This is a genomic window from Novosphingobium sp. AAP1 (assembly GCF_001295765.1).
Taxonomy (GTDB): domain Bacteria; phylum Pseudomonadota; class Alphaproteobacteria; order Sphingomonadales; family Sphingomonadaceae; genus Novosphingobium; species Novosphingobium capsulatum.
On sequence record NZ_LJHO01000017.1, the window covers coordinates 1 to 54,759 of the forward strand.

51 protein-coding genes and 1 tRNA gene are annotated in these 54,759 nt (G+C 64.6%); 39 read left to right on the forward strand and 13 right to left on the reverse strand.

Features of this window, described 5'->3' with window-relative positions:
* Positions 1-85: 85 nt before the first annotated feature.
* Positions 86-760 carry a 4-carboxy-4-hydroxy-2-oxoadipate aldolase/oxaloacetate decarboxylase gene (ligK, locus tag IP65_RS18620; protein ID WP_028657528.1) on the reverse strand — a complete coding sequence of 225 codons (675 nt, stop codon included), beginning with the start codon at positions 758-760 and terminating at the stop codon, positions 86-88.
* Positions 761-883: 123 nt separating this feature from the next.
* Between ligK and IP65_RS18625 the strand changes: the two genes are divergently transcribed.
* The 10 genes from IP65_RS18625 to IP65_RS18670 all read left to right on the forward strand — a co-directional run bounded on the left by IP65_RS18625 (position 884) and on the right by IP65_RS18670 (position 12,537).
* A complete protein-coding gene (locus IP65_RS18625; protein ID WP_054132629.1) occupies positions 884-2,050 on the forward strand; it encodes a LysR family transcriptional regulator in 1,167 nt (388 codons plus the stop codon).
* A gap of 62 nt (positions 2,051-2,112) precedes the next feature.
* Positions 2,113-2,955 (forward strand): NAD(P)-dependent oxidoreductase, encoded by an 843-nt coding sequence (locus IP65_RS18630; protein WP_054132630.1) that lies wholly within the window; start codon positions 2,113-2,115, stop codon positions 2,953-2,955.
* Positions 2,952-3,977 (forward strand): amidohydrolase family protein, encoded by a 1,026-nt coding sequence (locus tag IP65_RS18635; RefSeq protein WP_022677415.1) that lies wholly within the window; start codon positions 2,952-2,954, stop codon positions 3,975-3,977. The genes IP65_RS18630 and IP65_RS18635 overlap by 4 nt, the downstream gene beginning before the upstream one ends.
* Positions 3,974-4,447, forward strand: a complete 474-nt coding sequence (gene ligA, locus IP65_RS18640; RefSeq protein WP_022677414.1) for a protocatechuate 4,5-dioxygenase subunit alpha — start codon at positions 3,974-3,976, stop codon at positions 4,445-4,447. Before IP65_RS18635 ends, ligA begins: the two co-directional genes overlap by 4 nt.
* 2 nt (positions 4,448-4,449) lie before the next feature.
* Complete coding sequence (locus IP65_RS18645; protein ID WP_022677413.1) at positions 4,450-5,310, forward strand: class III extradiol dioxygenase subunit beta; 861 nt, start codon at positions 4,450-4,452, stop codon at positions 5,308-5,310.
* Between the two features lie 185 nt (positions 5,311-5,495).
* Positions 5,496-6,440, forward strand: coding sequence for a Gfo/Idh/MocA family oxidoreductase (locus tag IP65_RS18650; protein ID WP_022677412.1), 945 nt, complete (start codon positions 5,496-5,498; stop codon positions 6,438-6,440).
* 90 nt (positions 6,441-6,530) lie between these two features.
* A complete protein-coding gene (locus IP65_RS18655) occupies positions 6,531-7,322 on the forward strand; it encodes a CmcJ/NvfI family oxidoreductase (protein WP_028658166.1) in 792 nt (263 codons plus the stop codon).
* Positions 7,323-7,456: 134 nt separating this feature from the next.
* Positions 7,457-9,970 carry a TonB-dependent receptor gene (locus IP65_RS18660; protein ID WP_022677410.1) on the forward strand — a complete coding sequence of 838 codons (2,514 nt, stop codon included), beginning with the start codon at positions 7,457-7,459 and terminating at the stop codon, positions 9,968-9,970.
* Positions 9,971-10,117: 147 nt separating this feature from the next.
* Entirely contained in the window at positions 10,118-11,614 is a 1,497-nt protein-coding gene (locus IP65_RS18665; RefSeq protein WP_022677409.1) for a carotenoid oxygenase family protein, read from the forward strand.
* On the forward strand, positions 11,611-12,537 hold the full coding sequence (locus IP65_RS18670) for an NAD(P)H-binding protein (RefSeq protein WP_022677408.1): 927 nt from the start codon (positions 11,611-11,613) through the stop codon (positions 12,535-12,537). The genes IP65_RS18665 and IP65_RS18670 overlap by 4 nt, the downstream gene beginning before the upstream one ends.
* A 136-nt stretch (positions 12,538-12,673) precedes the next feature.
* On the opposite strand, the gene IP65_RS18675 is transcribed toward IP65_RS18670, so the two are convergent.
* Together IP65_RS18675 and IP65_RS18680 are read right to left on the reverse strand one after the other, a co-directional pair.
* Complete coding sequence (locus tag IP65_RS18675) at positions 12,674-13,546, reverse strand: dienelactone hydrolase family protein (RefSeq protein WP_022677407.1); 873 nt, start codon at positions 13,544-13,546, stop codon at positions 12,674-12,676.
* Between the two features lie 79 nt (positions 13,547-13,625).
* Positions 13,626-14,585: an SDR family oxidoreductase gene (locus tag IP65_RS18680; protein ID WP_054132631.1), complete on the reverse strand. Its 960-nt coding sequence runs from the start codon at positions 14,583-14,585 to the stop codon at positions 13,626-13,628.
* A gap of 73 nt (positions 14,586-14,658) precedes the next feature.
* Here IP65_RS18680 and IP65_RS18685 point away from each other — a divergent pair, with 73 nt between their 5' ends.
* On the forward strand, positions 14,659-15,378 hold the full coding sequence (locus tag IP65_RS18685; protein WP_054132632.1) for a nuclear transport factor 2 family protein: 720 nt from the start codon (positions 14,659-14,661) through the stop codon (positions 15,376-15,378).
* 131 nt (positions 15,379-15,509) lie between these two features.
* Here the strand turns inward: IP65_RS18685 and IP65_RS18690 are convergent, their stop codons facing one another.
* Positions 15,510-16,019 carry a MarR family winged helix-turn-helix transcriptional regulator gene (locus IP65_RS18690; RefSeq protein WP_022677404.1) on the reverse strand — a complete coding sequence of 170 codons (510 nt, stop codon included), beginning with the start codon at positions 16,017-16,019 and terminating at the stop codon, positions 15,510-15,512.
* Between the two features lie 245 nt (positions 16,020-16,264).
* Between IP65_RS18690 and IP65_RS18695 the strand changes: the two genes are divergently transcribed.
* From IP65_RS18695 to IP65_RS18705, 3 genes are all read left to right on the forward strand, one after another.
* Positions 16,265-18,697 (forward strand): TonB-dependent receptor, encoded by a 2,433-nt coding sequence (locus IP65_RS18695; protein ID WP_054132633.1) that lies wholly within the window; start codon positions 16,265-16,267, stop codon positions 18,695-18,697.
* 151 nt (positions 18,698-18,848) lie between these two features.
* Positions 18,849-19,259 (forward strand): nuclear transport factor 2 family protein, encoded by a 411-nt coding sequence (locus tag IP65_RS18700; RefSeq protein WP_054132634.1) that lies wholly within the window; start codon positions 18,849-18,851, stop codon positions 19,257-19,259.
* A gap of 38 nt (positions 19,260-19,297) precedes the next feature.
* Positions 19,298-20,770 (forward strand): aldehyde dehydrogenase, encoded by a 1,473-nt coding sequence (locus tag IP65_RS18705; RefSeq protein ID WP_054132635.1) that lies wholly within the window; start codon positions 19,298-19,300, stop codon positions 20,768-20,770.
* A gap of 78 nt (positions 20,771-20,848) precedes the next feature.
* Here IP65_RS18705 and IP65_RS18710 read toward each other — a convergent pair whose 3' ends face one another.
* The 3 genes from IP65_RS18710 to IP65_RS18720 all read right to left on the reverse strand — a co-directional run bounded on the left by IP65_RS18710 (position 20,849) and on the right by IP65_RS18720 (position 22,590).
* Positions 20,849-21,337, reverse strand: a complete 489-nt coding sequence (locus IP65_RS18710) for a hypothetical protein (protein ID WP_148291783.1) — start codon at positions 21,335-21,337, stop codon at positions 20,849-20,851.
* A 111-nt stretch (positions 21,338-21,448) separates the two neighbouring features.
* On the reverse strand, positions 21,449-22,189 hold the full coding sequence (locus tag IP65_RS18715) for an SDR family oxidoreductase (RefSeq protein WP_054132636.1): 741 nt from the start codon (positions 22,187-22,189) through the stop codon (positions 21,449-21,451).
* An 11-nt stretch (positions 22,190-22,200) separates the two neighbouring features.
* Positions 22,201-22,590 carry a nuclear transport factor 2 family protein gene (locus tag IP65_RS18720; RefSeq protein ID WP_054132657.1) on the reverse strand — a complete coding sequence of 130 codons (390 nt, stop codon included), beginning with the start codon at positions 22,588-22,590 and terminating at the stop codon, positions 22,201-22,203.
* A gap of 132 nt (positions 22,591-22,722) precedes the next feature.
* On the opposite strand from IP65_RS18720, the gene IP65_RS18725 reads away from it, so the two are divergent.
* From IP65_RS18725 to IP65_RS21775, 5 genes are all read left to right on the forward strand, one after another.
* On the forward strand, positions 22,723-23,580 hold the full coding sequence (locus IP65_RS18725) for a hypothetical protein (protein ID WP_054132637.1): 858 nt from the start codon (positions 22,723-22,725) through the stop codon (positions 23,578-23,580).
* 158 nt (positions 23,581-23,738) lie between these two features.
* Positions 23,739-25,946 carry a PQQ-dependent dehydrogenase, methanol/ethanol family gene (locus IP65_RS18730; RefSeq protein ID WP_231627795.1) on the forward strand — a complete coding sequence of 736 codons (2,208 nt, stop codon included), beginning with the start codon at positions 23,739-23,741 and terminating at the stop codon, positions 25,944-25,946.
* 20 nt (positions 25,947-25,966) lie between these two features.
* On the forward strand, positions 25,967-26,464 hold the full coding sequence (locus tag IP65_RS18735) for a DUF3237 domain-containing protein (RefSeq protein WP_022677395.1): 498 nt from the start codon (positions 25,967-25,969) through the stop codon (positions 26,462-26,464).
* A 103-nt stretch (positions 26,465-26,567) separates the two neighbouring features.
* On the forward strand, positions 26,568-27,368 hold the full coding sequence (locus IP65_RS18740; RefSeq protein WP_156306740.1) for a hypothetical protein: 801 nt from the start codon (positions 26,568-26,570) through the stop codon (positions 27,366-27,368).
* Between the two features lie 148 nt (positions 27,369-27,516).
* Positions 27,517-27,951, forward strand: a complete 435-nt coding sequence (locus IP65_RS21775) for a hypothetical protein (RefSeq protein ID WP_171794958.1) — start codon at positions 27,517-27,519, stop codon at positions 27,949-27,951.
* A gap of 60 nt (positions 27,952-28,011) precedes the next feature.
* On the opposite strand, the gene IP65_RS18745 is transcribed toward IP65_RS21775, so the two are convergent.
* Entirely contained in the window at positions 28,012-28,617 is a 606-nt protein-coding gene (locus IP65_RS18745; protein WP_054132639.1) for a hypothetical protein, read from the reverse strand.
* A 181-nt stretch (positions 28,618-28,798) separates the two neighbouring features.
* On the opposite strand from IP65_RS18745, the gene IP65_RS18750 reads away from it, so the two are divergent.
* The 11 genes from IP65_RS18750 (at position 28,799) to IP65_RS18800 (ending at position 40,548) form a co-directional block, all read left to right on the forward strand.
* Positions 28,799-30,403 (forward strand): FAD-binding oxidoreductase, encoded by a 1,605-nt coding sequence (locus tag IP65_RS18750; RefSeq protein ID WP_054132640.1) that lies wholly within the window; start codon positions 28,799-28,801, stop codon positions 30,401-30,403.
* A complete protein-coding gene (locus IP65_RS18755; protein ID WP_054132641.1) occupies positions 30,400-30,825 on the forward strand; it encodes a cytochrome c in 426 nt (141 codons plus the stop codon). The genes IP65_RS18750 and IP65_RS18755 overlap by 4 nt, the downstream gene beginning before the upstream one ends.
* A complete protein-coding gene (locus IP65_RS18760) occupies positions 30,825-31,208 on the forward strand; it encodes a hypothetical protein (RefSeq protein WP_054132642.1) in 384 nt (127 codons plus the stop codon). The genes IP65_RS18755 and IP65_RS18760 overlap by 1 nt, the downstream gene beginning before the upstream one ends.
* A 201-nt stretch (positions 31,209-31,409) precedes the next feature.
* Positions 31,410-32,975 carry a class I adenylate-forming enzyme family protein gene (locus IP65_RS18765; RefSeq protein WP_054132643.1) on the forward strand — a complete coding sequence of 522 codons (1,566 nt, stop codon included), beginning with the start codon at positions 31,410-31,412 and terminating at the stop codon, positions 32,973-32,975.
* A gap of 57 nt (positions 32,976-33,032) precedes the next feature.
* Positions 33,033-35,192 (forward strand): PQQ-dependent dehydrogenase, methanol/ethanol family, encoded by a 2,160-nt coding sequence (locus IP65_RS18770; RefSeq protein WP_054132644.1) that lies wholly within the window; start codon positions 33,033-33,035, stop codon positions 35,190-35,192.
* Between the two features lie 60 nt (positions 35,193-35,252).
* Entirely contained in the window at positions 35,253-36,767 is a 1,515-nt protein-coding gene (locus IP65_RS18775) for an aldehyde dehydrogenase family protein (RefSeq protein WP_054132645.1), read from the forward strand.
* Between the two features lie 157 nt (positions 36,768-36,924).
* Positions 36,925-37,797, forward strand: coding sequence for an amidohydrolase family protein (locus IP65_RS18780; protein ID WP_022677623.1), 873 nt, complete (start codon positions 36,925-36,927; stop codon positions 37,795-37,797).
* On the forward strand, positions 37,794-38,258 hold the full coding sequence (locus tag IP65_RS18785; RefSeq protein WP_022677624.1) for a beta-lactamase hydrolase domain-containing protein: 465 nt from the start codon (positions 37,794-37,796) through the stop codon (positions 38,256-38,258). The genes IP65_RS18780 and IP65_RS18785 overlap by 4 nt, the downstream gene beginning before the upstream one ends.
* Positions 38,255-39,004, forward strand: coding sequence for an SDR family NAD(P)-dependent oxidoreductase (locus IP65_RS18790; protein ID WP_054132646.1), 750 nt, complete (start codon positions 38,255-38,257; stop codon positions 39,002-39,004). The genes IP65_RS18785 and IP65_RS18790 overlap by 4 nt, the downstream gene beginning before the upstream one ends.
* Before the next feature lie 12 nt (positions 39,005-39,016).
* Entirely contained in the window at positions 39,017-39,793 is a 777-nt protein-coding gene (locus tag IP65_RS18795; protein WP_054132647.1) for a glutathione S-transferase family protein, read from the forward strand.
* 17 nt (positions 39,794-39,810) lie between these two features.
* The gene (locus tag IP65_RS18800; protein ID WP_022677626.1) at positions 39,811-40,548 is read left to right on the forward strand and encodes an alpha/beta fold hydrolase; all 738 of its coding nucleotides are present in this window, start codon (positions 39,811-39,813) and stop codon (positions 40,546-40,548) included.
* Positions 40,549-40,676: 128 nt separating this feature from the next.
* Here the strand turns inward: IP65_RS18800 and IP65_RS18805 are convergent, their stop codons facing one another.
* Entirely contained in the window at positions 40,677-41,078 is a 402-nt protein-coding gene (locus IP65_RS18805) for a VOC family protein (protein ID WP_022677627.1), read from the reverse strand.
* A 16-nt stretch (positions 41,079-41,094) separates the two neighbouring features.
* Complete coding sequence (purU, locus tag IP65_RS18810; protein ID WP_054132648.1) at positions 41,095-41,949, reverse strand: formyltetrahydrofolate deformylase; 855 nt, start codon at positions 41,947-41,949, stop codon at positions 41,095-41,097.
* A gap of 124 nt (positions 41,950-42,073) precedes the next feature.
* Here purU and IP65_RS18815 point away from each other — a divergent pair, with 124 nt between their 5' ends.
* From IP65_RS18815 to IP65_RS18825, 3 genes are all read left to right on the forward strand, one after another.
* Entirely contained in the window at positions 42,074-43,474 is a 1,401-nt protein-coding gene (locus tag IP65_RS18815) for an aminomethyltransferase family protein (RefSeq protein WP_054132649.1), read from the forward strand.
* Positions 43,475-43,699: 225 nt separating this feature from the next.
* On the forward strand, positions 43,700-44,575 hold the full coding sequence (locus IP65_RS18820; protein ID WP_054132650.1) for a methylenetetrahydrofolate reductase: 876 nt from the start codon (positions 43,700-43,702) through the stop codon (positions 44,573-44,575).
* 12 nt (positions 44,576-44,587) lie between these two features.
* Positions 44,588-45,259, forward strand: coding sequence for an alpha/beta fold hydrolase (locus IP65_RS18825; protein ID WP_054132651.1), 672 nt, complete (start codon positions 44,588-44,590; stop codon positions 45,257-45,259).
* 27 nt (positions 45,260-45,286) lie between these two features.
* On the opposite strand, the gene IP65_RS18830 is transcribed toward IP65_RS18825, so the two are convergent.
* Positions 45,287-46,669, reverse strand: a complete 1,383-nt coding sequence (locus IP65_RS18830) for an aminotransferase (protein ID WP_054132652.1) — start codon at positions 46,667-46,669, stop codon at positions 45,287-45,289.
* A gap of 160 nt (positions 46,670-46,829) precedes the next feature.
* On the opposite strand from IP65_RS18830, the gene IP65_RS18835 reads away from it, so the two are divergent.
* The 5 genes from IP65_RS18835 (at position 46,830) to IP65_RS18855 (ending at position 50,629) form a co-directional block, all read left to right on the forward strand.
* The gene (locus tag IP65_RS18835) at positions 46,830-47,639 is read left to right on the forward strand and encodes a GntR family transcriptional regulator (protein WP_082350257.1); all 810 of its coding nucleotides are present in this window, start codon (positions 46,830-46,832) and stop codon (positions 47,637-47,639) included.
* A 268-nt stretch (positions 47,640-47,907) separates the two neighbouring features.
* Complete coding sequence (locus tag IP65_RS18840; protein WP_022677635.1) at positions 47,908-48,252, forward strand: hypothetical protein; 345 nt, start codon at positions 47,908-47,910, stop codon at positions 48,250-48,252.
* 430 nt (positions 48,253-48,682) lie between these two features.
* A tRNA-Ala gene (locus IP65_RS18845) sits at positions 48,683-48,757 on the forward strand.
* A 574-nt stretch (positions 48,758-49,331) separates the two neighbouring features.
* Positions 49,332-50,036, forward strand: coding sequence for a DUF5343 domain-containing protein (locus IP65_RS18850; RefSeq protein WP_156306742.1), 705 nt, complete (start codon positions 49,332-49,334; stop codon positions 50,034-50,036).
* Positions 50,036-50,629 carry a Swt1 family HEPN domain-containing protein gene (locus tag IP65_RS18855; protein WP_054132654.1) on the forward strand — a complete coding sequence of 198 codons (594 nt, stop codon included), beginning with the start codon at positions 50,036-50,038 and terminating at the stop codon, positions 50,627-50,629. Before IP65_RS18850 ends, IP65_RS18855 begins: the two co-directional genes overlap by 1 nt.
* A gap of 105 nt (positions 50,630-50,734) precedes the next feature.
* Here IP65_RS18855 and IP65_RS18860 read toward each other — a convergent pair whose 3' ends face one another.
* Both IP65_RS18860 and IP65_RS18865 read right to left on the reverse strand, forming a co-directional pair.
* Positions 50,735-51,121, reverse strand: a complete 387-nt coding sequence (locus tag IP65_RS18860; protein ID WP_054132655.1) for a hypothetical protein — start codon at positions 51,119-51,121, stop codon at positions 50,735-50,737.
* 553 nt (positions 51,122-51,674) lie between these two features.
* Positions 51,675-53,621 (reverse strand): NAD(P)-binding protein, encoded by a 1,947-nt coding sequence (locus tag IP65_RS18865; protein ID WP_054132656.1) that lies wholly within the window; start codon positions 53,619-53,621, stop codon positions 51,675-51,677.
* Between the two features lie 103 nt (positions 53,622-53,724).
* On the opposite strand from IP65_RS18865, the gene IP65_RS18870 reads away from it, so the two are divergent.
* Positions 53,725-54,759, forward strand: a 1,035-nt coding sequence (locus tag IP65_RS18870; protein WP_082350258.1) for a PotD/PotF family extracellular solute-binding protein, incomplete at its 3' end; no start/stop codon positions are given.

A 54,759-nucleotide genomic window follows, 5' to 3' on the forward strand; every position in this document is an offset into this window, starting at 1 on the left:
GGGGGGTGGTGGAAATCTGGCGTCAGGCCCCGCACCACCCCCAACCCCCTCCTCTGAAGAGGAGGGGGCTAGTTGCGTTAAAGCCTCAAACGTACTTCAAGCCTTCCTTCTCCAGCCGCTCGCGCATCTTGTACATGTCGAGGCCGAGCACGCCGTTGGCCAGCTTCTCGCGCTTTTCGCCTTCGTTGGCTTCGCGCGCCTGCGCGGCTTTCAGCACCTCGGCGGCCTTGGCGCGGGGCACCACCACGACGCCATCGTCGTCGGCCACGATCACGTCGCCCGGGTTCACCGCGCAATTGGCGCAGACCACCGGCACGTTGACGCTGCCCAGCGTGTTCTTGACCGTCCCTTGCGCGTAGATCGCCTTGGACCACACCGGGAACTGCATCTCGGTCAGATCGCGCACATCGCGCACCCCGGCATCGATGACCAGGCCGCGGCAGCCGCGCGCCTGGGCCGAGGTGGCGAGCAGGTCACCGAAATAGCCGTCTTCGCAGGGTGAGGTCGGGGCCAGCAGCAGGATATCGCCCGCTTGCAGCTGTTCGATCGCGACATGGACCATCCAGTTGTCGCCCGGAGGGGCGCTGATCGTCACGGCCGATCCGGCGATGCGCGCGCCGCGATAGATCGGGCGCATATAGCTGGCGAGCAGGCCGGTGCGGCCCTGCGCTTCGTGCACGGTGGCCACGCCGCAGGCGGCCAGGCCGTCGATCACGGCGGGATCTGCCCGTTCGATGTTCTGCACGACGATACCCGACATGGCGCTTGTCTCCCTATGATGGCTGGCCGGTTCGGCACGGATGGCCTGCATTTGGAACCGGGGGCGGGCAGCGCCAAATGCAATGTTTGGCATGTGCCATAAGGAAATGCTAAGTCTGGATGGATGGCCCGTCCCGACCCCGCGCTCAACATTCGCCACTTCGCCGCCTTTGCCGCCACCGTGCGCCATGGCAGCGTGACCCGCGCCGCGCGTGCGGTAAACCTGACGCAGCCCGCGCTGACCCAGGCGATCGCCCGGCTCGAGGCAGACCTGGGCTGCCTGCTGTTCGAACGCGGCGCCGGAGGCATGACCGCGACCGAGCCGGCGCTGCTGCTGGCGCCCCGGGCCGAGGCGGCGATCGAGCAGATCGGCTCCCCCCGCGTGACAGGCACGCAGGTGCGCGCTTTCCTGGCCCTGGCGCGCGCCGGGTCCTATGCCGGGGCGGCACAGGATACCGGGCTTTCTGCCGCCTCGTTGCACCGCGCCGTGGCTGATCTCGGGGTGGCGCTGGGCCAGCGGCTGATCGACCGGCGCGGCCGCACCGTGCTGCTTACGCCGGCCGGTGCCCGTCGCGCGCGCGGCTTTGGCCTGGCCATGGCCGAATTGCGCAGCGGCCTGGCCGAAGTGGCGGCGTGGCAGGGTAAGGCGGCCGGCCGCGTGGTGATCGGCGCCATGCCGCTGTCGCGCGCGCGCTGGCTGCCCGAAACACTGCTGCGCTTTGCCGCCGCCTATCCCGGTGTCGATGTAGCCGTGGTCGAAGGCAGCCATGCCGAACTGGTCGGGCCGCTGCGCGATGGCGAAATCGACTTCATGCTCGGCGCCCTGCGCGAAACCACCGCGCTTGATGATCTAGAGCAGGAGGCCGTGTTCGAGGATCGTCCCGCGCTGGTCATGCGTGCCGGCCATCCGCTCGCCGATCCGGCCCACCCGCTCGATCCGGCCGCCCTGCAGCACTATCCGTGGATATTGCCTGGCGGCGATACCCCGCTGCGCCATTATTGGGAGGCGATGATGCAGGCCGCCACCGGCGCGCCGCCGCCCCATGTCGGCATCGAATGTGGCTCGGTGCTCACCGTGCGGCAATTGCTGGTGGGGTCTGATGCGCTCACCCTGCTCAGCCCGGCGCAATTGGCGGTAGAGCTGGACGTGGGCCTGCTGGCGGCGCGGCCCACCCCGGTGCCGGTGCGCCGCACGATCGGGATGACGCACCGCGCGCTGTGGCGGCCCACCGCGCCGCAGGCCGCGTTCGTCGCCCTGCTGCGCGAAGTGGCGAAGAAAGGTTTCGCATAAATTTATGGCCACCGCGCTCTTTGCATTTGTATGCGTTGCATAAGGGCCGCAACAGGTGCGCCATGGAGAGAACACTTGCCCTGATCGGGTTCGGCGAAGCCGGATCGACCTTTGCCAAGGCCGCTGGCTGGGAATCCCAGGCCAGCGCGTTTGACATCGATCCCGCCCGCCACGCCGCCATGGAAGAAGCCGGGGTGATGGCCGCCGCCACCGCCGACAGCGCCCTGGGCGGCGCCGGCCTGGTGCTCAGCCTGGTGACGGCCGATAGCGCGCTGCCCGTCGCGCAGGAACATGCCGCCATGCTCGCCCCCGGCGCGCTGTTTTGCGACATGAACTCGGTCGCTCCCGATACCAAGCGCGCTGCCGCCCGGGCGGTGGAAGCGGCCGGGGCGCGCTATGTCGATGTGGCGGTGTTGGCCCCGGTCAATCCCGCGCGGCTCAAGGTGCCGCTGCTGGTCTCCGGCCCGGCTGCGCACGATGCTGCCGTCGCGCTGCAAGAGGCTGGCTTTACCAATGTGCGCGTGGTGGGCGATGACGTGGGCCGCGCCAGCGCGATCAAGATGATCCGCTCGATCATGGTCAAGGGCGTGGAAGCCTTGACCGCCGAGATGATGCTGGCCGCCACCCGCGCCGGCGTGGTCGAGGAGGTGCTGTCCTCGCTCGACGCCAGCGAGAAGGGTGACAGCTGGTTCACCCGCGCCGCCTACAATATCGAGCGGATGACCACCCACGGCCTGCGTCGCGCGGCCGAGATGGAGGAATCCGCCAAGACCCTGATCGGCCTTGGCGTCGAACCCCTGATGACCACCGGCACCGTCGCGCGCCAGCGCAGCCAGGCCGGCCACACCATCCCGTTTGAAAGCACAACGCCTATGGCAGCCAACACCAAGGAACCGGCGGAATGACCATGATCATCGATTGCCACGGCCACTATACCGTGCTGCCCAAGGCGCACGACGCCTGGCGCGAGGCGCAGAAGGCCGCGTTCAAGGCGGGCGAGCCCGCGCCGCCCTATCCCGACATTTCCGATGACGACATCCGCGAGACGATCGAGGCCAACCAGCTGCGCCTGATCAAGGAACGCGGTGCGGACATGACGATCTTCTCGCCCCGCGCCAGCGCCATGGCCCCGCACGTGGGCGATCAGAGCGTGGCCGTGCCCTGGGCCCAGGCCTGCAACAACCTGATCGCGCGGGTCGTGGCGCTCTATCCGGAAACCTTTGCCGGCGTGTGCATGCTGCCCCAGTCGCCCGAGGCAGACATGACCAGCTCGATCGCCGAGTTGGAGCGCTGCGTGACGCAGCTGGGCTTCATCGGCTGCAATCTCAATCCCGATCCGGGCGGCGGGCATTTCAAGCATCCGCCGCTGACGGACGAATTCTGGTTCCCCTTCTATGAAAAGATGGTGGAACTCGATGTGCCGGCGATGATCCACGTCTCGGGCAGCTGCAACCCGGCGATGCACGCCACCGGCGCCTATTATATCGCGGCCGATACCATCGCGTTCATGCAGCTGCTGGAAGGCGATCTGTTCAGCCGTTTCCCCACGCTGCGCTTCATCATTCCGCATGGCGGCGGCGCGGTGCCCTATCACTGGGGGCGCTATCGCGGCCTGGCCGACATGCTCAAGAAGCCGGCACTCGACGGGCACCTGATGAACAACGTGTTCTTCGACACCTGCGTCTATCACCAGCCCGGCGTGAACCTGCTGGCCGAGGTGATCGAGACCAAGAACATCCTGTTCGGTTCGGAAATGGTCGGCGCCGTACGCGGCATCGATCCCCAGACCGGCCACTATTTCGACGATACCAAGCGCTATGTCGACGCGCTGAACATTTCCGACGCGCAGCGCCATGCGATCTTCGAAGGCAATGCCCGCCGCGTGTTCCCGCGCCTTGACGAGAAGCTGAAGGAGAGAGGCCTGTGACGACCACCAAGGGCGCGCCGGACGCCAAGCCGCGCGACATTCATGCCTATCTGGCCGAATTTGACGATATCCCCGGCACCCGCGTCTATACCGCCGCGCGGGCGCGCAAGGGCTATCATATCAACCAGTTCGCGATGAGCCTGATGAAGGCCGAAAACCGCGCGCGGTTCAAGGCTGATGAGCGCGCCTATCTCGATGAATGGCAGATCAGCGAGGAAGGCAAGCAGGCGCTGCTGGCGCGTGATTACAACACGCTGCTGGATATGGGCGGCAACGTCTATTTCCTCTCCAAGCTGTTCTCGTCCGATGGCCTGCCCTTTGCCGAGGCGGTTTCGACGATGACCGACATGACCTGGCCGGAATACCGCCAGATGATGCTGGAAGGCGGCCGCTCGCCCGAAGGCAATCGCTCGATCAAGGAAAACCTGGCCGCCGCCGCGCGGGCCCAGGAAACCGGGAAGGACAACTGACCATGGCGCGGATTACCGCAGGCGTCGGTTCCAGCCACGTGCCCCTGCTGGGCGTGGCGGTGGACCAGGGCAAGACGGGTGACGATTATTTCGGCCCGATCTTTGCCGGCTATGAATGGACCCGGCAGTGGGAAAAGGAACAGAAGCCGGATGTGATCATCCTGGTCTACAACGACCATGCTTCGGCCTTTGACATGAAGATCGTGCCCACGTTCGCGATCGGCTGTGGCGAGCGCTACAAGCCAGCCGATGAAGGCTGGGGCCCGCGCCAGGTGCCCGAAGTGGAAGGGCATCCCGATCTAGCCTGGCACATCGCGCAGAGCCTGATCCTCGATGAATTCGACATGACGATCATCAACGAGATGGACGTGGACCACGGCCTCACCGTGCCGCTCTCGATGATGTTCGGCCAGCCCCAGGCCTGGCCGGCCAAGGTCATCCCGCTGGCCGTCAATGTCGTGACCTATCCGGTGCCATCGGGCAACCGCTGCTGGGCGCTGGGCGAGGCGATCAAGCGCGCAGTGGAAAGCTTCCCCGAAGACCTCAACGTGCAGATCTGGGGCACCGGCGGCATGAGCCACCAGCTTCAGGGCAAGCGCGCCGGCCTGCTCAACCGCGAGTGGGACAACAGGTTCATGGACCTGCTGGTGGGCGATACCGACGCCGCGCGCTGGATTCCGCACATCGAATACCTGCGCGAAACCGGCTCGGAAGGGATCGAGATGGTCATGTGGCTGATCATGCGCGGCGCGCTGGGTGACAAGACCCGCCTGCTGCACAAGCATTACCACATTCCCTGCTCCAACACCGCGATCGGGCACCTCGTGCTCGAACCGGTCGAAGAAGAAACCGTGCCGGCCTAAAGCAAAGGCACACGTCCATCTCCCCTCCCGCGCGCGGGAGGGGCCGGGGGAGGGCATGTTCCAGTGCGCTCCCCCAAGCCACGTTTCCAGGAGGGGCAACAATCCCTCCCCCACACCCTCCCGCCAGCGGGAGGGGAGATTGCAGAGCCCCTGCCCACGCGGGGCGCTTAACAGGAGTTACCCCCATGCGTATTGCCCTGGTCGGTGCCGGCGCCTTTGGCGAAAAGCACCTCGACGGCCTCAAGAATATCGATGGCGTCGAAATCGTTTCGGTGATCAGCCGCCGCGCCGATCAGGCTGCGGCCGTGGCGGCCAAGTATGGCGCGCGCCATTCCGGCACCGAACTGGAAGAAGCGCTGGCACTGCCCGATGTCGATGCGGTGATCCTGTGCACGCCCACGCAGATGCATGCCGAGCAGGCGATCGCCTGCATGAACGCGGGCAAGCACGTCCAGGTGGAAATCCCCCTGGCCGATAGCTGGGCCGATGCCGAAGCGGTGGTGGCCAAGCAGAAGGAAACCGGGCTGGTCTGCATGGTCGGCCACACCCGCCGCTTCAACCCTTCGCACCAGTACGTGCACAACAAGATCAAGGCCGGCGAATTCAACGTCCAGCAGATGGACGTGCAGACCTATTTCTTCCGTCGCAAGAACATCAACGCCAAGGGCGAAGCGCGCTCGTGGACCGACCACCTGCTGTGGCACCACGCGGCCCACACGGTGGACCTGTTCGCCTACCAGGCCGGCAAGATCGTCAAGGCCAATGCCGTCGAAGGGCCGATCCACCCGGAACTGGGCATCGCCATGGATATGTCGATCCAGCTCAAGAGCGAAAGCGGCGCGATCTGCACGCTCTCGCTCTCGTTCAACAACGATGGCCCGCTCGGCACGTTCTTCCGCTATATCGGTGATACCGCCACCTATATCGCGCGCTACGATGATCTGGTGAACGGCAAGGAAGAGCCGATCGATGTCAGCCATGTCGATGTGTCGATGAACGGCATCGAGTTGCAGGACCGCGAATTCGTCGCCGCGATCCGCGAAGGGCGCGAACCCAACAGCTCGGTGGGCAAGGTGCTCGATTGCTATCGGGTATTGGGCGAACTGGAAAAGCAGCTGGCTGCCGGTTAAGCCACAGGATCAGGCCCGCCCATCGTGGCGGGCCTTTTTTGGTGGGGCCACGGCGCAATCATGGCGCCGGGCCTGGGAAAGGATGCAAGGATGGAAGCGGTAATCGCCTATTCCGGGCGCGGCCTGGCGCGTCCGCGCTATTACGCCAACGCCCACGATCGCGACGAGGTGGAGATCGCGCCGCTGGCCATGCCCATCCGCGACGCGCGCGGGCGCGGCACCAGCCTCGACGTTGAAGGCTTTGAACTGGTGCGCGATCGCAGCGCGGTGACCGACTTTGCCGATGCCGCGCAGGTCAAGGCCATCCACGTTCCCGAAATCGCCACGCTGATCAAGGACTTGACCGGGGCCACCCGCGTGGAGGTGACCGGCGCTGGGCTCTTGCGCTTTTCCGAACGCTCGGGCCGGGCCGGCAGCCTCGACAATTCTATGCCCGCACGCTTTGCCCATATCGACGTGTCGCCCGCCACGGCCCTGTCGATGACGCAGCGCCTGGCGGCCGGGCGCCCGCATGCCCGCGTGGCGCAATACAACGTGTGGCGCGCGCTCTCCGCCCCGCCGCAGGACGTGCCGCTGGCGCTGTGCGATGCGCGCAGCCTGTCCCCGGCAGACTGCATCGTCGCCGATGCCATCTTCGATCCGCCCGGCGGCGCGCCGGAATGGTCGTTCGAAAGCTATGTGATCGCGGCAAATCCCGCGCATCGCTGGAACTGGTTTTCCAACCTGACGGCCGATGAAGCGATCGTGTTCAAGACTTTCGACAGCGATCCGCGCCGTGCCACCCATGTGCCGCACGTGGCCTTCGATCTGCCCGGCTGCCCCGCCGATGCGCCGCCGCGCGTCAGCATCGAAATGCGCGCCACTGCCTTCTGGGAGGTGTGAGGCGAGGCACTTGTGCAACAGTTATGAATTATAATCGTCCTACTGTTATTTCGCATTGCTGAACGTTTCGCATATGTGATACCTAAGATTTCAGACCGGAACCATCCGGCTGCTATCCTTGGGAGGATACCGAAATGGCGTTTTCACGCTGCGATCTGCTGTGCTCGGCAGCCGCTTTGCTGTCGCTCGTCGCCACCCCCGCGCTGGCCCAGTCAGCGCCCGAAACCCCGCAAAAACCCGCCGAAACGGCCGGCAATACCACGCCTGAAATCGTCGTGACGGCGCAGTTCCGCAACCAAAAGTTGCAGGATACGCCGCTGGCCATCACCGCCGTCAACGGCGCCATGCTGGCCGCGCGCGGGCAGACCAACATTTCCGAAGTGGCGGCGCAAACCCCCAACGTGACGCTGGCCCCGCAAAATCAGTATCTTGGCCCCGGCATCATCGCCTTCATCCGCGGCGTCGGGCAGTCTGACCCCAACTTCGCCCTCGAACCGGGCGTGGGCATGTACGTGGACGATGTCTATCTGCCCACGCTGACCGGCTCGCTGCTCGATCTGATGGACCTCGACCGCGTCGAAGTGCTGCGCGGGCCGCAGGGCACGCTGGCCGGGCGCAACTCGCTGGGCGGGTCGATCAAGCTCTATGGCGTCAAGCCCAAGGGCGACAATTCCGGTTCGTTCGAAGCGACCTATGGCAGCTATCATCGCGTTGATCTGCGTGGACATTTCGATCTCAAGCTGACCGACAACTTGGCCATGCGCGTGTCGGGCGTGAGCAAGAACCGCGATGGCTATGTCAAGATCCTCGACTATGCGCTGACCCATCCGGGCACCAATGTGCCGACGATGGCCACCGGCGCCAACCCCCAGGTTGGCACGCTGGGCGGCACCAGCTTTGCCGCCGGCAAGGTGGCGCTGCGCTGGACGCCCGACGCCAATGTCGAGGTCAACGTGTCGGCCGACTATACGCGCGAGCGTGACGAGCCGGGCGCTTCGGTGCTGATCTATGGCAACAACATCGCCCAGTTCGCCGGATCGCCGGTCACCAAGGACCCCAACCGCGCGTGGCTCTATGGCACCAATGGCGCGCCGATCCCGCTCGATTGCCGGTTCGTGCCCAACGGTCGCAACAGCTGCGACACGCTCAGCGGCTATGACAAGCGCTATGTCAGCTATGCCACGTTCTATGATGCGGCGCGGCCGGATCACCAGGTGCCGTACAAGCCCCTGGCGCTCAACCGCCATTCCAACCTTGATAACTATGGCTTTGCCGGCACGATCGACTGGACGCTTGGGCCCAGCCTGGCGCTGAAATCGATCACTGCCTATCGCCACTATGATTCCGACTGGTCGTTTGCCGAAAGCGCGCCGGTCGTGCCCTCGATGCTCAACCAGGCGCAGAGCAATTCGCAGTGGAGCCAGGAACTGCGCCTGACCGGCAAGGCGCTCAACAACACGCTCGATTTCGTGCTGGGCGGGTTCTATTTCCACGCCAAGGGCATGTTCACCGGCCGCATCGACCTGAACTATGCCGGCATCGATTTCCTGCACGGCCCCGATCCCACGCCGGCCACCAACAAGGCGGTCTTTGCCAATGCCAGCTGGAAGCCGTTCGAAGCGTTCACGCTGACCGGGGGCCTGCGCGAATCGTGGGACCACAAGGAATATGGCTATGTCCGCCACAATCCCGATGGCTCCACTATCCAGCCGTGCACCGGCTATCCGTTTGGCGTGAACCAGCCGCCCAACTGCGCGCTCGCTGCGCTCAACGGGCTGTACAAGACCTTCGATGCCTCGCGCCTCGATTGGCGCGTGGCGGCCGACTATCGCGTCTCGCCCCAGTTGATGACCTATGCCCAGGTTTCCACCGGCTATCGTTCGGGCGGCGTCAACCCGCGTCCGTTCTATCCCAGCCAGGTGGAGGATTTCCGGCCCGAGACGATCACGGCCTATGAAGTTGGCTTCAAATCGGACCTGTTCGATCGCCGCCTGCGCTTCAACGTTTCGGCGTTCTTCAACGATTACAAGAACATCATTCTGACGGTGCTGAATTGCCCGAACACCGCCGGGTTCCCCACCACGCCCTGCCTCCAGCCCAAGAATGTGGGTTCGGCCCATGTGAAGGGGATCGAGGTGGAAACGACCATCCGCCCGATCGATCATCTCTCGATCGATGGGTCGATCTCGTGGCTCAAGTTCAAGTATACCACGGTCGATACTGCCAACACTGGCGTGACGGCCAGCATGGTGCCGCCCTATACGCCGGAATGGAAATGGAACGCCGGGCTGTCCTATGACATTCCCGACGTGCTCAAGGGCCTGGTCACCGTGCGCCTGGACGGCAGCTACCAGTCGCACATCTATGTCGATCCCACCAATGTCGATACCGCGCCGATCCCTGCCGCCACGCCCAGCCCGCTGGCATTCCAGACGGCAACCAACCGGATCGACGACTATTTCCTGGCCAACGCCCGCGTGACCTGGAAAAGCGATGCCGATACCTGGTCGGTCAGCGCCGAAGTGCGCAACCTGACCAACAAGTATTACTTCACGTCGATGACGGCCAATTTCGGCCCGATCGGCACCAGCGCCGGTGCGCCGGGGCTGCCGCGCACCTGGGCGGTGACGGTGAAACGCAACTTCTGATCAAGCGTTACCGAAATGTGCCGGCCTGACGGCGCATGCTGGGCCTCCTTCCCATCCGGGAAGGAGGCCTTTTGTTTGGCCGAATGCTCTTGAAAACCGGGCGTCGCGTGGTAGAACAATGCTAACAATTGATAACGTGAGGATGCCATGGGCGACTTTCCGCCAACCCCCTATTTCATCGGGCTGAACGCGCCCGTGGGCACTGAACTGGCGCTCGAAGGGCTGCCCGTCGAAGGCACCTTGCCCCCCGAGGTGCGCGGCGCCTTTTTCCGCGCCGTGCCCGATCCGGCCTTTGCGCCCAAGTTTGCCGACGATCACACCCTGTCGGGCGATGGCATGATCAGCCGCGTGCGGTTCAACGCCGATGGCACGGCCGATTATGCCATCCGCTTTGTCGAAACCGCGCGTCACCAGGCGGAAAAGGCGGCGGGCCGTGCGCGCTTTGGCCGCTATCGCAATCCCTTTACCGACGATCCCGATATGGCCGGGGTGGATCGCACCGTGGCCAACACCACCCCGGTGTGGCACGCCGGGCGGCTGTTGATGACCAAGGAAGACGGGCGGCCCTATCGCATCGATCCGCACACGCTCGATACGCTGGGTTCGTTCGATTTCGATGGCCTGCTCAAGTCCGAAACGATGACCGCGCACGTGCGCATCGATCCTGATAGCGGCGACCTCTATTTCTATGGTTACGAGGCCGATGGCCTGGCCTCTACCAAGGTGGCCTATGCCCGCGTGGGGGCCGATGGCGCGCTCAAGTCGGAACAGTGGTTCGATGCGCCCTATTGCGCGATGATGCATGACTTCACCATTTCGCGGAACTGGGCGCTGTTCCCGGTCTATCCGACCACGGCCGAGCTGGAGCGGATGAAGGCCGGCGGCGAACACTGGCACCACGAGCAGGGCCTGGAATCGTGGCTGGGGGTGATGCCGCGCGATGGCGATGTGAAGGACATCAAGTGGTTCCAGGGGCCCAAGGGGGTCTATTGCTATCACATGATGAACGCCTGGGAGGATGCCGAGGGGCTGCTGCATTTCGACCAGTGCCTGTCGAGCAGCAATGCCTTTGCCTTTATTCGCGAGCCGGCCGGCCTGTTCCTGCAACCCTGGGAGATTACCGGCGGCCTCACCCGCTGGACGGTCGATCCGCGTGGGCCGGCTGGCCCGGTCACGGAAACGGTGATCGGCCCGCCGGGCGATTTCCCGATCATTCCGGCCAAGAGCCAGGGCCGTCTTTACAAGACGGGGTGGATGCTGACGATGAACCCCGATCGGCGCGGGCCGCCGGTGATGGGCGGGCCGGTGCTGGGCATGTTCGACATGCTGGTGCGGCTGGACGGGATGGACACCGCCAGCCCGCAGATCACCCAGGCCCTGCCGATGGAGCCGGGCTGGTGCTATAACGAGCCGGTGCACGTGCCCAGCGCCACACCGGGCCACGATGGCTGGCTGGTGATGATGGTGGACCACCAGATCGGCGAGGACGCGTTCGAGCATTTTGCCTGGGTGATCGATGCCGGCAACCTGGGGGCAGGGCCGGTGGTGACGGTGCAGATCCCCACCCGCCTGCGCCCGCAGGTGCATGGCTGGTGGGTGCCCCAGGCACAGCTCGATGCCGTGCGCACAGGCGGGGCGGCATGACGCGGATCGTCATCACCGGCGCATCGGGCAACTACGGCCGCGGCGTGGCCGATGCCCTGGTGGCGATGGGCCGCGCCGCAGACCTGATCCTGATCACGCGCAAGCCCGACAAGCTGGCTGCGCGCGCGGCGCAGGGCTGCGTGGTGCGGCAGGGCGATTTCGATCATCCCGCCACGCTGCCCGCGGCCATGGCCGGCGGCGATGTGCTGCTGCTGATTTCGGGCACACGCGTGGGCGCGCGGGTGGTGCAGCACCAGGCGGCGATCGATGCGGCCGTGGCCGCTGGTATCCGCCACATCGTCTATACCAGTTTCATCGGCATCGATGATCCGGCCAACCCGGCCGAAGTGCGGCACGACCATATCGAGACCGAGCGCCTGATCCGCGCCTCGGGTTGCGCCTTCACTTTCCTGCGCGACGCGCATTATGCCGACGCGATGCTGCTGATGGCCGGGCCACAGGTGATGCAGAGCGGCACCTGGTATGCCAATGCCGGCAATGGGCGCGAGGCGATGGTCTGGCGCGACGATTGCATTGCCAGCGCGGTGGCCGTGCTCACCACCCCGGGCCACGAAAACCGCATCTACAACATCACCGGGCCACACCTCGAAACCTTTGCCGAGGTGGCTGCCATGATGGCCGATGTGACCGGCTGTCCGGTGGCCTACCACGACCTGAGTGACGAAGCGCAGTATGCGCTGTTTGACAGCCTGGGCATTCCGCGCCGCCCGGTGGACGATCAGACCGTGGCCGGCGTGCCGTGGAACAGCGACGACATGGTCACGTTCGGCCGCGCCATCCGCGAGGGATTCCTGGAAATCTGCACCGACGACGTGGAGCGCCTGACCGGCCGCCCCGCGCGATCGACGCGCGAGATGGTGGAAGCCAACGTGGCCATGCTGCGCGCGGCGGCGGGGAAGTAGGGGGCGGGGCCCCTCCACCAGCCTGCGGCTGGTCCCCCTCCCCGTCGGTGACCGGGAGGACCTTGGCGATCCTCCCCGTCACCGACGGGGAGGGGGACCGCCCGCGCAGCGGGTGGTGGAGGGGCTTGGACCTAGATCACAGCGCCTTGGCGTAGAGCGCGAGCAGCTTGCTCCAGACCTTTTCAGCCTGGACCTTGTCATAGACCGGCGCGTCGATCGTGCACCAGCCGTGCTGGGCGGGGTAGACTGCCACGTCGGCCGGGCGGTCTGCCGCGGCGGCGGCATCTTTGAGGGCCGTCTTGTCACCGGGCGCACGGGCATCGTCGTTTTGCGCAATCGCGAAGATGAACGAGGCCTGCGTCTGGCCGAGCAGCTTGTGCGGGCTTTGCGCCGTATCGTTGACCAGGTTGGCGCCGTGGCACGACACCGCCGCGCCAATGCGGGCGGGCCGGGCATAGGCGGCAAACACGGTGTAGGGGCCGCCCATGCAATAGCCCTGGGTGCCGATCTTGTGCGCGGTATCGACCTGCGGCTGGCGATCGAGCCAGTCGACATAGCTGCCGGCATCGGCCTGGATCTTTTCCGGTGTCAGCGCCTGGATCATCGGCTGCAGCTTTTGCTGGCCTTCGGGCGTGCGCCAGGCGGCGAAATCGGGCAGCACCGGCGCCGGGCTGTTGCGGTAATAGTGGTTGATCGCCAGCACCGCAAAGCCCGCCGCAGCGAGGCGCGTCGCCATGGTCTGATAGGCTTCCCGCAGGCCGGCGATATCGGGCCAGAGCAGCACGGCCGGGTGCTTGCCCTTGGCCGGATAGACGAAAAAGCCATCGGCGGTGCCGTCGGCGGTTTCGATCGTGACCGGGCGCGACTCCGTGGCAAGGCCGGCAGGCGCTGCTGCCACGCAGCCCGGCGCGATCGCCAGAGTCGCCGCGCCGGCGCCAATGGCGGCGAATTGCCGGCGGTTGATCGCCAGCCACTGGGCGTTGTCGTCTTCGGTCAAGCTGTCGCACATGGCGCGTCTCTCCAGAACCTGTTCCCCGTCCGCGCGTGGTCTAGCGCAGACCGGCGGGGAAGCGGTATCGGTATTTGGTTCAGGTCAGATCGGCGAGGCCCACCGCGATGCCGGCCTTGGCCTGGGCCATGGCAGCGCGGCGCAGGCGTTCGATTTCGAGCCGGGCGGGCGGCGCCACTTCATCGGGCAGCGCGGCCATGCTGGCTTCGTAGATCTCGCGAAAATCGTCGGCGAATTCGGGGTGGGTCAGGATCAGACCATCGCCGCGCGCCATGCCGGCAAAGACCTTTTGCCCCACTTCATACGGGTCCATGCCGGCGTCGAACGCGGTGCCGAACTGGCGCAGCTCCGCCTCGCTCACCGGAGCAAAGCCGCTCTGACCGAATGCATCGGGGCGCTTGAGTGCGCTGTCCCAGGCATTGGTGCGGGTCAGCGCGGGGCAGCACAAAGCGCAGCCGATGCCATGCTGCGCCAGGTTATAGCGCAGCGATTCGGTCAAGCCGCGCACGGCAAACTTGCTGGCGGTATAGATCCCCGCCTGCGGGCCGGGCAGGAAGGCGGCCATGCTGGCGATGTTGACCACGCTGCGCTTGCCGCTGGCCGCCTTGATCGCGGGCAGCGCGGCGACCAGGCCATTGGCGACGCCGCCAAAGTTGACGCCCATGATCCAATCGTAATCGGCGTGGCTGGCTTCGTCGGTGTTGCCAAACACGCTCACGCCGGCATTGTTGACCAGCACATGCAGCGCGCCGAAATGCGCCACCGTCTGCGCTACCACCTCTGCCCAGCGGGCGCGGTCGGTGACGTCGAGCGGCAGGAACAGCGGCGCCGGCCGGCCCTCGGCGGCGAATTGCGCGGCCACGGCGGTGCGCTGCGCTTCGTTGCGATAAGTCAGCGCCAGCGCCAGGCCGGCATCGCTGAACGCGCGGGCCACGCCCAGGCCGATGCCGGTGCCTGCGCCGGTGATGAGCGCCACTTGTCCGGCCCAGCCATCCGCCTGGCCGCCGGCCTGACCGACTGCGTTGTCTTGCGCTTGCATGGGTTTTTCCTCTCGCCATCCGTTTTATAATCGTTAGTGTTGCATACTAACAAAGAGAATGGGAGAGCCTATCGTGAGCGACTTGGAACAGCGCCTTGCCGCCCTGGAAACGCGGGTGACACAGATCGAGGATGTCAATGCCATCCGCCGCCTGCAATGGGCCTATGGCTATTACATCGACTATAACCGGCCCGAGGAAGTGGCTGGGCTGTTTGCCCGCGATGGCGCGGTGGTGTTCCTGTCGGGCGAATACCGCGGTTATGAAGGGATCATGCGCCTTTATGGCACCTGGTTCCAGAACCTGTTCACCGGCGGGCGGCGCGGGCCGGTCAAGGGCCTGCTGCTCGACCATTTCCAGTTGCAGGACGTGATCACCGTGGCGCCCGATGGGCAGACCGCCAAGGGCCGCTTCCGCGGTATTCTCGCCGGCGGGTGGCACGATGCGATCTTGGATGCCAAGCCCGAAGGCATGCCGCAGCAGTTCTGGGAATCGGGCATCTACGAAAACGATTACGTCAAGGAAGACGGCATCTGGAAGATCAAGCGGCTGGACTACATGATGCAGTGGCAGGCCGATTATGAAACCGGCTGGGCCAAGACCACGGCCCACCTGCAGCCGGCAGTGATGTGCTATCCTGAAAATCCGATCGGGCCTGATGTGATCCTGCCCGAAACGCAAGTGCGCGAGACCTGGCCGCACCGCCAGGAAGTGCCGATGAGCTTTGCCCACCCGGTGCTCGCCGCAGCCTTTGCCGTGGGGGATTTCACCCCGCTGCAGAAAAAGTGGCCTTGAGCGATGCACTAGCGGGACCCCGGATCAAGTCCGGGGTGACGATAAAAAGAGAACCAATCTATCAACTTACCGTCACCCCGGACTTGATCCGGGGTCCCGCTTCCTTCGGTGCGGCAAGTGCGGTCGTGGTGTCAGCCGTCGCTAACGCCTTCCCACTGCGTCATCCGCGCCAGCAGGCGGCCGGAGGCGCGGCGGAAGGCGGCGCGGTCGCGCGCGTTGAAATCGGCGAACAGCTGGCGACTCACTTGGGCCATGGCCGGCACGGTGCGATCGAACATGGCCTGGCCGGCCGCGCTCAGGCGGAAGGGTTTGCGCCGCCGATTGCGCAGGTCTTCGCCCGGTTCGACCAGGCCTTTTTGGTGCAGCGCAACAAGCGCGCGGCTGACGTTCATCGGCGGCACGCCCATGATCTCTGACAACTCGTGCCCGGCCATTTCGCCTTCCCCGCCCAGCGCCAGGATGATGCGCAGATCGGTGGGCGCCAGGTCCAGCGGCTCGGCCACACCGGTGCGCATGGGATTGGAAACAAAGGTGGCAAGTTTCAACAGGTCCACCAGCAGGGCGGCATCCTCGTCCACGCCATCCATGGCGTTGCGGGGTGGTTCGGCGGGGGCTGCTGGCGGCGGCGTGCGGCTGGTCATGGCACTTACTATGACAACCTTGGCAAGCGCGGCAAGGGGCCGCATGAATTGCTGCGCCGCACGGTAAACGGCCCGGATTTCTGCGGGTTTTTCCGGCGCGGCACGCGATAGGGCTTGTTGTTGGATTGCATCAGATGTTATTATCCGGGGGCGGCTGAAAACGCCCTCTTGCGCTCTGCTAATTAGTATGCCTAACTAACAAACAGAACGAGGCTCGATAACGGGCCGATCCAGGAGAGGGGCTTATGGCCAGCATGATTCCCAACACGCATTTGGTGCGGCTTTTTGCCGCCGGCAGCGCTACTGCCATGGCATTGGCGCTCGGCGCTGCGGCGCACGCTGCCGAGCCGGCACCCCAGGCCCAGGCACCAGCCCCGCAGGCCGCGTCGCCCCAGGGTGATGCGCAGTCCGCCACCGCTGGCGATGACCAGGGCATCCGCGAAATCGTGGTGACCGCGCAGTTCCGCAACCAGCGCCTGCAGGATACGCCGCTGTCGATCACCGCGGTCGACGCCGGGCTGCTCGCCGCGCGCAACCAGACCGATATCTCGCAGATCGCCGCGCAGGCGCCCAACGTGCAGCTCACGCAGATGGGCGGCGCCTATGGCTCGTCAATGGCGGCCTACATTCGCGGTATCGGCCAGGCAGACTTCAACCCTGCCTATGAACCGGGCGTCGGGATCTATGTCGACGATGTCTATTATGCCACGCTGACCGGCTCGGTGATGGACCTGCTCGATCTTGAGCGGGTGGAAGTGCTGCGCGGGCCACAGGGTACGCTGACCGGCCGCAACTCCATCGGTGGCGCGATCAAGATGTTTTCGGTCAAGCCGCAGCCGGGCGATTCCGGCCAGATCGAAGCGGTCTATGGCGCGCGCAACCGCGTCGATCTGCGTGGCAGCCTCAACTTCCAGCTGGCCGACGGGCTCTATGCCCGCGTGTCGGGCGTGTACAAGCGCCAGGATGGCTATGTCGACGTGGTCGATTATGGCTGCGCGCATCCGGGCAACAGCCTGGGCCTGACGGCGGGGGCCAACGTGCCAACCAACTGCGTCACCGGCAAGCTGGGCGAAAAGAACTATTCGGGCCTGCGCGGATCACTGCGCTACAACCCCAACGACCGCATCGATTGGGTCGTCACCGGCGACTATACCTACGAAAACCGCTCCAACGCGGCCGGCGTGGTGACGGTGGACGATACCACCAAGACCGACGGCATCAATTTCATGTGCGGCCCGCGCTGCACCTATGCCAGCTGGTACATGGGGGCCGGCGGCCAGGCGGCGCAAAGCTATTCGATGCCGCGCAACACGGTGTTTTCCGGCTGGGGCGTTTCCAGCAACCTCACCGTGGGCCTGACCGACGATCTCAAGCTGGTGTCGATCACCGCCTATCGCAAATACAAGCAGACGTTCGGCACCGACGACGATTTCACGCCCGATCCGAACATTGCCGGCGCCGGCTACAACGACTTGCGCTTCCACTTCTTCAGCCAGGAACTGCGCCTCAACGGCAAGATCGGCGATCTGGCGGACTGGACGGTCGGCGGGTTCTACAACGACCAGACCTCGGTCTATTTCACGCGGCAGGACATCCGCTACATCGGCCATGGCGCGCCGTTCCTGTTCCTGCAATTCCAGGGCAACGACCCGGTCAACGCCAACAGCAAGGCCGCATTCGGCACGCTGATCCTGCACCCGGCGCCGGGCCTCAACGTCACTGGTGGCCTGCGCTATACCAAGGAGCACAAGGACTATACCTTCGTGCGCCAGAACTGGGCTGGCGGCCCGCTGGTCGATCCGTTCGGCGTGGGCGCGCTCAATGGCTCGGTCGCCAACTACAATGGCAGCAAGCTGGACTGGCGCCTGTCGGTTGACTATCGCTTCAATCCGCAGCTGCTGGCCTATGCCACGGTCAGCACCGGCTTCAAGGGCGGCGGCGTGACGGCGCGGCCGTTCACCAAGAACCAGGCGGTCAACGGCACGTTCACGCCCGAAACGCTCACGGCCTATGAAATCGGCATCAAGTCTGACCTGTTCGATCGCAAGGTGCGCTTCAACCTTTCGGGCTTTGTGAACGATTACAAGAATATCCAGCTTAACCTCGCCGATTGTTCGGTGCTTGACGGGTTCCCGATCGGTACCGATCCGTTCCCGTGCGCCGCGGTGGGCAATGCTGGCGACGGCAAGATGTGGGGCGCTGAAGCGGAATTGACCGCACGCCCGGTAGAAGGGCTGGACATCGACGCGACGCTGAGCTGGATCGATGGCGAATGGAAGCGCCTGGGGCCGACGGTGGGCCAGTCCATCCAGCTCCAGGACCCGATCGTTACCCCGCACTGGCGCGGCAGCCTAGGCATCCAGTACCGCATCCCGGTGGAAGGCCATGGCTCGCTCACCCCGCGGTTTGACCTTGCCTATACCGGCAAGCAGAACATCGGCCGCCTCACGCCCACCAGCGCGCTGGACTACAACCCGGCCTTTGCCCTGGGCAACGCGCGCCTGACGTGGCGGAACGAGAAGGAAGACCTCACTGTCGCGTTCGAAGTGCAGAACGTGTTCAACAAGTACTATTACCTGCCGATCCGCTTCTCGGCGCTCTATGCCTCGGCTGGCACGGTTTACAGCAATGTGGGCCGTCCGCGCGAATGGGCGCTGAGCGTCGCCAAGAAGTTCTGATCGCTTTTCCGGTCATGAGGGGAAAGGGGCAGCCTTTGCGGGCTGCCCCTTTTCGTTTGGTAGATGAAACGCACGGATTGTGCTTGCCCTGACCGTATCATTTGTTAGCGTTGGCGAAAGGCCGAATCCGGCCAGGCCAGGGGAGAGACCGATGCTCGATCGCGCCGGCTATGAACGCTATCTCGCCGCGTTCAATGCCAGGGACTATGACGGCGTTGCCGATTTCTATGTCGATCCGCCGCGCATGGAATTCTTCGGCATTGTCATCACCACCCGGGAAGAGCTCAAGGCATTCTATGCCTGGCTGCATTCCTGCGTGAAGGAAACCGTTTCGATCCATAACTTTGCCGCCAGTGATACGGCAACTGCGGTGGATGCGATCGTGCGGATCGAAGCGCTGCGCGACCTGACGCGCGACGAACTGGATGCCAAGGGCGCAACCGGCTTCTTTCCCATCCGCGCGGGCGAGGTCCAGGAAATCCGCCAGTTCATCTTCTATACCACGCGGGCTGGCCAGATCGAGAAGGTGGAATGCGCGCTGCCACCGCCGCTTGCCGCCTGAACCATTTGGCCTGCCGCGTTCGATCAAAGGAATTGTCCATGCTGCTTCCCCACGGCGTTCATATCGCCCATCCCGAACGCCTCTATATCGGCGGGCAATGGGTGCCCGCGCACAGCGGTCGCCTGATCGAGATTATTTCGCCTGATAGCGAGCAGGTGGTGGCCCGCGTGGCCGAGGCGGACGCGACAGACATGGATGCGGCCGTCGCGGCGGCGCGCGCGGCGTTCGACCATGGCCCCTGGCCGACCACGCCCCCGGCGCAGCGCATTGCGGCATTTCGCGCGATGATCGATCATCTGCGCCCGCGCGCCGATGAACTTGCCCGCGCCTGGACCGCGCAGATCGGCGGGCTGGCCAGCTTTGCCGGGCCGATGCACCAGGGCGCGCTGTTAGCGCTCGATGGTATCGCCGGCTTTGCGCAAGACTTTCGCTTTATCGAGCAGCGCCCCAGTCATGCGGCGGCGGCCGCGCTGATCGTGCAGGAACCGGTGGGTGTGGTGGCGGCCATCGCGCCGTGGAACGGCCCGTTCGGCATCATGGCCAACAAGGTGGCCTATGCCCTGCTGACGGGGTGCTGCGTGGTGATGAAGCCATCGCCTGAAACCCCGCTGGAAGCCTATCTCATTGCCGAGGCGGCCGAGGCGGCGGGCCTGCCGCCCGGCGTGGTCAACCTGGTGCCCAGCCACCGCGAGGCAGCCGATCACCTGGTCAGCAATCCTGGTGTGGACAAGGTGAGCTTCACCGGATCGACCGTGGCGGGCAAGCGCATCGGCCAGGTCTGCGCCGGCCGCGTGGCGCGCTGCACGCTGGAACTGGGCGGCAAGTCTGCCGCGATCGTGCGCGACGATTTCGCGATCGATCATGCGGCCAAGCTGCTGACCGGCACGATCACGATGATGAGCGGGCAGGTCTGCGCGATGCTGAGCCGGGTGATCGTGCCGCGCGCGCGCCATGATGAACTGGCCGATGCCATCGCCCGGGAAATGCGCGGCGTGGTGATCGGTCACAGCGATGACCCCGCCGCCCAGCTGGGCCCGGTGGCAATGCAGCGCCAGTTGGAGCGGATTGAAGGATATATCGCGCAAGGCAAGGCCAGCGCTGACCTGGTGACCGGCGGCAGCCGCCCCAGCCATCTCAACCGTGGCTATTTCATCGAGCCGACGCTGTTTGCCAATGTGAACAATGCCGATGCCATTGCCCAGGAAGAGATCTTTGGTCCGGTGCTGGCGCTGATCCCGGTGGAGGACGAGGAAGAGGCCGTGGCGGTGGCCAATGCCAGTGCCTATGGCCTCAACGGTTCGGTGCTGACGCACGATGCCCAGGCTGCCTGGACGATCGGCCGACGCATCCGCACCGGCGGCTTTGGCCAGAACGGCCTGCGCATGGATTTTGGCCTGCCGTTCGGCGGCTTCAAGCAATCGGGCGTGGGCCGCGAGGGCGGGCCCGAAGGGCTGATGCCCTACGTCGAAACCAAGACCATGCTGCTTGATGCCCTGCCCGATGGGCTTTGAGCGCGGAAAACAGCAAGGCCCGGCCGCACTGGATCGCGGCCGGGCCCCTCGTCTGTTCCCGCAATCAGGCGCGCCTGATCAGTACGGGATCGGCTCGTTGGTAAAGGCATTGGCAAAGTCGCCCGGCAGCATCACGGCCGAACGCCCGCTGACCAGCATGCTACCAAACACGGCAGCGACGGTGTTGCCCTTGCCCTCCTGGCGGTGGGTGCCCTTCATGGCATAGGTCTTGCCGCCCACGGTGATCTTTTCGAAGGTCACCTCGAACTTGCCCGACTTGCCGCCGATCGCCTTGCCGGTCTTGAAGGTGATCGCACCTTCAACATGGCTACCGCGCGGGATCACCACCTGGCCGCCGTCCGTCACGTCGTTGACCACGGCAAAGCCGACCTTGTCGCCCAGGTTGATCTTCTTGGACGAGATTTCCGCCTCGGGCGTCAGTTGGACCATGGTGTTGGCCGGCAGGGCCTTGGCCGCCGTCTGTGCCACGGCCACCGGCATGCCCAAGCCGAGCGGTGCAGCGACGCACAATGCGAGCGCCGCGGCTTTGAAAAATCCTGAAGTCACCCCAATTCCTCCCCATGACGAAACGTCCGTGTGCATCGACGTATCGGCAACCCATGGTTGTAACAAGACGATATTATCCGACACACATTCCAAAATGGTGGCAACTCCATCTCATCCCAACTCCAGACATCCCCCATCGACATAGAGATCGACGCCGTTGATGAAGCTGGCCTCGCGGCTGGCCAGGAACAGCGCGGCGCTGGCTACTTCTTCGGCCGTGCCCATGCGGCCGATCGGCACCACGGCTGACAGCATCTCCCGCATGCCGGCGATCTGTTCGGGGCTGGCATCGCGCTTGAAGATTTCGGTCTCGGTGGGGCCGGGGCTGATCAGGTTGACGCGGATGCGGCGGGGCAGGAGTTCCTTGGCCACGATCCGCGCCATGGCGCGCAGGCCTGCCTTGGCGGCGGCATAGGCAACGTTGCCCGGCACGGCGGCCAGCGATCCGATCGAGCCGGTGATGACGATGGCGCCGCCATCGCGCATCAGTGGCAGCGCATTCTGGATCGCAAAGAATGCGCCGCGCAGGTTGACGGTGTGGATATCGTCCCAGAACGTCTCGGTCACTTCGGGCACCATGGCAAAGCCGCCGACGCCGGCGTTGACGAACAGCACGTCGATGCCGCCCAGCACTTGCTCGATCTCGGCCAGGGCAGCGCGGGTCTGCGCGACATCGCCCATGTCGGCGCGCACTGCCAGCGCGCCGAGTTCCTCGGCCGCGTCGTGCAGGGTTTGCGGGTTGCGTCCGGTCAGCGCCAGGCGCGCGCCCTCTGCCGCGAACTGGCGCGCGGCGGCAAGGCCGATACCGGAATTGCCGCCCAGGATGGCGACGCAGGTGTTGTCAAAGCGCATCGTGGGGCCTTTCAGAACATCGGCAGGGGATTGACCGGTGCGGTCGGCACGTCCTGGATCACGTCCCAGTGCTCCATAATCATGTCATCCTGGCACCGGAAGATATCGACCACGGCCAAGCCGGGATCGCCCGGCCAGCGCTGCACGTGGGTGTGCACCACGACGTGGTCGCCATCGACGAAGCTGCGGTGGATGGTCTGCCGCGCATCGGGCGATTCGTGGCGGACGCGATCGAGAAAGGCCTTGAGCGCGGGCACGCCCGGCTCTGCCAGCGAGCTGTGCTGGACATAGCTGGGCGCGATGTAGCGATCGACCGCACCGCTATCCATCGCGATCAGCACATCGTGGTACATCGCCAGCACGCGATCGAGCAGGGCCTGTTCGGCGGGCGTTCTGGACATCGGCATTTCTCCCGGGCTGCATCTGCGGCAAGAGGGTATCTCCCCCCTTTCATTCTAACAATTGATAGGATATGTCGGTTGCATAACCGCGTCAAAGGCTTGTTGCCCCAAGGCCGCGAAAAGGGAGAGACGATGGACCGCGAGGCCCTCTATGCCGCACTCGATGCCTTTCTGGCTGCCCTCGGCCAAGGGGCTTCGGCCCAGGTCAACTGGGCGAGCGATGCGCTGTTTTCCGAAAACAATGTTATGCTGGCCACTGACGATGGCGTGTGGGGCACGGTGCAGGGGCTCGGCGATTATCGCCTGCGCTTTGCCGATGTGCGGACCCGCCAGGTCGGTTATTTCGGCACGCTGATCGAGGCGATCGAGGAATCGGCACTGACCGTGCGGCTGGCCCTGAACGAGGCGGGCGAGGTAGCGGAGGCCGAGCTGCTGATCGTGCGCCAGTCAGACAGCGGCATCAAGTTTGAAAACCCGCGCTATTGGGACAAGCCGATCCTGCACCGCGAGCCGGAAAGCCCGGTCGATCGGGCCGAAATGGTGCGGCTGTCCAACGGCTATTTCGACACGCTGCAGCGCAACGATGGTACGATCCACACCCGGTTCCACCCCGATTGCCAGCGGGTGGAAAACGGCGTGCAGACCACGCGCAACCCGGAATTCGCCAAGATCGTGCCGGTATCGGCGCTGGGCTGCGAAGAGCAGTTCCGCATGGGCAACTATCGCTATGACGACGAACTGCGCGCGCGGCGCTTCCCCCTGGTGGACGAAGAGCGCGGGCTGGTGCTGGCGTTTGGCTTCATCGATCATTCCGGGCGGATCGATGAGTATCAGCTGACCGATGGCCGCACCGTGAAAAGCCCGGTACGCCGGCCCCACAGCTTCTACATCTCCGAGTTGTTCAAGATCGACCATGGCATGATCGAGCAGATCGAAGCCAATTTCATCACCGTGCCCTATCGCATGCCCAGCCCATGGGATGCGCTGTGATGCGCGCGGTTTGGGGATGGTTGCGGGGGGCTTCGACAGGCTCAGCCCGAACGGCTCACTTTACCTGGTTCCCATTTGCCCTGAGCTTGTCGAAGGGCCGTGCGGGGCGCGCGACTGCGGGGGGCTTCGACAAGCTCAGCCCGAACGGCTCACTTCACTTGGTTCCCGTTCGCCCTGAGCTTGTCGAAGGGCGCTGGCGCAACCTGGCCATTCTGGCTTCGGCAAGCCTGACGCTGGCCGCGGCCGCGCCGCTGACGCAGGGCGCTGGCAACGAGTGGATCGAGCCGGGCGGGGACCCAGGCAAGACGCATTGGTCCACGCTCGACGCCATCAACCCGGCCAATGTGGCGCGGCTGGGCCTGGCCTGGGAAGCAGACCTGGGCACCGCGCGCGGGCAGGAAGCCAGCCCGGTGATGGTGGGCGGGGTGCTCTATGTCGCCGGCAATGCCGGGCGCGCCTATGCCTATGACGCGGCAAGTGGCCGCGAACTCTGGCGGTTCGAGCCGGAGGTGGACATGCAGCGCAACCGCACCGCGTGTTGCGACATGGTCAACCGCGGGCTGGCCGTATCCGGCGGCAAGGTGTTCATCGCGGCGCTCGACGGGTGGATGTACGCGCTCGACGCCAAGACCGGCGCCGTGGTGTGGAAGACCGATTTCATCGAGGACCGCAAGCGCGGCGACAACTCCACCGGCGCGCCCGAAGTGGCCGGCGACCTGGTGGTCATCGGCATGGGCGGCGCGGAGTATGACGTGCGCGGCTATGTCACGGCGCTCGATATCAAGACCGGGGCGATCCGCTGGCGCTGGCACGTGGTGCCGCATGATCCCGCGCTCGGCCCACAGGAAACCCCCGAACTCGAAGCCGCGCTCAAGACCTGGGACCCCAAGAGCCGCTGGGACGTGGGCGGCGGCGGCGCGCCGTGGGATGCGATCAACTATGATCCCGAAACCGGTTACGTGCTGGTCGGCACCGGCAATGGCGGCCCTTATGCGCGCTCGAAACGCTCGCCTGCCGGCGGCGACAATCTCTATCTCGGCTCGCTCGTCGCGCTGGACCCCAAGACTGGGCGGATGGTCTGGCATTACCAGGAAACACCCGAAGACAATTGGGATTTCACCTCTACCCAGCCGATGATCCTGACGCACATGGCGGTGGACGGGCAGACACGCGGGGTGATCCTGCATGCGCCCAAGAACGGCTTCCTCTATGTGATCGATCGCAAGACCGGCCAGGTGCTGCGCGCCAATGCCATTGCGCGGGCCAACTGGATCAAGGGCTTTGAGCCGGGCACGATGAAGCCGATCCTCAACAGGGAAGCTGCAGACTATACCGATGGGCCCAAGATCGTGTTCCCCTCCACCGTGGGGGCACGCAACTGGTTTCCGGCGGCCTATAGCCCGCAGACCGGGCTCTATTACGGATCGGTGGCCGATATCGGCAACCTGATCTTCATGACGCCCGGCGCCAAGCCCTATCGCGCCCGCGCGCTCAACAACGATGCCGCGCTGATCTTTACCCCCGATGTGGTGGCGGCCACGGAAACGCTGCCGCCGCCGATGGCGCAGGCGGTCAAGGCGCTGCCGGCCTATGCGCAGGCCAAGGCAGATCCCGGCAAGAGCCAGTTGCGCGCGATCGATCCGCTTACCGGCAAGACGGTGTGGGCGGTGGACAGCGAAGGCTGGCAGGACCGCGGCGGCGTGCTGGCCACGGCATCGGGCCTGATCGTGCAGGGTACGCTGTCGGGCAAGCTGGTGGTGCGCGATGCGCGCAATGGCGCCGTGCTGAAAAGCATCGAGACCGGCAGCCCGATCATGGCCGCGCCGATCACCTATGCCGTGCGCGGCGTACAGTACATTGCCGTGCAGGCCGGCTGGGGCGGGGGCGGCTGGGCCTTTACCCCGCGCTATTCGGCCGCCTACAGCCGGGGCAACCAGAACCGCCTGCTGGTCTTCCGCCTCGATGGCAGCAAGGTGCCGCTGCCGCCGCTGCTGCCCCCGCTGGAGGTGGCGCCGCCGCCGCCGGCCCAGGCGCCTGGGGTGACGGCGGCCACGATTGCGCGCGGGCAGGGGCTGTTCTTTGCCAACTGCGCGATCTGCCATGCCAATATCCACCGTTCGATGGCGCCAGACCTGCGCCGCATGCAGCCCGGCACGCACGAGGCGTTCAAGCAGATCGTGCTGGAAGGCGCGCTGCTGCCGGCCGGCATGCCACGCTGGGACGATGTCTTGCGCCCTGATGATGCCGATGCGATCCATGCCTACCTGATCGATCTGCAGGGCAAGACGCGGGCCGATGAACTGGCCAAGCAGAAGGCCGGCAAGCCGCTCGACGGGCCGAGCCTGACCATCCTTTCCAACTATTGAACCGAACGGGCCGCTTCCTCATGGACTTTTCCACGCTCGACAATCCCCGCCTGGAGTTTGCCTTTGCCTGCACGCTGAAATTCACGCGGGTGCAGATGATCCCCGACTTGCCCAGCGGCGGCATGCGCAGCGCGGTCTATGTCGACGAAGGCGTGTTCGAAGGGCCGCGCCTGAAAGGCCGGGCGGTGCCCAATTCGGGCGGGGACTATGCGTTCTTCCGCAGCGATGACACTGCCGTGTTCGATGCGCGCTATGTCTTGGAAGTGGACGATGGCACGCTGATCTACATGCAGAACAAGGGCTTTTTGTGGGGGCGCGAGGCCGGCACGATGGATCGCTTGCGCGCCTGGGCCTTTGCCGGCGGCGCGCCGGTTCCCCATGCCGAATACTATCTGCGCGCCCAGCCCACGTTCGAGACGAGCAAGGGCCCGCACGACTGGCTGACGCGGCACGTGTTCATCGGCGTGGGCGAGCGGCGCCCGGACGGCAACCATGTGAAGTATTACGCGCTGACGTGAGCGGCCCATAGGGGCACGTTGGCATTTTGTAATTATCTTCGCGATGGCCGCTTTGCTATCGGCGGCGCTCCTTTGAGGGGCGTGTGGCATGGCGTGGCGTGTGATGAGGCAGGGTGTGGCCCTGGCAGCGATGGTGGGCGGTGTGTCGGCAACGCAGCCGGCCCTGGCTGCGCCAGAGGAAATCCAGGTCTACATGGACGAGATGGACCAGCCCGGCCATTTCGGCCTCGATACCCACATCAACTATGTGGCCGATGGCACCACCACCGATGACTATGCCGGCGCGCAGCAGGCGCTGCACCGCCTGCGCGTCACGCCTGAATTCTCCTATGGCATCACGCCCTATCTGGAAGCGGGGCTCTATCTGCCGCTGGCGACGCTTGATGGGCAGGGCCGGCTCGATCCCGGCGGGGTAAAGACCCGGCTCAAGTTTATCGCCCCGCGCCGCCCCGGACAGAACTGGTGGTGGGGCGCCAATTTCGAGATTGGCCACGTCGATCACAAGCTCGACATCAATCCGTGGAATGCCGAGCTGAAAGGCATCGTCGGCACGCGGCTGGGCAAGTGGACCCTGGCCGAAAATGCCAATGTCGATTTCGTGGTGTCAGGCCCGGTCGGCCATTCGCCCGAAGTCGAGTTCGACACCCGCGTCGCCTATGCGATGACGAAGAAGGTCTCGCTGGGCATCGAAAGCTATAACGGCACGGGCAGCTTCGCCCATTTCGGCAACCTGCATGGCAGCGACCAGTCGATCTTTGCCGTGGCCGACGTGGACCTCGGGCGCTGGGCGCTCAACCTGGGGGTTGGCCACGGCTATGGCACCAATGCCGATACCACGATCGTCAAGGCCATCGTCAGCCTGCCGTTCGAGCGCATCCTGGGGCGGCGCAACGCGGTTGATTAGGGCGTGTGGACGGGTTCAATGGCGAGGGGAACGACTTAGATTGTTGGGTAGCTGCCTTGTCAGGGATGGCCAACATTGCAATCGAGGTCCAATGATCTAGTCGTAAGCCGGTACTAAAGACTTCAAACAGTGCAGAGGCACGCGATAAATGTTGTCGACTCGTATCATATTGCTTTGTCCCGCAGCTTTTATGGTTTCGTGTGGCGGAACAGGAAGCACCCAGCGGCCCGACGACAACCCCCAAGCATCGTTCAGGTATCAATGCATTATAGCGAATGAACTAGGCGAAGGATCATTCACGAAGATTGACGGAAAAATTTTCGACGTCGTCACATCAAGGCCCGATGCAGATCGGCTCGCAAAGGCTGTGTCGAATACTCCTAGTCGTAAGTACTTTTATGCTAGGGTGTGCGTGCAAGGTTTTTTTGAATACAAGATCGGCATGATCGGACATGTGCAAACTGAACCGCGCGCATTCATTAAGCTTACAAAATTTGAGATTATCTCATCCGACAATGATCTGGATGAGCTTCGTGCACTGATGAGAGGTGCACCACTGCCTGCTAAGAGTGATGTGTTCTGACGCGAAAAGGCGGAACGGTAACAACTGGGCGAAACTGGTCATCCGAATTGGCCATTCCACCTAATAGGCCGCGTTGACATCAAGCGACGGGGCGTTGGCCTTGGCCAGGATATCGCGCAGCCCGACGTTTTCGTCGGGATAGCGGATGTCGTTGATTTTCCAGCCTTCCTCCTTGCGGGCCATGGTGATCACCAGGTGCACGGTGGGGCCATCGGCCACGCCACTGCGGGTCACGGTGACGTGGGCCAGGGCCTTGTGGGCATCGGCATGGGTGATCATGATGGTCTGCTGCAGATCGGTGGGGTTGTTGCACAGGCAGAGCGGATTGCCGGCCAGCGACATGCCGTTGCCGCGGGTGGTATCGGCCAGCAGGCCGGCCATCTCTTCGGAAAAATAGCGGTGGCGCAGGTCGCCCACGGTGGAAACCGCCCCGCCAAGGCCATCGTCGGCAAACATGGCCTTGAGAAATGCGGTGGGATCATCGGGTGTCGCCGCCGAGAAGATGCCGGCCTGGCTGCTCGCGCCGGACGGCTCGGCATCGAGCGTGCCGGCGATATCGGGCGTATCGGCATCGTGCGAGAACAGCCGCGACAGCTGGCTGCAGCCAGTGGTGCCGGCCAGCACGGCCGTGGCGAGAGCGATGGTGACGAAAGGCTTGGTCTTCATGCCAGGTGCTTGGCTCGCTGCAAAGTCCTGGTCCCCGCCTGCGATGATAGCCGGGGCTGGGCGGCTTGGCGATACAAATCATGTGATGGCGGCTTGACCGACCGCGGGATTGCAGGCAAAACAATAACAATTGTTAGAAAATGAGTCCCCCTTGCGGGACCATGATGGGAGAGATCTGCCGGTGAAACTGCACCTGCCGCCCCGCGTCAGCCCCCAGGGCTTTGCCGCCGCGCTCAAGGCCTATGAAGGCGTGGTGGGCAAGGACTGGGTCATGGCCAGCGAAAGCGACCGTGACGCCTATTCCGATATCTATGCCCCCGGCGATGCCGAGCAATGGGCCGCCAGCGCCGCCGTGGCGCCGGCCAATGTGGAGGAAGTGCGCGCGGTCGTGCGCCTCGCCAACGAGCACAAGACCCCGCTATGGCCGGTCGCGCGCGGCAAGAACCTGGGCTATGGCACGGCCGCGCCGCGCATGGCGGGGTCGATCGTGCTCGATCTGGGGCGCATGAACAAGATCATCGATATCGATCCCAAGCTGGCCACCTGCGTGGTGGAGCCGGGCGTGGGGTTCTTTGACCTGCACGATGCGATCCTGCGCGGCAACCACCCCTTGTGGATGAGCGTGCCGGGCAATGGCTGGGGCTCGGTGATCGGCAACGCGCTCGATCACGGCATCGGCTATACCCCCTATGGCCTCCATGCCCGCAACCTGTGCGGGCTGGAAGTCGTGCTGCCCGATGGCGACCTGCTGCGCACCGGCATGGGCGCGATGACCGGCAACCCGGCCTGGCACCTGTTTCCGTTCAGCTATGGCCCGACCTATGACCTGGCGTTCACCCAGTCGAACCTGGGCGTGGTCACCAAGGCCGGGCTGTGGCTGCAACCCGCGCCTGAAGCCTCGCTCGAGCTGATCTTCGACATTCCCGAAGAGGGGGATATCGGCTGGGTGGTCGATACCATCGCCCCGCTCAAGATTTCCGGGCTGATCGAGCAGAACGTGTTCATCCCCAGCTGGCTGGGCAAGATGGTGCTGAAAGGGCAGCGCCACGATTTCTGGGACAAGCCGGGCGCCATCCCCGAATGGCGCGTGGCCGAGCTGCTCAAGCAGTACAAGCTGGGCTACTGGCAGGTGGCGCTGCGCCTCTATGGCGAGGAAAGCGTGATCAAGGCCAAGGCCGAGATCGTCAAGGCGGCGATGAAGCGCCACCTGGCCGCGCCGCCGCAGGAAAACTGGTGGCGCCAGGGCGACGCCATCGGCCAGTACGAGATCACCATGGGCGTGCCATCGGCCGTGCCGCTGCAGATGTCTGACTGGATCGGCGGGCGCGGCGCGCACATGGGCTTTTCCCCGGTGGTGCCGGCGAGCAGCGAGCATGTGCTGGGGCAGCTCAAGCGCAGCCGCAAGATCATCGCCGATCACGACGTGGATTTCTATGCCAGCTTCACCATCGGCGGGCGTTTTGCCAACAACATCAACATGCTGATGTACGATCGCGACGATGCCGCGATGGTTTCGAACATGAAGGCGCTGTTCAACGCGCTGATCAGCGAGACGGCCAAGGCTGGCTATGGCGAATACCGCACGCACCTGGGCTGGATGGACCCGGTGATGGACACCTTCGATTACAACAACCACGCGCTGCGCCGGTTCGACGAGCGGGTGAAGAACGCGCTCGATCCCAACGGCATCATCGCGCCGGGCAAGCAGGGCGTGTGGCCCGCCGCCTATGCCGCGCAGCGCCATTCCGCGCCGCAGGATAGCGTGACCAAGGGAGGCAAGGCATGACGCGCACCATTCTCGCCGTTGCGGCGATCGTTCTGGGCGCCTCGGTTGCGCTGGCGCAGGCCGGGGCGCCGCATGCGCCGATGGGGCCGCCGCCGGGGCCGCCGCCGCCCTATCAGCTGCGCCCGGCCTATCCGGCGGGCGATCGTACGGCGGCCGGCGGCAATGGCAAGGTGCTGTTCGAGGCGCACTGCGGCTATTGCCACCTGGCCGGGGGTATGGGCACCAACCTGGTGACCAAGCAGCAGATGATGATGGGCCGCACGCCCGACCAGGGCCTGCTGGCCAACCGCACCGATCTGACCGCCGATTACGTCAAGGCCGTGGTGCGCGGCGGCAAGGGCGCCATGCCCACGCAGACCCGCGTCGATATCACCGATGCCGAACTCGATGCCGTGGCAAAGTACCTGGGGAAGGCGGGCTGATGCGCGTGAGGCTCGATCGCCGCACCCTGCTGCGCAGCGGCGCGCTGGGGGCTGCCGGCGCAGCCCTGCCGGCCGGTGCCCAGGCCATGGTGCCGCCCGCGCTGGTGGTGTTCGACAGCCGCGTGGCGGAAAGCCGCGCTTTTGCCGCCGGCTTTCCGCTGGCCGCGCGTCACGATCTGGCGCTCGGCCCCCTGGCGCTGCGCCGCCGCCTGGCCACGCTTGACCAGGGGCGCGTCGAAGGGCTGACCGGGTGGAGCGACTGGGTCATGCTGCGCGGTGCCGCGCGCGGGCAGGGTTTGCGCCCTACGGCCGAGCGCACGGTGGCTGCGCCGCTTTCGGGCAAGCGGCACCTGTTCCGCTGGAGCATGGCGGCACGGAGTTGATCTGCCCTTTGAGGCAGCAAACGTGAAACGCACGCAGATGGCGGCTTGACCGCCGGTAATCCGCATTTAGTATGCAACACTAACAAATACCGGGGTAACCGGAATCGGGAGAGTCGATGCCATAGCCGCGTGTTCGCCTGTGGTTTTTGCCCGCCAGCCTGGCGCTTCCCGGTTCCGCCGATATGCGGATGAGGAGAAGCCATGCGTGCGATTGATTACTTCGACCGGGGCCATGACCGCGATCCCGCGCGGCTGGCAGTTGTCGATACGCAAACCGGCCTGAAGCTGACCTTTGCCCAAACCAAGGAATTGAGCGAGCAGATCGCCGCCGCGCTGCAACGCCACGGCTTTGAAAACCAGGATCTGCTGGGCCTCTATGGCCCCAACGATGGCATGCTCCTGGTGGTGCTGCTGGCGATGTGGCGCGCGAATGGCAAGTGGATCCCGGTCAACACCCGCAATGCCATCGATGCCAATGCTGCCTATATCAACTATGTGCGCTGCAAGTGGCTGGTCTATCATTCCAGCAAGGCCGATGAAGTGGCGCAGCTGAAGGCGCTGTGCCCGGTGATGCAGCATTTTGTCTGCCTCGATCGGCGCATGGGCGATGATCCCAGCCTGGAAGAATTCATCGCCGGCGTGACCGCGCAGGATTTCGTCGAGCCCGAGATCGACGCGTTCGGCAACCTGTTCGACATGGTTGGCATCTTTCCCACTGGCGGCACCACCGGCCCATCGAAGGGCGCCAATGTCACCAACCTGGGCTGGGGCACGATGATCGAGACCGCGGCCGATGCCATGGGCGGGCGCACGGCCGATCCCGTGGCGCTGGTGTCTGCCCCCATCACCCACGCCGCCGGGCCGATTGCGCTGTCGACGCTGAGCCTCGGCGCGACGCAGGTGATTCTGCCGGGCTTCGATGCCGAAGCCGTGCTCGCTGCGATCGAGGAGCACAAGGTCACCCACATGTACCTGCCGCCCACGGCGCTGTACCAGCTCATGGCCTCGCCGCAGATCGGCGCGCATGATTATTCGAGCCTCAAGATCTTCATCCTGGTGGGCTCGCCCTGCTCGCCCGAAAAGCTGCGCCAGGCGGTGGAAATCTTCGGCCCGTGCATGTGCCAGGCCTATGGCCAGGTGGAATGCCCGATGATCGTGGCCTGGTTCCCACCCGAAGACGTGGCCCGCTTTGCCCGGGAGGCGCCGGAAAAGCTGGCCGCCTGCGGCAAGCCGACCCGCTCGATCAAGGTGGCCCTGCTCGATGACGATGGCCAGCAGGTCGCCTTGGGCGAGGCTGGCGAAATCTGCGCGCGCGGCGCGCTGGTGACGCACAGCTATTTCGAAAAGCCCGAGGAAACCGCCGAGATCCGCAAGTTCGGCTGGCACCACACCGGCGACGTGGGCAAGCTTGATCAGGATGGCTACCTCTATATCGTCGATCGCAAGAAGGACATGGTGGTTTCCGGCGGGTTCAACGTGTTCACCGCCGAGGTTGAGGCGGCCGTGACCGAACTGCCCCAGGTGCGCGAGGCCTGCGTGTTTGGCATCCCGCACGAAAAATGGGGCGAGCAGGTGCATGCCGTGGTCGTGGCCCAAGGGGTGAGCGAGGCGGACATCATCAGCTTTGCCAAGGCGCGCCTGGGCGGGGTGAAGGCGCCCAAGTCGGTGGAGTTTGTCGACGCCATTCCCCGCACGGCGGCCGGCAAGATGGACAAGAAGGCCCTGCGCACGAAATACTGGGGCAATGCCCAGCGCATGGTGAACTGAACACCGTGAAATGACCTGAAAAATCAGGCGCAAGAACGACGTGACATGGAGAGAGTGATGCGGAACGGGTTCGTGGCTGGGTTGGGCCTCGCATCGTTGGCGGCGCTGGCGCTGGCAGGGTGTGGCAAGGCGGTGGGTGATGCGCCGGCGGGCGCGGCGACAAGCGGGGTGACCGATGCCCTGATTGCCGCGGCCCCGCAGGATGAATGGCTCAGCTACGGGCGCGATTACGGCGAGCAGCGCTTTTCGCCGCTCGACAAGATCAACACCGGCAACGTCGGGCAACTGGGCCTGGCCTGGTCGGTCGATCTCGATACTGCGCGCGGCCAGGAAGCCACGCCGCTGATGCACGATGGCGTGCTCTACACCACCACCGCCTGGTCGATGGTCAAGGCCTATGACGCGCGCACCGGCAAGGTGATCTGGCAATACGATCCCAAGGTGCCGCGCGAAACCCTGGTTTCGGCCTGCTGCGACGCGGTCAACCGCGGGGCGGCGCTCTATGGCGACAAGATCTATGTCGGCACGCTGGATGGGCGGCTGATCGCACTCGACCAGAAGACCGGCCATGTCGTGTTCGACAAGGTCGTCGTGCCCGATCCCAAGAACTATGCCATCACCGGCGCGCCGCGCGTGGTGAAGGGGCGCATCGTCATCGGTTCGGGCGGCGGGGAATACCGCGCGCGTGGCTATATCGCGGCTTATGACGCGCAGACCGGCGCGCAGGTGTGGAAGTTCAACACCGTGCCCGGCAACCCCAAGGACGGGTTCGAGAACAAGGCGATGGAAGCCGCCGCCAAGACCTGGACCGGCGACTGGTGGACGCTGGGCGGTGGCGGCACGGTGTGGGATTCGATCACCTATGATCCCAAGACCAACCTGATCCTGTTCGGCACCGGCAATGCCGAGCCGTGGAACCCGGCGCCCGCCGGGCGCAGTGGGGATTCGCTCTACACCTCGTCGATCGTGGCGGTGAATGCCGATACCGGCGCCTATGCCTGGCACTATCAGGAAACGCCCGAGGATCGCTGGGATTTCGATTCCGACGCGCAGATCACGCTGGCCGACATGACGATCGACGGCAAGCCGCGCCACGTCGCGCTGCATGCGCCCAAGAACGGCCATGTCTATGTGCTCGATGCGCAGACCGGGCAGTTCCTGTCGGCCACGCCCTTCGTGCCAGTGAACTGGAACACCGGGATCGATCCAAAGACCGGCCGGCCGACGATCAACCCCGAAGCGCGCTATGAGAAGACCGGCAAGCCGTTCATCGGCCTGCCGGGTGCGGGCGGGGCCCATTCGTGGCAGCCGCAAAGCTTCAGCCCCAAGACCAACCTCTTGTATATTCCGGCCAACGTCGCCGGCTTCCCCTATTTCGCGGCCAAGGACTGGAAGCCCAGCGGCATGGGCTTCCAGACCGGGATCGATGGCTATACCACCGCGATGCCGGCCGATCCCAAGGTGCAGGCCGGTGCGCTCGCCGGCACGACCGGCGCGCTGATCGCGTGGGACGTGGCCAATCGCAAGGTGGCCTGGCGGGTGGACCAGGTTTCGCCGTGGAACGGCGGCATCCTGTCGACTGCCGGCAACCTCGTGTTCCAGGGCAATGCCCAGGGGCAGTTCGTGGCCTATAGCGCCGACAAGGGCCAGAAGCTGTGGTCGTTCCCCGCGCAGAGCGGCATCGTTGCCGCGCCGATGACCTATGCCATCGGCGGCGAGCAATATGTGGCGGTGATGGTCGGCTGGGGCGGCGTGTGGGACGTGGCCACCGGCATTCTCGCGCACAAGGGTGGGGCATCGCGCAACATCAGCCGCCTGATGGTGTTCAAGCTGGGCGCCAAGGGGCAATTGCCGCCGCCGCCACCCAGCAATGCCGGCCCGCTCGATCCGCCGCCGCTGACCGGCACGCCCGAGCAGGTCGCCCATGGCGGCATGCTCTATGGCCGCTATTGCAACGTCTGCCATGGCGACGCTGCGGTGGCCGGTGGGGTGAACCCGGATCTGCGCCATTCGGGTGCGATCGGTTCGGCCGAGGGCATCAAGATGGTCGTGCTCGATGGCGCGCTGCACGAGGCCGGAATGGTCTCGTTCAAGAGCGTGCTGACCGCCGACGATGCCGAGGCGATCCGCCAGTACCTGATCGCGCGCGCCAACCAGGACAAGGCGCTGGAGGCCAAGACCGGCCAGCGCATCGGCAAGGGCACGGCGCGCAATTGACGCGCGCTTGGCCCGGTGAAACTGTTATGATACATTACAAATAATGGAGAGGAGTCGGCCATGAACGAGATGACGACGATTTCGCGCGAGCAGCGCGCCTATTCCCCGCAAGCGTCGGCCTTTCTGGCGCGCAAGCCGCAGCTGTTCATCAACAACGAATGGGTGGACAGCAGCCACGATGCCGTGATTGACGTGGAAGACCCCTCGAGCGGCAAGATCGTGGGCCATGTCGTCGATGCATCGGACAAGGATGTGGACCGCGCCGTGGCCGCCGCGCGCGCCGCGTTCGATGATGGCCGCTGGTCTGGCCTGCCGCCGATGGTGCGCGATCGCACGATGAACCGCCTGGCGGATCTGCTCGAAGCCAATGCCGATCTCTTTGCCGAACTCGAAGCGATCGACAACGGCAAGCCCAAGACCATGGCCGGCGCCATCGATATTCCCGGCGCGATCAGCCAGTTGCGCTTCATGGCCGGCTGGGCCAGCAAGATTTCGGGCGAAACCACGCAGCCCTATACCATGCCCGGCGGGCAGGTGTTCAGCTACACCGTCCGCGAGCCGGTGGGCGTGTGCGCGCAGATCGTGCCGTGGAACTTCCCGCTGCTGATGGCCTCGCTCAAGATCGCGCCGGCCCTGGCGGCGGGCTGCACCCTGGTATTGAAGCCGGCCGAGCAGACCTCGCTCACCGCGCTCAAGCTCGCTGATCTGGTGGTGGAGGCCGGCTTCCCCGCCGGCGTCATCAACATCATCACCGGCAATGGCCACACCGCCGGCGATCGCATGGTCAAGCACCCCGATGTCGACAAGGTGGCCTTCACCGGATCGACCGAGATCGGCAAGCTGATCAACCGCAATGCCACTGCCAGCATGAAGCGCGTGACGCTGGAACTGGGCGGCAAGAGCCCGGTGGTGGTGATGCCCGATGTCGACGTGGCGCAGGCAGCGCCGGGCGCGGCGGGTGCGATCTTCTTCAATTCGGGCCAGGTCTGTGTGGCGGGCTCGCGCCTGTTCGCGCACAAGTCGGTGTTCGATCAGGTTCTCGAAGGCATGGCCGCCACCGCCCCGTTCTGGAGCCCGCGCCCCAGCCTCGATCCCGAGGCGCACATGGGGCCGCTGGTCAGCAAGGAACAGCACGAGCGGGTGATGGGCTATATCGAAGCGGGCAAGCGCGATGGTGCCAGCGTGGTGATGGGCGGCGACGTGCCGGCCAGCGATGGCGGCTATTACGTCAACCCCACGATCCTGGCCAACGTGAACCCGCAGATGAGCGTGGTGCGCGAGGAAATCTTTGGCCCGGTCGTGGTGGCGCAGCGCTTTGAAGACCTGGATGAAGTGGCGCGCATGGCCAACGACACCTGCTTTGGCCTGGGCGCCGGCATCTGGACCAAGGATGTGGCGACGATGCACAAGCTGGCGGCCAAGATCAAATCGGGCACCGTCTGGGGCAATTGCCACGCCATGATCGATACCGCGCTGCCGTTCGGCGGCTACAAGGAATCCGGCCTGGGCCGCGAACAGGGCCGCCAGGGCGTGGAGGCCTATCTCGAAACCAAGACCGTGATCATTCAGCTGTAAGGCGCTGATTTAAAGCGCGCCTTTTTCTCTTCGTCACCCCGGGCTCGACCCGGGGTCCCGCTTCTTCGTTCCGCAGTGCCGGTTTAGGTGCCAAGCGGGACCCCGGATCAAGTCCGGGGTGACGAAAGATGAGGCGCACATCGCAAGGACTGCATTGATGCCCATAGACCTGTCCAAGATCACCGCCATCGACGTGCACGTGCATGCCGAAGTTTCGTGCCACGATCCCGAAGATCCGGTGATGGGCAAGTTTTTCGATGCGGCATCGAGCTATTTCAAGGCGCCGCGCGAGCGGCCCAAGATGCCTGAGATCGCGCAGATCTATCGCGACCAGAACATTGCGTTCTGCCTGTTCACGGTGGACTGCGAGAGCGGCATCGGCGCCAAGCGCGTGTCGAACTATGAAATCGCCGAATTTGCCGCGCAGAACGATGACGTGTGCATCCCCTTTGCCTCGATCGATCCGCACAAGGGCAAGTACGGCGCGCGAGAAGCGCGGGACCTGATCGAGAACTATGGCGTCAAGGGCTTCAAGTTCCACCATATCTGCCAGAACATCCATCCGGCCGAGCAGGTTGGCTATGCCATCTACGAGGTGATCAACCACTACAAGCTGCCGGCGATCTTCCACACCGGGCATTCCGGCATGGGCACCGGGATGCGCGGCGGCGGGGGCATCCGTCTGAAATACGGGCAGCCGATGCTGGTCGATGATGTGGCGGTGGATTTCCCCGACATGAAGATCATCCTGGCGCACCCCTCGTGGCCGTGGGTGGATGAAAGCCTGTCGATGGCGCTGCACAAGGACAACGTGTTCATCGACCTGTCGGGCTGGAGTCCCAAGTATTTCCAGCCGCAGATCATCCAGTATGCCAATACCCAGCTGCGCAAGAAGATGCTGTTCGGCAGCGATTTCCCGCTGATCCGGCCCGACAAGTGGCTCGACGCCGCGCGCCAGGTCGGCTTTCGCGACGACGTGCTGCCGGGCATCATGAAGGACAACGCCGTGCGGTTGCTGGGCCTGGAATGACCTCCGATCCGGCCGACATCCGCGCGTGGCAGCGGCTGGGGGCCGATGTCACCACGTCGGGCCGGCTGGAGCCGCGCGACGTGGCGCGGCTAGCCGGGCTGGGCGTGGCCCATGTGATCAACCTGGCGCTGGAAACCCACCCAGAGGCCCTGCCCGAAGAGGGCGCGCGGCTGGCGACGGCGGGCATCGGCTATACCCATATCCCCGTGCCGTTCGATGCGCCCGATGACGGGCATTTCGCCGCGTTCTGCGCAGCACTGGATGCAGCGCCGCGCCCGGTGCACGTGCATTGCATCATGAATTGGCGGGTGGCGGCGTTCTTCTATCGCTGGCACCGCGCGGTGGCCGGCATGGGCGAGGGGCAGGCGCGCGCGCTGATGGCCCGGCAATGGACGCCAGAAGGGTCTGACCGGCCCGAGGCGCAGGTCTGGGCCGCGTTCATCGCAGGCGGGCGGGCATGACGGATTTCGCCGGCCGCCATGTGGTGATCACCGGGGCTTCCAGCGGGATCGGCCGCGCGACGTCGCAGCGCGTGGTGGCCGGCGGCGGCACGGTAACCCTGATTGCCAGGCGCGCCGCCTTGCTGGAAGAGGCGGTGGCAGAATTGGGCGGCGCGGCCGGATGGGCAGTGGCAGACGTGGCTGACAAGCCGCAATTGCTGGCGGCGCTGGACGCGGGTGTGGCTGCGCGCGGCGCCATCGACGGCCTGTTCTGCAACGCCGGTATCGGCGGCACGTTTGCCGCAGTGGAAGACTATGGCGACGCGGCGTTTGCGGCGGTCATGGCGGTCAATGTCACGGCGGTGTTCCACGCTATTGCCCATGTCGTTCCAGCGATGAAGCAGCGCCGGCGCGGCGCGATCCTGGTGACCGGCAGCCTGGCGAGCGAGCGCGGCATGGCGATGAACGCGGGCTATGTCGCGTCAAAGCACGCGGTGCTGGGCCTGTCGCGCGCGGTCGCGCTGGAACTGGCGCCGTTCGGCGTGCGCTGCAATTGCGTGGTGCCCGGCTTCATCGAAACCCCGATGCTCGATGCCCTGCCACCCGATGCCGCGACGGCGATGGCCGCCCGCGTGCCGCAGGGCCGCACCGGCAGTGCCGATGAACTGGCGCAGGTCGCTGCCTTTCTGCTGTCGGATGCCGCAGCCCATGTCACCGCGCAAAGCTGGGCGGTGGATGGCGGCATCCTGGGAACCCTGTCGCTGTAACGGAGTGCGACCATGGCCTTGACCTATTACCACGCCGAACCCGTGGCGAACTCGCTCAAATCGATGATTCCGCTCAAGGAAAAGGGTCTGGGCTATACCAGTCGCTATGTCGATCTGCACAAGTTCGAACAGCACCAGCCGTGGTTCACCGCAATCAATCCCGAAGGACAGGTGCCCGTGCTCGATCACGATGGCACGATCATCACGCACACCACCGTGATCAACGAATACCTGGAAGATGCCTTTCCCGATGCCCAGCCGGCCGATGGCCCGCTGCGCCCGCGCGACCCCGTGGGCGCGGCGCGGATGCGCTATTGGAACAAGTTCGTTGACGAGCATGTGATGAACCACGTGTCGATGCATGGCTGGCACCGCATGGTCGGGATCATCGCGCGCAACATCGAGAATGGTGAATTCGAAAAGCTGCTGGAAAATATCCCGCTGCCCGACCAGCGCAAGAAATGGGCCACGGCGCGATCGGGCTTTTCCGAAAGCGACCTGGCCCATGCCCTGGACAAGATCACTTATGCGGTGGACAAGGTGGAACGCCAACTGGGCGAAACCGCCTGGCTCGCCGGGGATAGCTATACCCTTGCCGACATCAACTTTTATGCCCATTGCGGGATGATGGTGGAGCGGATGTTCCCCGAACTGGATATCGCCGTGCGCGCGCCGCGCCTGGTGGCCTGGCGCGATCGCATGACCGCACGGCCCGCCGTGGCCGCTGCGCTGGCGGGCGAGGATCGCACCGCGCCCGGCCTGCGCACCTGGACCGGGCACGCGCGTTAAAAGAGGATTGCAGGAAAATGGCCGGTTTCGTTCTGATCCATGGTTCGTGGCACGGTGGCTGGTGCTTTGACACCGTGGCCGCGATCCTCGCCGCGCGCGGGCATACCGTGGTGGCGCCGACGCTGCCCGGCATGGGGGGCACCGCCGAGGAAATGGCGGCGGTGACACTGGAGGACTGGGGCGATTTTGCCGCGCAGCATTGCGCCGATCTCAAGGCCCGGCTGGGTGGCGCGCCGGTGGTTCTGGGCGGGCACAGCCGTGGCGGCCTGGTGGTGAGCACGGCGGCCGAACGCCATCCCGAGGCGATGGATAGCCTGGCCTATATCTGCGCGATGATGCTGCCCGCTGGCCTGTCGCGCGCGGAATTCAAGGAGATCGTTGGCCCCAATGCGCCGTTCGAGGCGATCATCAAGCCCCTGCATGGCAGCATTGCCACGGTGATCGATCCACTCGACGGGGCAGGCGATGTGTTTGCCCAGCTTTCCCCGCCTGACGCGGTGGCCGCCGTGCTGCCCCGCCTGATGGCCGAGCCAAGCGAGCCCCGCCGGCAGAAGATCGTCGTCACGCCCGAGCGTTGGGGCAGCAAGCCGCGCACTTATGTGGAATGCACGCAGGATCGCACGATCCCGATCGACAGCCAGCGCCGCATGATCGCCATGTCGCCCGGTGCGCAGGTCATCACGCTGGAGGCGGACCACAGCCCCTACCTGTCGATGCCAGAGGCCCTGGCCGACGCGCTCGAAGCGGCGATCTGATCCTCCCCGTATCGGGGAGGGGGACCGCGCGAAGCGTGGTGGTGGGGATTGGCCACTGAAGCGGCGTTCAAGGTAGAAACGCCCCTCCACCAGCCTGCGGCTGGTCCCCCTCCCCGTGTCGGGGAGGATTAATCGGCGAAGAAGTTCAATTCCAGCAGCACGTTGTTGGGATCGGCCACGAAAATCTGGCGCAGGCCGATCGCCGCGACGAAGTTGGTCTTGGCCTCCAGGCCCATGGCCGCGATCCGCGCGCTGACGGTGTCATGCCCGGAACAGTTGAGCGCGACATGGTGGATCGCGCCGGTCACCCGGCCCGGCTCCACCGCGCGGTCATAGGTGCGCGGGCAATCGGTGCTGTTGATGTGCAGCACGGCCCGCCCGCCCTTGTCATAGAGCCACTGCGCGTTTTTCGGGGTCAAGGGCGGGGGCGCGTCGCGCTGCTCAAGCCCGAGCAGCGCGACATAGAAAGCGCAGGTTTCGCCCAGACGGTCGGTGATGATGTTCACATGATCGAGGGCGTTGACCTGCATCTTGCTTCCTTTCCCGTCAGCTTTTGAACACGACCGTCTTGTTGCCGTTGAGCAGCGCGCGGTCTTCCAGGTGCAGCCGCACGGCTTCGGCCAGCACGCGGCGTTCGATATCGCGGCCCTTGCGCACCAGATCATCTGGCCGATCGGCATGAGTCACGGTTTCCACATCCTGATGGATGATCGGGCCTTCGTCGAGGTCTGCCGTCACATAATGCCCGGTCGCGCCGATCATCTTCACGCCGCGCGCGTGGGCCTGGTGATAGGGCTTGGCGCCCTTGAAGCTGGGCAGGAACGAGTGGTGGATGTTGATGCAGCGGCCCGACAGGAACCTGGCCAGGTCATCCGAGAGGATCTGCATGTAGCGGGCCAGCACGACCAGCTCGGCGCCGGTTTCGGTGACGATGCGCTTCACTTCCGCTTCCTGCTGCGGCTTGGTGTCCTTGGTGATCGGCAGGTGGTAATAGGGGATGTCGCCGATCAGCGAGATCGACAGCGCTTCCTTGGGATGGTTGCCCAGGATGGCGACCACTTCCATCGGCAGTTCACCGATTCGCGCGCGATAGAGCAGATCGCCCAGGCAGTGGTCGAACTTGGACACCATCATCACCACGCGGCGCTTTTGCGCGGTGTCGCGCAGGTTCCAGTCCATGCCATATTGCTCCGCCACCGGGGTGAGGGCATCGCGCAGCATTTGCGCGCTCTTTTCGCCCGGATCGAACACCACACGCATGAAAAAGCGCCCGGATTCAAGGTCGTCGAACTGCTGCGCCTCCAGCACGTTGGCGCCCTGTTCGAACAGGGTGCCCGATACGCGGGCAACGATCCCCGGCACGTCGGTGCAGGAAATGGTGAGAATCAGCGGTGCGGCCATGGTCAGTGTCTCTCCCGTCGTTGTCTCGCGCCGGCCTGTCGATTTTGCCATTGCGAATCTGATTTGATATTGTATGTGTTGCATACAAATTTCAACCAAGCATTTTTAGTCGGGAGAAGATTGCATGGCCGCGACCAACCTTGACCAGCTGCTGCAGCAAAATGGCGACATCGTCGGCATGCTGCGCAACTCGCAGCTGGGTGCCTATGTCTATCCGGTGGTGGCACCGGAATTTTCCAACTGGCGTTCGGAACAGTGGGCCTGGCAGCACTCGGCGGTGCTGTTCGACCAGTCGCACCACATGGTGAACCTCTACATTCGCGGCAAGGACGCGCTCAAGCTGCTGTCCGACACCATGATCAACAGCCCCAAGGGCTGGGCGGTGAACAAGGCCAAGCAGTATGTGCCCACCACCCCCTATGGCCACGTGATCGGCGACGGCATCATCTTCTGGGAAGAAGAAGAAAGCTTCACCTATGTCGGCCGCGCGCCGGCTTCGAACTGGCTGCGCTATCACGCCGCCACCGGTGGCTATGACGTGGAAATCGAGCTGGACGACCGCTCGCCGATGCGTCTGATGGGCAAGCCGGCCAAGCGCAAGGAATGGCGCTTCCAGATCCAGGGCCCCAATGCCTGGGCCGTGATCGAAAAGCTGCACGGCGGCCCGCTGGAACAGCTCAAGTTCTTCAACATGAGCACGATGAACATCGCCGGCAAGACCGTGCGCACGCTGCGCCACGGCATGTCGGGCGCGCCGGGCCTGGAAATCTGGGGCCCCTATGAAGAGCAGGACGAAATCCGCGCCGCCATTCTCGAAGCCGGCAAGGAATTCGGCCTGATCGCGTGCGGCAGCCGCGCCTATCCGTCGAACACGCTGGAATCGGGCTGGATTCCCTCGCCGCTGCCCGCGATCTACACCGGCGAAAAGCTCAAGGGTTTCCGCGAATGGCTGGGTGCCGACAGCTATGAAGCCACCGGCTCCATCGGCGGTTCGTTCGTGTCGGACAACATCGAGGACTATTACCTCAACCCGTGGGAACTGGGCTATGGCTCGTTCGTGAAGTTCGACCATGAGTTCCATGGGCGTGAAGCGCTGCAGGCGCTGAACCCGGCCGACCAGCGCAAGAAGGTCACGCTGGCGTGGCACCCGGAAGACATGGCCAAGATCATGGCTTCGCTGTTCAACCCCGATGGTGACCAGTACAAGTTCTTCGACGTGCCGCTCGCCAACTATGCCTCGTCGAACTATGACCGCGTGGTCGATGCCGGCGGCAAGACCGTGGGCCTGTCGATGTTCACCGGCTATTCCTACAACGAAAAGCAGGCGCTGAGCCTCGCCACGATCGATCCGGAAATCCCGGTCGGCACCGAAGTGCGCGTGGTGTGGGGCGAAGAAAACGGCGGCACCAAGAAGACCACCGTTGAACCGCACAAGCAGCTGGAAGTGCGCGCGATCGTATCGCCCGTGCCGTACAGCCGCGTGGCCCGCGAAGCCTACGCCGAAGGCTGGCGCACCGGTCGCTGAGGCCCAGCCGCCATTGCGCCCATACCGGCCTGCGAACGGCACTGTTTCGCGCTTCCGGTGCTCACGTACCTAAAGTACGCTGCGCTCCGGCTCGCGAAACAGCACCATTCTCGGCTCGGTCTGGCCACAATGGCGACCGGACCTCGTCACCGCTCTCTCCCTGCCGCTTGGCGGGGAGGGGCACTACCCCAAGCATAACAACACGAATGGGCGAGGGATCAGAGGATGGCATACGCACAGATTCATCCCAATTGGGACAAGGAACCCGCCGGGATTACCGATGGGTATTCGCTGGAAATGACCGCCAAGGACATTGCGTCCCTGCGCGAGGCGGCGCCTCTGATCCCCCCTGAAACGCCCGTTGCCGTCACCTATCTGCCGGGCGAGGAAGCCCAGGCCCGCATTGCCGCCACCGTGGCCGTGCGCGAGCTGGGCTTTGAACCGATGCCGCATTTTTCGGCGCGGCGGATCATCGATGTGCCCGAATTCGAAGCCTATCTGAAGGCCGTGGTGGAACAGGCTGGCGTGCGCCGCTGCTTCATCGTGGCCGGTGACCCGGCAGAGCCGCAGGGGCCGTTTTTCGACAGCTCTGCGCTGATCGCCACCGGCGCGTTCGAACGCGCCGGGATCACCGCGATCGGCATCGGCGGCCACCCCGATGGCCACCCCAACATGACCGAGGCGGAATGCTGGGCCGTGCTGGACAAGAAGGTGGCCGAAATCACCGCGCGCGGCATGGCGCCGCTGATCGTCACCCAGTTCGGGTTTGATGCCGATTCCTTCCTAGTCTGGCTGGAAAAGCTGCGCGCGCGTGGCATCGATGCGCCGGTGCGGATCGGCGTGCCGGGCCCGGCCGGGATCAAGCGCCTGCTGGGCTTTGCCGCCCGCTGTGGCGTGGGTGCCTCGGCCAGCGTGATGAAGAAGTACGGCATTTCGCTGGGCAATCTGCTCGGCAGCGCCGGGCCGGACAAGCTGGTCGATGCCTTTGCCAGTGGCCTGGGGCCGCAGCATGGCCGCGTGCGGCTGCATTTCTATCCGTTCGGTGGCCTCGCCAAGACCGTGGAATGGATCGAGGACTATCGCCGCCGCCATCCCGCCTGAAAGGCACTGATCATGACCGATTACGTACTGGTGCATGGCGCCTGGTGCGGCGCCTGGTGTTATGATCGGCTGGCGGGTGAACTGCGCGCCGCCGGCCACCGCGTGGTGGCGGTCGACCTGCCGGGGCTGGGGGCTGACGCCGCCCGGTTTCATCCCGGCATTTCGCTGCGCGACCATATCGCCCACGTTGCCAGCGAAGTGGCGCGGGCCGGCATCGATCGCTTCGTGCTGGTTGGGCACAGCTATGGCGGCATGGTCATCACCGGCGTGGCGGCGCGGCTGGGCGCGCGGATCGATGCGCTGGTCTATGTCGATGCCTTCGTGCCAGCCGATGGCCAGTCGCTGTGGGATCTGACCGGGGAATGGGAGCATGCCCACTATATCGATGGGCAGAAGCACAGCCCTGGCGCCATCGCCCCGCTGCCCGGTTTTGCCGATCCGCGCCTGACACCGCATCCGCTGCTGACGCTGGTTGAAGCGGTGCAACTGACTGGGGAAGAGGCCAAGGTGCCGCAGCGCAGCTATATCTTCGCCACCGGGTGGCAGCCCACGCCGTTTGCCCGCTTTGCCGATGCAGCGCGCGCCGATCCCGCCTGGGAATACCACGAGGTGGGTGGCGGCCATTTCGTCATGGCCGATGCACCGGAGGCCTTGCGCTCCATCGTGCTGGGCATGGCCGGCTGAGCGCAAGCGCAGCCGGCGTTCTGCGGTTCAGAGCGTGGCGAGATCCGCTTGCGCGGCGTCGAGCGCGGCCTTGATCGTATCCACCAGCTGGTCGATCTCGGCATGGCTGATCACCAGCGGCGGGCTCATCACGATGGCATCGCGCACCGCGCGCACCATCAGCCCGCGCGCGATGCAATGGTCGCGTACGATCGGCGCGGCTTGCCCGCCCTTGCCATGGCGACGGTTGGTGCCCTTTTCCGCCACGATCTCCACCGCGCCGATCAGGCCGAGCGAGCGCGCCTCACCCACCAGCGGGTGCGGGGCCAGCCGCTCTGCCAGCGCGGCGGCAAGGTAGGGGCCCGTGTCGCGCGCGGTGCGGCCCACCAGGTCTTCGCGCTCGATGATATCGAGATTGCGCAGCGCGACAGCGGCGCAGACCGGATGGCCGGAATAGGTGTAGCCATGGGTAAACTCTTCGCCCGAAGCGCGCAGCGTCTCGACGATCTCGCGGCTGACCCCGGTGGCCGAAATCGGCAGGTAGCCCGAGGACAGCCCCTTGGCCATCGAGACGATATCGGGGGTGAAGCCGAAATGCTGGAAGCCGAACCAGGCACCCAGCCGGCCAAAGCCGCAGATTACCTCGTCAGACACCAGCAGAATGCCATACTTGCGGCAGATCGCCTCCACCCGTTGCCAATAGGTGGGTGGGGGAATGATCACGCCGCCCGCGCCCTGCACAGGTTCGCCAATGAAGGCCGCAACGTTTTCCGGGCCGACCGCCAGGATGCGCTCCTCGATCGCGGCCGCCGCGCGCGCGGCAAAGCTTTCGGCATCTTCGCCAAAGCCTTCACCGAAATGATAGGGCTGCATCACGTGTTCCACGCCGGGGATCGGCATGCCGCCCTGCACGTGCATGAAATCCATGCCCCCCAGGCTGGCAGAGGCGACGGTGGAGCCGTGATAGGCATTGCGCCGGCTGATGAACACGGTGCGCTGCGGCTGCCCCTTGAGCGCCCAATAGGTGCGCACCAGGCGGAACACCGTATCGTTGGATTCCGATCCGCTGTTGTTGAAGAACACATGCTGCAGGTTGCCGCCGAGCAGGCCGGCCAGGCGTGCGGCCAGCTCGATCGGGGGCGGCGTGGCGGTGCGGAAGAAGGTGTTGTAGAACGGCAGCTCCAGCATCTGCGCGCGCGCCACCTCGGCCAGTTCCTCGCGGCCATAGCCCACGTTGACGCACCACAACCCGGCCATGCCATCGAGCAGGCTGTGCCCTTCGCCATCGGTGATCGTGCATCCCCTGGCATGCGTGATCACACGGCTGCCGCCCAGCTGCTGTTGCAGGGCATAGCTGGATTGCGCGGGCAGATGGTGCGCCACGTCTAGCTGGCGCAGGGTGGCGATGTCGTGATTGCGAACGGTGGTCATGAAACGGTCCTGATGGATTCTAAGATCACAGATACGGTTGCCCGATCGGGCCGTCAAACGAAAAGCCTTGGCCTTGGCGTGCAAAAGGTTCATCACGGTAGCCAATTGAACGGGCATGGCCCAAGATCACGGCAGACAGGTTCATTTGGAACAGACAGGCATGAAAAACGGCGCCGGCACGGCCAAAAGCCCGGCCAAGGTAGCGGCCAAGAGCGCGGCCAAATCCGCCGCAAAAACCGGCGCTGCCAAGGTGGCAGCGGCCAAGGCGCCCATCGCGCGGGCGGCCCGCGCGGCCAAGGTGGCGGTGGCCCAGGCTGACGAGGGCGAAGCGACGTCGTCGCTGCGCGAACAGGTCTATGAAGACCTGCGCTATCGCCTGATCACTGGCAAGATCGCGCCGGGCGTGGGCATTTCCACGCGCGGTCTGGCGCAGCAACTGGGCGTGAGCCAGATGCCGGTGCGCGATGCGCTCAGCCGCATCGCCGCCGAAGGGGCGGTGGATATCCGCTCCAAGCGCGCGGTGATGGTGCCCAAGATGACGCTGGAGCGCTTTGACGAGATCATGCGCCTGCGCACCCTGCTCGAACCGGTGGCCGCCGTGGCCGCGCTGCCGCACATCAGCGCCGAGCGCCTGCGCGACATTCGCGCCGCCGACGAGGCGACCGACGCCGCGCTGGGCGAGGGTGACGTGAACGCCTACATGGAATCGAACTTCCGCTTCCACTCGCTGATCTATGGCGCCGCGCCGATGCCGCTGGCCAACCGCATGATCGAAAGCCTGTGGATGCAATTCGGCCCGTTCATGCGCGTGGTCTATGGCCGCTATGGCACGGCGGCGATGGTCGATCACCACCAGGCCGCGGCCAAGGCGATAGCCAAGGGCGATGCGCAGGGGCTGCACGATGCCATCGCCGGCGATATCGGCGATTGCGCCGATCTGATGCAGGATTGGGAACGGCTGAACCTTTAGGGTTCAAACTCGATTGGCATAGGATCGTGATCGCCCATGGAAGCCCGCCGACAAGGAGTGCAGCGCAGACGCGTAGCACTGCTACGCGCAAGCAAGCGACGCTGCTCGGCGGGCTTCCATGGGGGACCGCTTCGCGGCGGGCGCCTTTTGGCGCCAGGCAGCGTCGCGCGTCGGTCACGATGGAATGCCATCGCTCCCTCCTTGCTCCTCGCCTGGCGCCAAAATGCGCGCCGTCACGACCCTATGCCAATCGAGTTTGAACCCTAATATGGCAAGAAAACACGCCAAGCGCGGCGGCTGGACGGACGACGAACCAGAAGCGGCCGAAGACGAAGCCCCGCCGCCCGTTCCCTGCTGGCTGTGCGGCCGGCCCACCGGCACCACCATCGTGTGGCACCACCCCGTGCCCAAAAGCCGCGGCGGGCGCGACGTGGTGCCGATGCACGGCATCTGCCAGCAGACCCTGATCGCCAACTTCACCAACTCCGAACTGCAACGCGCCGGCCTCGACGTCGACGTGCTGCTCGCCCACCCGCCGATCCGCAAGTTCGTGGATTGGGTGGCGAACAAGGACCCGGACTTTACCGCGAGTGTGACGAAGAAGGGGCGGTGAGGGCTGCTTTCGACCAATATACGCCGCTCCGACGACGCACTGGGATCGACAGCTCACGCCGGAAGCGGACGAACCGCCGCTACGCCGACGCTCGCTAATCGCCAAAAAACATCAAGGCTGGTGTCCGTGCGTCAGCCCCAGTGTCGATGATCGCAGTCGTGTTGGGCTACCTTGGCGAAGTCGTCGCTGAAGCGCCGACCGCTTTCGACCAAGGCCTGGGGCGTTTGTAAGGCATATGGGCTGGCGGTCGTGCCCCCGGTGCCGCCGCCCGTTCTTCTCCACTGATTTAGCGCGGGTTCGCATGCGCGACCCGTGCAAAGAGACAATCTAGGCAAGCTACCCCGCCACGGCCCGCGGCAGGTGCTCGGCACATTTGTTGGCGCAGAGCCCTTGAACAAGCGATACGCCGCACCATATTCAGGTCCGGCGTGCCCATGTAGCTCAGCTGGATAGAGCGCCCCTTTCGCAAGGGGGAGGTCGTAGGTTCGATTCCTATCGCGGGATACGGTGCGAAAGCACCAGGGGCGGATCAGTTGCCGGGAGGTGCTGGTCCGCCCTTACCTTATCTGTGGCATGTTTCGCGCAGCAGCGCGGTCGCCAAGCGCGAGCTGGGGCGGCGACATCCGTAATGCTACAGATCACAGCGCCCCAAGCCACCCTCATCGTCGCCGTAATAACCCTTGTCACGAGTTTGGTCGGCTGGTTCGATCGAGGGCTCACGTTCCTCCTCCACCGTTGGTGGACGGGCGCCCCCACACGGGAAGACGCCGCGTACCTTAACCGCGTGGCAGGCCACCGACACGCGGCCATAACATCGGGGCCAGCTATCCTCCTTCTGCCTTGACGCTGCCAGCACCCTGCGCCCTCGGGCGTGGGGTGCTGCTATGACGGGCATCTAATGTCGAATTGGGGCTCGCGGTAAGCAAGCGATTCTGATGGTTCCGTTTCCTTGGTTCGCAACCGCTGCGTGTAAGGGCGTTGTAAGTTTAGCGGTCAAGTTCTCGACGCGTCGATGATTTGGCTGATACTTGCGATCCGCATCATTGTGAGTCAAACTCGCCGTCCTAGGGGGATTTGACTTGGCAACTGAACAGAAGGGTGCGGCAGCGCCCGCAGAGGCAGCGGCTTCAGCCGCCAATTCGGAAAAGACCGCTCGTCGCAAGATACCTGGCGGGCTTCCTTACACCTCCAGCCCCGGGGTGCTGAAGAGGGTGTTGGAGAAGATTCCGACCTCCGAAAAGCCCGGCACGTTCACTACTGACTTCCTGGGGACCGTGATGGGGGCGACAGGCGGCGCCGCGCGGCCAATCATTCCCATTCTAAAAGCCACCGGCTTGCTTAATCAGACGGGCGCGCCGACCGAACTATATGCTCAGTTCCAGACGGACGCAGGCCAACCGGCCGCCGCACTTAAGGCGCTTCGTAACGGGTTTGCAGAGGTTTTCAGGCGGAACCAATATGCGCACAAAGCGGATGAAGCCGCGCTCATAGACGTTATCGTAGCAATCACGGGACTGCCGAAGAAGGAGGGGATCGTCCGTTATATCCTCACCACGTTCCAAGCATTTCAGGATTACGCAAAGCAAGCCCGCGAAGATGCCGGTGGCGAAGAGCAGAGCGACAGTGGTCAGCATAACGATGGTGCGCCACGGCCCGCAGACCAAAGCGGAGGCGGAAATGGCCGTCTGCAACTCGCATATAACATCAACGTCGTTCTGCCTGAGACTACAAACGTGGAAGTTTACAACGCTATCTTCCGCAGCCTCAAAGCGAATCTATTATAATGAATGACCACACGATCGAACTGTTCGTCCTCAAGTGCGCCGTCATAGAGACGGGGCTCCGGACTACTTTGGCCGAGTATGATACCGCCCAGTCCCGTGGGCTTAGTCAGGCAGACGACGAGCAGCTCGAACCCTTCATCAAGCAGTTCGATCTAGCAAACCGCAAGAACGCTGCTCACATGTCCCGCTACTACGAGATTTTCTACCTTCTTGAGAACGACATTCGCCGTCTCATCGTAGAGACGATGGAATCGGCGCACGGTGCGAAATGGTGGGACACTCGCGTGCCACCCGGCGTCCTCGAGGAGGTACGAAAGAATCGCGAGCGGGAGGCACAGGCAGCCGTGTCCGTCCGTTCAGAGGACGATATTGACTACACGACCTTTGGTCAGCTCGGAGACATAATCCGTGCCAACTGGTCCGATTTTGCAGGGATGCTCAGCAATCAGTCGGCGGTGTCGCGGGTGATGGCGGCGCTAAACATGCTGCGGGGAACGATCGCCCACTGCGGAGTTCTGGCAGAAGACGAGGTTGACCGTCTGAAGCTGGCGATCCGGGATTGGTTCAGGGTATTGGAAGGGCCGAAGAGCTGAGCGATCGCCGATCGGTAAAATCGAGCAAATTCGCGCGCGCTTTAAAAAGATGGCGGCGCAGCCGGCATTGCCAAAAATTGACCTATACCTCGACCCCGTAGCAGATCAGCTAGTCCCCTTGCTCAAATCCGCTTCAGTGACGGCAACACGCGACAGATTGAATTCCTCAACCTCTATCCCGCGCTCCCGAGCCGCTTCCAGGGTCGAGCGCCAACGGTCGAGCGAATGTGGTCCAATCGCTTGGTCACACTCTACCTGAATATCGACGACCGAGCCCATCTTAGCGGGATCGTTACCGAAGCCGCCGGTTTCAGGATGGTGAAGCCGCCACCAGATATGACGCACGATGAGGTCTTCGGTGTGCCCATACACCTTGTCGGGGCGGTGTATCGACAAATACGAACCGATTGACGGCAGGACAGGTGCTTCAAATTCAAGGCTGTAGTCAGGGCTGGTGCGCCCAATCTCTCTCACGACAACGATGAACTTCATGATGCTCTCCCTGCCAGCGGACCATAACGCCGAGGCTGGCTGATTACCAGCAAAGCCTGCATGGCAACTCTTACACTGCTCTTCCACGACCACGCCGAGCGCGGGCAGGAGTGACCCTAAAATTGTATACATACCTGTATTTGATAGATAATTTGGTGGATGCACTTGAGCTCGAACCAAGGGCCCGCTGATTAAGAGTCAGCCGCTGAGGCCTGCGCTCCCGTGGCCGCAAACTTAAGGCTGCCAGTCCGGTGCCGGCCCGAGTCCTGTCCTTCTGGAATGCCGACCAACTAACCCTGAACGTGATTTCCTGACAAAAACCGCCGTCCGATATGTTGCGTGCGAACGGCGGGAATGTCCCAATCTCGGTCAAGGTGCTGATTGTTCTGAATATTGCTGGCTCAGACCCACTCCTTCCGCAAGCACTTCGCCAACAAAAGGGGTGCAGGGGCGATGGCCCTTGCGTTTTCCCTTTTTCTTCAAGCCTCTTGCCACGCCTCGCACCACCCCCAACCCCCTCCTCTGAAGAGGAGGGGGCTTTGCGCGTCGCCCTTTATCCCAGCAATTCCCCCACCGCGCGCCAGGCTTGGTCGATGGCGCTGTCGGTATAGGCGGCGCGGCCGCTGTCGGAGTTGGCGATGGTGATCGCGCCGAAGCGCTGGCGGGCGATCTTGTTGGGGGCTTGCGGGTCGTCGTCCTGGTGCTTGTCCCACAAGGCGTTGTATTCCGGGGCATAGCCGTGTGGCCAGCGGTTGACCGTGATCGCGGCGATATCCTTGTCTGCGTCAAAGCCATAGGGGCCGAGCGCACGGGTGAGGAGGTCGCGGACGCGGGTTTCGTAGGTGGCGAGGTCGGTGCCGAGCAGTTCCATGCGGCCGGCGCGGCTCTGGTCGTGTTCGGGCAGGCCGGGCTGGTGGGGAATGCCGGTCATGTGCAGGACGATGGGATCGTCGGGTGATTTGGGGCCGGCATAGCCGCCGATCGGCACGGCCTTGTCCAGCCCGGCGTTCTGGAACCAGGCCTGGGGAAACTGGATGCCCGAAAGCCCGGCCTTGGCAAAGGCGCGCCAGTTGTCGAGCGCGACGCTGACATAGACCAGCGGCTCCTTGACCAGTTCGTGCAGGGCTTCCTTCTGCGCGGCGGGCAGGCTGGGCACGAGGTAGGGGATGATCATGTTGTAGCAGGCCATGACCACGTGGCGCGCGGCCACCTTGTGCACCTTGCCGGCGTGGGAATAGACCACGTCGGCCCCGGCCTGGGCGCGGTTGACGGCGTGGACGACGATGCTGGAGAGGCGAAGGCGCACCGCGTTGTCTGGCCGGTCGAGCGCGGCATAGTCGGTGGGAGCGAGGATCGACTGTTCGACGGTGAGGCCCGGCGCCATGAAGCCGGGGATCAACTGGGCGACCAGGCGGCGGGCGATCGTGGCGTTGCCATCGGGGAAATGGAAATCATAGCTGCCGCCGGTGCTGGCAAAGCCGCGCGGGGTATAGCCCATGCGCATCGTGCCGCCGGGATCGAGCTTGAGGCCCTTGAAGCCGGGGAAGAAACTGGTGCCCCAGGCATCGAGCGCGCTGATCCCGTCCGCGCCCACGCACCACCAGCCGAGCGGGCGGTTCTGGTAGAACAGCATGGCTTCTTCGCCCAGGCCGCCATGCTTCATCAGGTAGTCGCGATAGCTGATGGTGGCGAGGTAATCCTTGCGCTGGTCCATCGCCATGGCGCCGAGCGGATCGGTGGCGCCAGCCTCCAGCGCGGCGATCTGGGCGCGCGCGGTGGCCGAAAGCGGCGACTTGGCCAGGGCATCGGCCAGCGGCACATCATCGGGCAGGCGCACCAGCGCATCGCTGCCAAAGCTTTCCTTGTCGAAGAAGGCGGCGCGGCCCAGCTTGAGCCCGGCAAACATGCCTTCCTCCACCTCGGTATCGCCGCCATAGGCCTTGGCCAGCGCGGGCACGTCGATCCCCAGGCGGCGCAGCAGGCCATCGGCCACCTTGCTGTAGGGCGTGGGGCTTTCGATGCCGGCGGTGCCGCCGTTCATCAGCAGGGTATGGCCGCGCACGCGAAATTCATTGCGCTTGGCATGGCCGCCGAAATCATCGTGGTTTTCGAGGATGAGGATGCGCGCGGCCGGGTTGCGATCACGGTAGAACAGCGCTGCGGACAGCCCGCTGATCCCGCCGCCAACCACCACCAGGTCATAGCTTTCGTGCGCCGGGCCGGCCAGCGCCTGGCCCACCGCCTGGCCATCGCGCAGGGCATGGGCCACTTCGAACGAGCCAACGTGCGATCCGCGCAGGCCGGTGCGCAGCGGCGGATAGTAACCACCCGGTTCGCCAGGATGCACGGGCAGGGCGGCGGTGGGGGAGGCAGGCTTGGCCGGGGCGGCAACGGCGGGCGTGGCCAGCGCGGCGGCGGCCGTGGCCGAACCGGTCTGCACGAAGGCGCGCCGCGTCAGCCGTCCGCCGGCCATGCCCTTGGGTGAGCCATCGCGTGCCATTGTCGTTTCCCCGTGATGAAAGGCTTTACCTGTATCCTGTGATCACATATCGTGGGTAAAAGCAATGCCCGAAAATCCAACCGGGCCAACCATGAGGGCAATCATGCAAGCAACCCCTTCGCGGCGCGGATTCCTGGCCGGCCTGGGCACGGCAGCGGTCGGCATCACGTTTTCCGGGCTGGCGGGGTGCAAGAAGCATCCTTCGCAGATGGTCAATTTCTACAACTGGGATACCTACGTCGGCAAGCACACGCTGTCGGGCTTTGAGCAGGCCAGCGGCATCGGCGTGAACATGAGCCTCTATTCCAACAACGACGAGCTGTTTGCCAAGCTGCGCGGCGGCAATCCGGGCTATGACGTGGTGGTGCCGGCCAACGATTTCGTGCAGCGCATGGCCAAGGCCAACATGCTGATGCCGCTGGACCATGCCAAGATTCCCAACATGAAGAATATCCTGCCGCGGTTCCAGGATGCGCCGTTCGATCCGGGCCGCAAATATGCCATGCCCTATACCTGGCTGGTGCTGGGCATCGGCTATCGCAAGTCAAAGATTCAGGGCGTGCCCGACAGCTGGAAATGGGTGCTGGATTCGCCGCAATACAAGGGCCGCATAGCCGTGCTGTCTGACGCGGCAGACCTGTGCCGGCTGACCGAAATCTACCTCGGCGCCGATATGAATACGTTCGACAAGGCGACGCTCGCCAAGGTGCAGGACCTGCTGATCCGCCAGAAGGGCAACATCGCCACGTTCCATGACGACAATGGCCAGGATCTGCTGCTGTCTGGCGATTGCGACATCGTGATCGAATACAACGGCGACATCGCCCAGGTGATGCGCGAGGACAAGGACCTCGCGTTCGTGGTGCCCAAGGAAGGCAGCATCCTGCAGTCCGACCAGCTGTGCATTCCCGCCGGCGCGCCCAATCCCGATGCGGCGCACGCGTTCATCAACTATCTGCTGAGCGCAGACGCGGGCGCCGATATCTCGCGCACCATTCGCTATCCCACGCCCAATGGCGCTGCGCTGGCGCAGATGGACGCCGAATATCGCGACAACCCCGCGATCTTCCCGCCCGAGGCGGCGCTCGCCAAGTGCCAATACGCCAACTACCTGGGCGAAGATGCCTATCGTGCGTTC

What these genes read in the sequence shown, in the direction of transcription:
- IP65_RS18815 (WP_054132649.1), top strand. Translation starts at nt 42,074, where the DNA reads ATGGCCGCGACCAACCTTGACCAGCTGCTGCAGCAAAATGGCGACATC.
- IP65_RS18650 (WP_022677412.1), top strand. Translation starts at nt 5,496, where the DNA reads ATGCGTATTGCCCTGGTCGGTGCCGGCGCCTTTGGCGAAAAGCACCTC.
- IP65_RS18835 (WP_082350257.1), top strand. Translation starts at nt 46,830, where the DNA reads ATGAAAAACGGCGCCGGCACGGCCAAAAGCCCGGCCAAGGTAGCGGCC.
- IP65_RS18825 (WP_054132651.1), top strand. Translation starts at nt 44,588, where the DNA reads ATGACCGATTACGTACTGGTGCATGGCGCCTGGTGCGGCGCCTGGTGT.
- IP65_RS18775 (WP_054132645.1), top strand. Translation starts at nt 35,253, where the DNA reads ATGAACGAGATGACGACGATTTCGCGCGAGCAGCGCGCCTATTCCCCG.
- IP65_RS18790 (WP_054132646.1), top strand. Translation starts at nt 38,255, where the DNA reads ATGACGGATTTCGCCGGCCGCCATGTGGTGATCACCGGGGCTTCCAGC.
- IP65_RS18785 (WP_022677624.1), top strand. Translation starts at nt 37,794, where the DNA reads ATGACCTCCGATCCGGCCGACATCCGCGCGTGGCAGCGGCTGGGGGCC.
- IP65_RS18770 (WP_054132644.1), top strand. Translation starts at nt 33,033, where the DNA reads ATGCGGAACGGGTTCGTGGCTGGGTTGGGCCTCGCATCGTTGGCGGCG.
- IP65_RS18625 (WP_054132629.1), top strand. Translation starts at nt 884, where the DNA reads ATGGCCCGTCCCGACCCCGCGCTCAACATTCGCCACTTCGCCGCCTTT.
- IP65_RS18690 (WP_022677404.1), bottom strand. Translation starts at nt 16,019, where the DNA reads ATGACCAGCCGCACGCCGCCGCCAGCAGCCCCCGCCGAACCACCCCGC.
- IP65_RS18715 (WP_054132636.1), bottom strand. Translation starts at nt 22,189, where the DNA reads ATGCGCTTTGACAACACCTGCGTCGCCATCCTGGGCGGCAATTCCGGT.
- IP65_RS18765 (WP_054132643.1), top strand. Translation starts at nt 31,410, where the DNA reads ATGCGTGCGATTGATTACTTCGACCGGGGCCATGACCGCGATCCCGCG.
- purU (WP_054132648.1), bottom strand. Translation starts at nt 41,949, where the DNA reads ATGGCCGCACCGCTGATTCTCACCATTTCCTGCACCGACGTGCCGGGG.
- IP65_RS18660 (WP_022677410.1), top strand. Translation starts at nt 7,457, where the DNA reads ATGGCGTTTTCACGCTGCGATCTGCTGTGCTCGGCAGCCGCTTTGCTG.
- IP65_RS18695 (WP_054132633.1), top strand. Translation starts at nt 16,265, where the DNA reads ATGGCCAGCATGATTCCCAACACGCATTTGGTGCGGCTTTTTGCCGCC.
- IP65_RS18760 (WP_054132642.1), top strand. Translation starts at nt 30,825, where the DNA reads ATGCGCGTGAGGCTCGATCGCCGCACCCTGCTGCGCAGCGGCGCGCTG.
- IP65_RS18680 (WP_054132631.1), bottom strand. Translation starts at nt 14,585, where the DNA reads ATGCAAGCGCAAGACAACGCAGTCGGTCAGGCCGGCGGCCAGGCGGAT.
- ligK (WP_028657528.1), bottom strand. Translation starts at nt 760, where the DNA reads ATGTCGGGTATCGTCGTGCAGAACATCGAACGGGCAGATCCCGCCGTG.
- IP65_RS18700 (WP_054132634.1), top strand. Translation starts at nt 18,849, where the DNA reads ATGCTCGATCGCGCCGGCTATGAACGCTATCTCGCCGCGTTCAATGCC.
- IP65_RS18745 (WP_054132639.1), bottom strand. Translation starts at nt 28,617, where the DNA reads ATGAAGACCAAGCCTTTCGTCACCATCGCTCTCGCCACGGCCGTGCTG.
- IP65_RS18735 (WP_022677395.1), top strand. Translation starts at nt 25,967, where the DNA reads ATGGACTTTTCCACGCTCGACAATCCCCGCCTGGAGTTTGCCTTTGCC.
- IP65_RS18670 (WP_022677408.1), top strand. Translation starts at nt 11,611, where the DNA reads ATGACGCGGATCGTCATCACCGGCGCATCGGGCAACTACGGCCGCGGC.
- IP65_RS18720 (WP_054132657.1), bottom strand. Translation starts at nt 22,590, where the DNA reads ATGTCCAGAACGCCCGCCGAACAGGCCCTGCTCGATCGCGTGCTGGCG.
- IP65_RS18860 (WP_054132655.1), bottom strand. Translation starts at nt 51,121, where the DNA reads ATGAAGTTCATCGTTGTCGTGAGAGAGATTGGGCGCACCAGCCCTGAC.
- IP65_RS18800 (WP_022677626.1), top strand. Translation starts at nt 39,811, where the DNA reads ATGGCCGGTTTCGTTCTGATCCATGGTTCGTGGCACGGTGGCTGGTGC.
- IP65_RS18855 (WP_054132654.1), top strand. Translation starts at nt 50,036, where the DNA reads ATGAATGACCACACGATCGAACTGTTCGTCCTCAAGTGCGCCGTCATA.
- IP65_RS18795 (WP_054132647.1), top strand. Translation starts at nt 39,017, where the DNA reads ATGGCCTTGACCTATTACCACGCCGAACCCGTGGCGAACTCGCTCAAA.
- IP65_RS21775 (WP_171794958.1), top strand. Translation starts at nt 27,517, where the DNA reads ATGTTGTCGACTCGTATCATATTGCTTTGTCCCGCAGCTTTTATGGTT.
- IP65_RS18635 (WP_022677415.1), top strand. Translation starts at nt 2,952, where the DNA reads ATGACCATGATCATCGATTGCCACGGCCACTATACCGTGCTGCCCAAG.
- IP65_RS18840 (WP_022677635.1), top strand. Translation starts at nt 47,908, where the DNA reads ATGGCAAGAAAACACGCCAAGCGCGGCGGCTGGACGGACGACGAACCA.
- IP65_RS18740 (WP_156306740.1), top strand. Translation starts at nt 26,568, where the DNA reads ATGAGGCAGGGTGTGGCCCTGGCAGCGATGGTGGGCGGTGTGTCGGCA.
- IP65_RS18780 (WP_022677623.1), top strand. Translation starts at nt 36,925, where the DNA reads ATGCCCATAGACCTGTCCAAGATCACCGCCATCGACGTGCACGTGCAT.
- IP65_RS18705 (WP_054132635.1), top strand. Translation starts at nt 19,298, where the DNA reads ATGCTGCTTCCCCACGGCGTTCATATCGCCCATCCCGAACGCCTCTAT.
- IP65_RS18665 (WP_022677409.1), top strand. Translation starts at nt 10,118, where the DNA reads ATGGGCGACTTTCCGCCAACCCCCTATTTCATCGGGCTGAACGCGCCC.
- IP65_RS18805 (WP_022677627.1), bottom strand. Translation starts at nt 41,078, where the DNA reads ATGCAGGTCAACGCCCTCGATCATGTGAACATCATCACCGACCGTCTG.
- IP65_RS18830 (WP_054132652.1), bottom strand. Translation starts at nt 46,669, where the DNA reads ATGACCACCGTTCGCAATCACGACATCGCCACCCTGCGCCAGCTAGAC.
- IP65_RS18645 (WP_022677413.1), top strand. Translation starts at nt 4,450, where the DNA reads ATGGCGCGGATTACCGCAGGCGTCGGTTCCAGCCACGTGCCCCTGCTG.
- IP65_RS18820 (WP_054132650.1), top strand. Translation starts at nt 43,700, where the DNA reads ATGGCATACGCACAGATTCATCCCAATTGGGACAAGGAACCCGCCGGG.
- IP65_RS18725 (WP_054132637.1), top strand. Translation starts at nt 22,723, where the DNA reads ATGGACCGCGAGGCCCTCTATGCCGCACTCGATGCCTTTCTGGCTGCC.
- IP65_RS18865 (WP_054132656.1), bottom strand. Translation starts at nt 53,621, where the DNA reads ATGGCACGCGATGGCTCACCCAAGGGCATGGCCGGCGGACGGCTGACG.
- IP65_RS18630 (WP_054132630.1), top strand. Translation starts at nt 2,113, where the DNA reads ATGGAGAGAACACTTGCCCTGATCGGGTTCGGCGAAGCCGGATCGACC.
- IP65_RS18655 (WP_028658166.1), top strand. Translation starts at nt 6,531, where the DNA reads ATGGAAGCGGTAATCGCCTATTCCGGGCGCGGCCTGGCGCGTCCGCGC.
- IP65_RS18675 (WP_022677407.1), bottom strand. Translation starts at nt 13,546, where the DNA reads ATGTGCGACAGCTTGACCGAAGACGACAACGCCCAGTGGCTGGCGATC.
- IP65_RS18755 (WP_054132641.1), top strand. Translation starts at nt 30,400, where the DNA reads ATGACGCGCACCATTCTCGCCGTTGCGGCGATCGTTCTGGGCGCCTCG.